Raw genomic sequence first — 57,340 nt, forward strand, 5'->3', positions numbered from 1 at the left:
CCCAGCTCGTCGAGGTCCTCGAGGGACGGGACGCGGAGGGTGAGGTGGGGCGTGGTGATCGAGAGCTCGAAGAGCGGCCAGTTGCGCATGGCACGGGATGGTGCCAGACGCCTCGGCGGCCGCGCGACTCATTTTTCCGACAAAAGGGTATTTTCCTGAATCTCGATATTAGCCGCGTCTTTTCCTCAACAAAACCATGAATTCTCTGCTGTCTGGGTAGGCGTCGATTTATGACGATAAAGCTTCAGACATTCACCGTTCTCGCTCTGTCCGCCGGCGTCCTTCCCTTCATCGCGACCCCGCCGTCCGCCGCCGCCGTCACCGTCCGTCCCGCCGCCCCGCCACCCGCGGAGAGCGCCGAGCGGCCGGCGAGCGAGGAGACGGAGAAGGTCGAGAAGGTCGAGGAGGTCAAGAGCAAGCCGGTGCTGCTGCGCCCGGGGCACCGGGGCGAGGCCGTCCGCACGCTCCAGCGCAAGCTGCACAGGGGGCGCTACTACTTCGGCCGGATCAACGGCGTGTACGACGAGCAGACCAAGTTCGCCGTCTGGGCATTCCAGAAACACAAGCGCATGATGCCGAGGAAGGAGGTCGGGCCGAAGATGCTGGCGGCGCTGGACAAGCCCGTCAGGCACAAGGTGCTGGTGCCCGGCGGCGCGCCCGACCGGGTGGAGATCGACCTGCGCAACCAGTTGCTGACCGTCTATCGCGACCGCAGGCCCGCGCTGATCTCGCACGTCTCCACCGGCGCCGAGGTGCGCTACTGCGAGAACGGGCGGTGCGGCAACGCCATCACGCCGACCGGGGACTTCCGCGTGCTGCGCCGCGCGCCCGGCTGGACGACGGGGCCGCTGGGGTCGATGTACAACTCCCTGTACTTCACGGGGGCCATCGCCATGCACGGCTCGACGAAGGTGCCGCTGCGGCCGGCCTCGCACGGGTGCGTGCGGGTGCCGCTGGAGACGTCCAAGCGGCTGTACCAGATGGTGAAGATCGGCGAGCCGGTGCACGTCCGGGGAAAGATTATGTGACCCGCCTTACGGTGAAATTTCTCGAAATATCGGGCTATTCTTCCCCAAGTCATCGCGCCATTTCCGGCGCGGACGCCCGGGCAACGCGAAGCCCGGCGGGGCGCCGCGCCTTTCTCGGGTGCGTTCCCGATGAGACGCGGTGAACCACCGCCGGGCTCGTCAGCTCACGCCGTGCCGCCCACCCGCGAGATGCGCGGGATGCCGCCCACGCGGCTCAGGCGCGGCACGCTGTCCCCTGCCTTCTTCATCACGCCGTCCTTGACCAGCCGCAGCGGCGAACCGGCCGGCTTGGGGCCGTCGCCGGTGGTCTGCGCCAGGCGCAACGCCAGCGCCGGGCACATGTCGACCGCCCGACGGGCGTCCTTGGCCATGAAGCCGGGGATCTTCCTGAACGACGGGAAACCGTAGTCGTCCAGGTCCACGAACTCGGGCAGCAGGTGCGCGCACAGGCCGTGCCCTTGGCAGCGTGACCAGTCGACCTCCAGCCGGTACTCGGGCTCCGGCTCGCGCTCCGGCATCGGCAGCACGCCGCGTACCGGACGTCCGCAGGAGCCGTGCTCCAGGTGGATGGCGATCTCGTCCTCGAACGCGTCCAGCGCCGACAGCACGAACTTGGCCGTCCCGTCGGGGTGGAAGCAGGCGCCGCGGCGCTCCACGACGCGTACGGCGCGGCGCACCGCGTCCACGGAGCCGGTGCCCTCGGCCAGCGCGCAGATGGCCCTGGCGACGTCGGGCAGCCCGAGCCGGCAGGGGCCGCACTGGCCGGCCGACTCGGCCGCCAGGTACGAGGCGACCCTGGCCGCCTCGCCCAGCGGGCACGTGGACTCGCCGAGCGGCACGATGATCCCTGCCCCCAGGGTCGCCCCTGCCGCTTTCATGCCCTCGCGGGAGATGACGGCCGTCTCGACCGCCTCGGCCGACAGCCACGCGCCGTGGTAGCCGCCGATCAGCACCCCGTCGCCGGCCTCCGCCTCGCACAGGGCGAGCACGTCGGCCAGCAGGGTGCCGGTGGGAGCCTCGATCACCGCGCCGTTGGCGGCGCCGCCGCTCACGGTGAGCAGGATCGTGCCGGGCTCCTTGGTGGTGCCCACTTCCGCGTACTTCTGGGGGCCGTACTCGGCCAGCAGCGCGAACTGCGCGTACGTCTCCGTGTTGGACAGCAGGGTCGGCAGCCCGTCCACGCCGCTCTGCGCGGCCCGCTTCTTCCTGCCCGGCGGGATGCCCTCCTCCCCGTTGACCGCACGGACGAGCGCGCCGCCCTCGCCGGAGATGAACCGTTCCTTGATCCCGACCACTCTGATCGGGACCCGGCTCTCGGCGCCTCCCGAGACGTTGGCGGCGCGGCGTTCGGCCACGGCGGCGGCGACGGACGCCTCGGCGACCTCGCCGCCGGCCGTGGCGACGACCACCTCGCGGGCGCCCAGCGCCTCGGCCGCCAGCACCGCGCCGTCCAGCACGAGGTGCGGGTTGCGGGTCAGCAGCATGGCGTCCTTGGAGCTGGCCGGCTCCCCTTCCGCGCCGTTGACCAGGACGACGCTCTCGCCGGTGCCGGCGGAGTCGGCCACCGCCCGCAGTTTCCTGGCGAAGGGGAAGGCCGCGCCGCCCCGGCCTCGCATGTCCACCTCGTTGGCGTACGAGATGAGCTCGCCCAGTTCGCGTGGCTCCACGAGTCCGTGGAGCGTGCGGTGGGCGGGCAGGTCGAGACGGCGGCAATGGTCCAGCCCGGCGGTCAGCCGGGCCGGACCCATGCGCAGCACCCGTGGGACGCGGGCGGGAATCACGAAGCCTCCTGGACGAGTGCGAACAGGGTCATCCCGCCTCCCGGTACCTGCGCCTGGCCTCGGCGAGGCTGACCGGCGCGTCGGCGCGGGCCGCCGCCGCGGCGGCGGGCTGCCTGCTCTTGCCGGGGGCCTTGGCGGCGGGCCGCTCCGCGGGCACGCCCATCGGCGCGGCGGAGGTCACGGCGGGCCCCTCGATTCTTTCCGGTACGACCGGCGGCCTGCGGACCGTTGCCAGCACGCGCACGACCAGCGCACCGCCGACCGCCGCCATGCTGGCCACGTACGACCAGGCCACCCAACCGGCCGGCGGGCGGCCGGCCGTCAACCCGTGCATGATGCCGATGGGCCAGGCCAGGTACGCGGCGGAATGGAGGATCCGCCACATCCACGGCCTGCTCCGTACGGCGAAGCGACCTCTCAGCATCCCCGTCGCCACGGCCACGACCATCAGGTCGAAGGCCAGGGTGCCGAATCCCACCCAGATCCCGGCGATGGGCACGACCGCCGCGCCCGGCGGCACGTGTCCCAGGCTGATCATCAGCGTGATGTGCGTGATCAGGTACGCCAGCCCGATGAGCGCGGTGGCGCGGTGCGCGAGCTGGGCCCTGACCCGGTTCGCCGGGGACAGGAAGACGCGTTCGGTGGTGAGCAGGCCGAGCGCGACGGTCGCGGTCAGCAGCACCAGGGCGAACACGCCCGCGTAGAACTCGAGGAAGCCCACCCCTTGGCCGAGCAGCGCGATGCCGCGCTCCGTCCTGGTCAGCGCGAACGCCGATAACAGGACGGCCGCGATCGAGGCGCTCGCCCCCAGCCGGACCTTCCTGGTGTCCAGCAGAGTGGGGGCGTGCCTGGGGTGTCGTCTGTGGAGCATCTATTTCCCTCCAAGGTCGGGTGAGGGTGCGACTCGGAAGGCTGGGAGCCCGATGATCCGGGCGGACGGTCAGCTCAGCACCGGCGGCCCCGGTTGATGCAGCTGACGACGTTCTGCATCAGCCTGTCGGGCATCACGTTGACGAAGTCGGCGTGGTCCGTGACCGGGTTGTGCTTCTGCTCCGGGAAGGCGTCCAGGGCGAACGAGGGTCCCTGCGGGACCGCGTACGTGAGGGTCATGCGGAGTGCGGGTACTGCCCTGGTGCCCTGCGGGCAGGCGCCGTTCTGGTCAGGGAAGACGATGTGCGTGCGGTGGTTGGCGCTGTCGGTGTTCTGACCGTCCCAGCAACTGGGGAAGTCCAGGATACGAACGACCTGGCTGCCGCGCGGGCAAAGCGGATATTTATCGGTAGTTATGCGATTTTGGAATCCCGTGCAGGTCCAGGCGGAGCGGGCGTTGGCGGTGCCGTTGGTGGCCGCCTTGGCGTCGCCGGTGATGATCCGCAGGAACCTCGGCATGGCCACGACCCTGGAGTTCGCGTTGCCGCGGAACTGCAGCTGCACCGAGCGGGCCCGCAGCACCTGGCCGACGTTGCCGTCCGGGTCATTGGCGTTCGCCTCCGATCTGCGGTCCCTGATGACCGGCCAGAAGTACGTGGACTGGTCGTTCAGCCGGCAGGTGGTGCCCGCCGCGGCCAGGCTCTCGTCGGTCGAGAACGCGTCGGTCGAGAGGTTGCCCACGTAGTCGTGCAGGTGGTGCGCCCCGTTGCTCACGCCTGGGGCGACGATGAAGTTGTCGGGGTTGTTGTGGCCGTCGCGGTTGGTGCCGCACTGCGCGGCGAACGTGCCGCTCGAGCCGCCCCTGCCGATGCGCGCGTCGAGGCGGCGCGGCTGGACCTGCCGGATGTCCACGAAGTCCTGCGCGAACGGGCCGAGGTCGGCGCAGGGGTCATCAGCGGTCGGGGAGGGAGAGGGGCTCTGTGACGGGTCGGCGCTGCCGTCGTCACCGTCGTCGTCACCGTCGTCGTCGCCGCCGTTGCCATTCCCGTTGTCGTTCCCGGTTCCGTTGTCGTTGCCGTTCTCGTTGCCCGGGTCGTTTCCGTTGTCGCTGCCGTTGTCCCCGTTGTTACCGCCATTCCCGTTGTCGCCGTTGTTTCCGCCGTTTCCGTTGTCGCCGTTGTTGTTCCCGTTGTCGGCTCCGTCGTTATCTCCGCTGCCGTTGTCGCCGTTGTCTCCGTTATTGCCGCCATTGTCCGGGTTGCCCTGGTTTCCTGTCGGGCTGGGGGTCGGGCTGGGCGATCTGGTCGGCTGGCGGCGGCGCGAGAAGGTGGTGGGGTTGTCCTGGTCGTCGGGGGACTGCGGGTCCACCGCGACGCTGCCGCCCTGCGGCGCCTGCTGGTCCTGCCCGAACCGGTTCTGTCCCTGCCCGTCCTGCTGGTCCTGATCCTGCCGCCGGCCGAACCGGTCGTCGTCGCGCTGGTTCTGACCCTGCTGGTTCCTGCCCGGTTGCTGGGACTGCCGCCCCTGAGGTGACTGGCCACTCTGTGCGGGGTCGCAGGGCGCGGCGACCGCCGGCCCTACGCCGATGACGGCCGCGGACACCAGTCCGGTCGCCGTCACGGCCAGCGCGGACACGGCCGCGGCCATGCGTCTGGATCTCCTCATGTGCGTTTCCTCTTTTCAACCGCCATTGACGACGGGTGGGGCGGGTGAGGGCGTGGGGGCCTCCGGAAGCCGCTGGTGGTCCACCAGGCCCGTGGACTCCAGGTACGCCATGTGGCGCATCACGTAGTTGATGCCTTCCTGGGCCAGCTTGCGTACCTCGGAGTTGCGGGTCCCGGACCGCACGCCCGCCACGACGGAGAACACCTTTCCGTGCGCGTCACGCAACAGGTTCGCGAAGTCCTTGTCGAAGGCAGGGCCGCTCTCCGCCGCCAGCTGGGCCATCCAGCGCTGCTGGTCGGGGTTGGGCTCGTCGGGAAGGGCCACACCGAGCTTCTTGGCGGCCTGGCGGACCATCAGGTCGAGCTCCTTGTGCTCGTCCTTGATGAGCTTCCCGACTTCCTTCACACGCTGGGACTCGGCGCGGGTCTGGGCGTACTCGCCGACGGGCATCTCCCAGAGCCCCGCCTGACGTACCTTGATGAGCAGATCGACGTCGGCGGCCGTGAGCGGGCCCGACGACCGTTGCGTCCACTGGGCGGACGCGGGGTCGATCGCCGGGGGCATGACCAGCGCGATCGTCGCGGCGGCGGCAACCACGAAGCCGCCGAGCATGAACAACTCGCCGCGCAAAAGCCTGTGCATGGTCGGAGATACGCGGGCGTACCCGCCAAGGTTCACGTATGGTCGGAGATAGTTAGAAATGACTGGAGTTATCGGAGTGGCTACCGCTTGGATAACGAAGGTGTAAAGATGTGCCCCGTGCTAGGTCACCTCGACGGCAGGTTCGAGAGTGCGGATGCCGAGGCGGAGCACCGCATCGCGGTGCTTTACCAGGAGTTCGGCGGCCCTCTGCTGCGCCACGTACGTAAATCAACAGGTAACGACCTTCAGTGGGCTGAAGACGTCGTGCAGGAGACGATCGTCAGGGCCTGGCGAAACTCGGCAAGACTGCAATGGGAACCGAGCCTCATATGGGCGTGGCTGCTGACCGTGGCCCGTCGCATAGTCATTGATGGTCGTCGGCGGAAGAGCGTCCGACCGCAGGAGGTCGAGCCGCCTGAAGTCGACATGATGTCGGTTCCGGATGGATCGGAGCGAGCGTTATCGGCGATGGTCGTCGCTGACGCGCTGCGGTCCCTGTCTCCGGAACACCGCGAAGTCATTGAGCAGACCTACCTCCGAGACCGTACGATAAGTGAGGCGGCGGAGATTCTGGGGATCCCGCCGGGCACGGTGAAGTCGCGGCTCTACTACGGGATCCGGGCTCTCCGTGAGCTGCTGCGGGACAAGGGGGTAGCCGGCTGATGCACGAAGAGGTGGCCGCCTACGTCCTCGGCGTCCTCGACGAGGAGGAGCACGAGGCGTTCGAACGCCACCTCGAGACGTGCGAGCGCTGTCAGGCGGAGCTGGTCGAGCTCGCCGAGGTGCCAGGGCAACTCGACGAGCTCAAGAACGACCCCTCTTCGACCTCCGGCGACGACCCGCCGATGTCCTCCATGTCACGTTGACGTTTATCCCCTTTTCGGGTGGTATCGGTAGGGCAAGGCGTCACGCCCGGCCGCACGTGGCCGGGCGGTCAGGGGAGGTGTTCGGTGGGCATCGACGGTGATGCGCCCGGCCCTCCACGCCGGCGGTTCGGCGAGGAGGGCGGTCTGCTCTCCTACGGCGACTACCTCCGCCTGCCCGAGCTCCTCGACCAGCAGCGGCCGCAGTCCGCGGCCCCTGACGAGCTGCTCTTCATCACCACCCACCAGGTCTACGAGCTGTGGTTCAAGCTGCTGCTCCACGAGCTGGAGTCGGTGCGCTCCGCCATGTTCGCGGGCGAGCTGTGGCTGGCCAGGCACCTGTTCAGGCGGGTGCACGCGGTCGAGCGGGTGATGGTCGAGCAGGTCGAGGTCCTGGAGACGATGACCCCGCAGGACTTCCTGGCCTTCAGAGCCGGCCTGGCGCCCGCGAGCGGGTTCCAGTCGGTCCAGTTCAGGGAGCTGGAGTTCCTGTCGGGACTGAAGGACGAGCGCTATCTCGGCTCCTTCAGGCACGCGGGCGAGGACGAGCTCGCCCGGCTGCGCCGCAGGCTCACGGAGCCCACGCTGTGGGATGCTTATCTGACCGCCCTCTCCCAGCGTGGCCTGCCGGTCTCCGACAGCGAGATCATGGACTCGCTGCTGGCCGTGGCGAGGGACCGCGGGTCTTACGACGACCTGTGGCAACTGGCCGAAGACCTGCTGACACACGACGAGACCGCCGCGCTGTGGCGGATGCGTCACGTCCAGATGGTCGAACGCCAGATCGGCACCAAATCGGGCACAGGCGGCTCGACCGGTGCTCCCTACCTGCGCGGCAGAACCCGCCTGCACTACTTCCCGCTGTTGTGGGAACTCAGGGCCTGGCTATGAACAGCCATGGCGAACCCTCACAAAGGAGTGAGAGCGAAATGCCGCTCGACGAGGCCAAGGATGAGCTGCTCCAGCGAGCCGCGGAAAGATGTGCGGCGAGCAGTGAGCACATGAGCGCCGAGGAGGCGCTGTCCTTCCTGCGGCTCTACTATCGACACGTCGCGCCGGAGGACCTGCTCGACCGCAACCCCGTTGACGTCTACGGCCCCGCGATGTCCCAGAGGCAGCTCGCGGAGGTCCGCCCCCAGGGCAGGGCGGTGGTCCGTGCCTACACCCCCACGATCGAGCAGAACGGCTGGGACCCCGGCCACTCCGTGGTCGAAGTGGTGACCGACGACATGCCGTTCCTCGTCGACTCCGTCGCGATGGAGCTCGACCGCCACGACCTCGGCACCCACCTGGTCGTCCATCCCCAGATGCGGGTGCGCCGCGACATGACAGGCCGCATGCTCGGCCGCGGCCAGGAGGACGTCACCGGCCAGATGCTGGTCGAGTCGTGGATCCACATGGAGATCGACCGGCAGTCCGACCCCGAGGTGCTCAAGCAGATCGAGGCCGGCCTGCTGAAGGTGCTCGCCGACGTGCGCCACACGGTCGAGGACTTCGCGAAGATGCGGGCCCTTGCCGTACAGACCGCGGAAGACCTGAGCATGAACCCGCCGCCGCTGGAGCCCGCCGAGGTCGAGGACAGCCTCGACCTGCTGCGCTGGCTCGCCGACGGGCACTTCACCTTCCTCGGCTACCGCGAATACCGGCTGGAGCACACCGACGAGGGCGAGATGCTGCGCGCGCTGCCCGGCGCGGCGCTGGGCATCCTGCGCGACGACAAGGCGGGGTCGGAGAGCTTCGCCGCGCTGCCCCCCGAGGTGCGGGCCAAGGCGCGCGAGAAGCAGCTCATGATCATCACCAAGGCCAACTCCAAGGCCACCGTGCACCGCGCCAACTACCTCGACTACATCGGGGTGAAGCTGTTCTCGCCCGACGGCGAGGTGATCGGTGAGCGGCGCTTCCTCGGCCTGTTCACCCACATGGCCTACAACGAGTCGATCTCCCGCATCCCGGTGCTGCGCCGCAAGCTGGCCGACGTGCTCGACCAGGCCGGGCTGGCGCCTGACAGCCACGACGGCAAGGACCTCATCGAGATCCTGGAGACCTTCCCGCGCGACGAGCTGTTCCAGACCTCCGTCGACCAGCTGCTGCCGATCGCGCTCGGCGTGCTGCGGCTGCGCGAGCGCAAGCAGGTCAAGCTGTTCCTGCGCCGCGACGACTACGGCCGCTACATCTCCTGCCTGGTCTACCTGCCGCGCGACCGCTACACCACCAAGGTCCGGCTGAAGATGCAGGAGGTGCTGCTCAAGGCGCTCGGTGGCACGTCGCTCGACTACAGCGCGATGATCGGCGAGTCCGTGCTGGCCCGGCTGCACGTCGTGGTGCGCGGCGAGCGCGGCAGGCAGCTGCCCGCGCCCAGCGTGGACGTCGAGGAGCTGGAGGCCCGCCTCGCGGCCATCACCCGCTCCTGGGAGGACGACCTCGCCTCCGCGCTGACCGAGCTGACCTCGGAGGAGGAGGCGCCCACGCTCATCAAGCGCTACGCCTCGGCCTTCCCCGAGGGCTACAAGGCGGACTTCCCGCCCAAGGTGGCCGTGGTCGACCTGCGGCGGCTCGAAGAGCTCGTCGAGGCGGGCGACGGCGACAAGGTCGGCATCAACCTCTACGAGCCGTACGACGCGGCCGAGGGCGAGCGGCGGCTGAAGATCTACAAGATCGGCTCGCCCATCTCGCTGTCCCGCGCCCTGCCGCTGATCCAGCGGCTCGGGGTCGAGGTCGTGGACGAGCGGCCGTACGAGGTCGACCGCGACAACGACCCGCGCACCAAGAACGCCTGGATCTACGACTTCGGGCTGCGCTACACGCCGGCCGACGGCGTCGGCAGGGACGAGTTCAAGCGGCTCTTCCAGGACGGGCTCATCGCCCTGTGGACCGGCCGGGTGCAGGCCGACGACTTCAACGCGCTCATCCTCAGCGCCGGGCTGACCTGGGAGCAGGTCGAGATCCTGCGGGCCTACGCCAAATACCTGCGGCAGGCCGGCAGCACGTTCTCGCAGCCGTACATGGAGGACGTGCTCAAGGGCAACGTCAGGGTGGCCAGGCTGCTGGTGCGGCTGTTCGAGGCCAAGCACGACCCGCGGCGCGGCGAGGACGTGCGGGTCGATCTCGTGGAGGCGCTCAACGAGGAGATACTCGGGGCGCTGGACGAGGTGGCCTCGCTGGACGAGGACCGCATCCTGCGGGCGTACCTGGAGATGATCCAGGCCACGCTGCGCACCAACTACTTCCAGACCGTCGACGGCGTGCGCAAGCCGTACATCTCGCTGAAGTTCGACCCGCAGGCCATCAGCGTGCTGCCGCTGCCCAGGCCGAAGTACGAGATCTTCGTCTACTCGCCCCGCGTCGAGGGCGTGCACCTGCGCTTCGGCAAGGTCGCGCGCGGCGGCCTGCGCTGGTCGGACCGGATGGAGGACTTCCGTACGGAGATCCTCGGCCTGGTGAAGGCGCAGATGGTGAAGAACACCGTCATCGTGCCCACCGGCTCCAAGGGCGGGTTCGTCGTCAAGCGGCCGCCCAAGTCAGGCAAGCGGGAGGACCTGCTCGCCGAGGGCGTGGCCTGCTACCGGATGTTCATCTCCGGCCTGCTCGACGTCACCGACAACCTCGTGGACGGCAAGGTCGTGCCGCCGCCCGACGTCGTCAGGCACGACGGCGACGACACCTACCTCGTCGTCGCCGCCGACAAGGGCACCGCGACCTTCTCCGACATCGCCAACGGCGTGGCCAAGGAGTACGGCTTCTGGCTGGGCGACGCCTTCGCCTCCGGCGGCTCCATCGGCTACGACCACAAGGCCATGGGCATCACCGCCCGCGGCGCGTGGGAGTCGGTCAAATACCACTTCCGCACGATGGGCGTGGACGTCCAGACGACCGACTTCACCGTGGCCGGCATCGGCGACATGTCGGGCGACGTGTTCGGCAACGGCATGCTGCTGTCGCAGCACATCCGGCTCGTGGCCGCCTTCGACCACCGGCACATCTTCGTCGACCCCTCGCCCGACGCCGCCCGCTCCTACGCCGAGCGCCGCCGCCTGTTCGAGCTGCCGCGCAGCTCGTGGGAGGACTACGACGCCAAGCTGATTTCGCCGGGCGGCGGCGTCTTCCCGCGCACCGCCAAGTCCATCCAGATCACCCCGCAGATGCGCGAAGCGCTCGGCATCCCCGCCGGCATCGCGTCCATGGCGCCCAACGACCTCATCAGCGCCATCCTGCGGGCCCCCGTCGACCTGCTGTGGAACGGCGGCATCGGCACCTACGTCAAGGCCAGCTCCGAGTCCCACACCGACGTCGGCGACAAGGGCAACGACGGGCTCAGGGTCAACGCGTCCGAGCTGCGCTGCAAGGTCGTCGGCGAGGGCGGCAACCTCGGCTTCACCCAGCTCGCCCGCATCGAGTTCGCGCTCAACGGCGGGCTGGTCAACACCGACTTCATCGACAACTCGGCCGGCGTCGACACCTCCGACCACGAGGTCAACATCAAGATCCTGCTCGACCAGGTCGTCCGCGACGGCGAGCTGACCGACAAGCAGCGCAACCAGGTCTTCACCTCGATGACCGACGAGGTCGCCGAGCTGGTCCTGCGCGACAACAAGGCCCAGAACGTGGTGCTCGACGCGGCCCGTACGCAGGCCGTCGAGATGCTCCACATCCACGCCCGCTACCTGCGCAAGCTCGAACGCGACGGGCTGGTCAACCGGGAGCTGGAGTTCCTGCCGTCGGACAAGACGCTCGCCGAGCGGCGCCAGGCCAGACTGGGGCTGACCTCGCCCGAGTTCTCCGTGCTGCTCGCCTACACCAAGCTGGTGGCCGACGCCCAGCTGCTCGGCTCCGACCTGCCCGACGACCCCTACCTGGCGTCGTGGCTGGTCGACTACTTCCCCTCGGCGCTGCGCGAGCGGTTCAGGCCGTACATGGACGAGCACCCGCTGCGCCGCGAGATCATCACCACCCGCGTGGTGAACGAGCTGGTCAACTCGGCGGGCACCACGTTCATGTACCGCTTCGGCGAGGAGACCGGCGCGTCCACGCCCGACATCGTGCGGGCCTACCTGGTCGCACGCGAGGTGTTCGACCTGCCCGGCTTCCATCGGGCGGTGGAGTCGCTGGACAACGAGGTCGACACCGCCACCCAGATCGCCATGCTGCTCGAGGCGCGCAAGCTGGCCGAGCGGGGCGCCCGGTGGCTGCTGGTCAACCGGCGGCCGCCGCTCGACCTCGCCGGGTCGGTCGGCTTCTTCGACAAGGGCGTCAACGGGATCATCGGGCACATACCCAAGCTGCTCACCGGGCCCGACCTGGCCGCCTTCGAGGAGCGCCGCGACGCGTTCGTGGCCCGCGGGGTGCCGGACGACCTGGCCGAGCGGGTGGCCGCGATGGTGCCGGCGTACTCGACACTCGACCTGGTGGAGATCTCGTCGCTGACGGGACGCCCGGTCAACGAGGTGGGCGAGGTCTACTTCGACCTGGCCGACCGGCTCCAGCTCTCCCGGCTGCGCGAGCGCATCATCGCGCTGCCCCGCGACAACCGGTGGAACTCGATGGCCCGCTCGGCGCTGCGCGACGACCTGTACGCCGCGCACGCCTCGCTGACCCGCGACGTGCTGGCCCACAGCCGCCCCGGACTGTCTCCCGAGGAGCGGCTGGCCCGCTGGACCGAGGGCAACTCGGCGGCGGTCGCCAGGGCCAGGCAGACGCTGTCGGAGATCTGGGAGAGCGACAACTTCGACCTCGCCACGCTGTCGGTCGCGCTGCGCGCCATCCGTACGCTGGTGGCCGCCAGCAACCTGCCCCACACGGAGGCCTGAGAAGCGCGGGGGCGGGCTCGCCGGCCCGCCCCCGCCTACTGTCCTGACGCGCGGGTGAGCGCCCCGTCGTGGGCGATCACGGGCGCGGGCGCCGGCTTCGTCAGCGGCGGCACGGCCGTGGCGTATTGGTGGGTCTCGGTCAGCTTGAGCGAGCGGCGCAGCACCGGCGAGCTGATCGCCCAGCGCGCCGTGGCGGGCACCGGGATGTAGTCGTCCTCGGCCGTCTTCGTCTGGGTGGACGTGGTGCGCGACAGCGAGTATTGGATCAGCGCGCCGCCGTCCTCGGTGCGCAGGGCGTAGACGGGGAAGTTGTCGGCGCTGAAGATCGAGTCGTAGCTGAACCCGTCGCTCTTGGCGCTCTCGCGGCGCTCGGCGATCTGCTCGGCCACCTCGGTGGTGTAGGGGCCGGCCGCGAGCAGGCCGTCGGTGACGCCCGCCTTGCCCGTCTCGGCCACGCTGGCGTGGACGGGGCCGATGAACTGCGGGCTGATGGTGACGCTCTTGTCGTCGGCGGCCACCGCCGTGGCGTAGCCCTCGTCGTCGAGCTCGATCGGCGGCAGCTCCTGGCCGGGCAGCAGCTCGGCCGCCGAGCTGAGCCGCCAGCGGTCGAACTTGACGAACGTCAGCAGCGTCGGCGCGTCGTCGCGCGTCACCAGCACGCTGAACCAGGGCGAGCCCGCGCCCTCGTCGAAGCGGGGGACGTAGAACGTGGGCGCGCCCCACTGGTGGCGTGGCGGGGTGTAGCCGGAGGAGAGGTAGGCGGCCTGGATCAGCTGCCACTGACCGCCCGTCGTGATGTCCTGCACCTGCAGCAGCCGCCCCTGGAAGTCGCCGGGCACGTTGCGCAGCAGGTCGTCGGTGCGGGTGTAGGCGGCGAACTCCTCGGCCGCCTCGGCCTGGGTGACGGCCGGCGGCTCGGGCGACTTCGACGGCGTGGAGGTGGCCGCGGCCGGGGTGGAAGGGGCCGGAAGGGCATCGCCGGAGCAGGCGGTCACCGCGGCGAGGAGGCCGGCGGCGAGCGCCAGCACCTTCCGCCGACCGTATGCACGCACCTCGCCATGTTATTCGGGCCCGCGTGGGTCGCGTACCCTTGGGAGACGTGGCAGGCATCGATCCGGCAGAAGAGATCAACGAGCTTCGGGGCACGCTCCGCAGCATCCAGGACGTGCTCGACCTCGACGCGATGCGCAAGCAGATCGAGGAGCTGGAGCAGCAGGTTGCCGCCCCCGACCTGTGGGACGACCCTGACCAGGCCCAGAAGGTGACGAGCCGGCTCTCCCACCTCCAGGGCGAGCTCAACAGGGTCGACGGCGTCGCCAGGCGCCTCGACGACCTGGCGGTCCTCTATGAGCTGGCGGCCGAGGAGGCCGACGACGACACGCGCGCCGAGGCCGACAAGGAGCTCGAGTCGCTGCGTTCCGACATCGGCGCCCTTGAGGTCCGTACGCTGCTGTCGGGCGAATACGACGCCCGCGAGGCGCTCATCACGATCAACTCCCAGGCCGGCGGCGTGGACGCGGCGGACTGGGCGGAGATGCTGCTGCGCATGTACCTCCGCTGGGCCGAGCGCAAGGGCTACGCGACCGAGGTCTACGACACCTCCTACGCGGAGGAGGCCGGCATCAAGTCGGCCACGTTCACGATCAAGGCCCCTTACGCCTACGGCACGCTGCGCGGCGAGCACGGCACCCACCGGCTGGTCCGCATCAGCCCCTTCGACAACCAGGGGCGGCGGCAGACCTCGTTCGCCGGGGTCGACATCGTGCCCGTCGTCGAGCAGACCGACCACATCGACATCAACGAGGACGAGATCCGCGTCGACGTCTACCGGTCGAGCGGCCCGGGCGGACAGGGCGTCAACACCACCGACTCCGCGGTGCGCATCACCCACCTGCCGACCGGCATCGTGGTCTCCTGCCAGAACGAGCGCTCCCAGCTGCAGAACCGCGCCACGGCGATGAACGTGCTGCAGGCCAAGCTGCTGGAGCGCAAGCGGCAGGAGGAGGCCGAGAAGATGTCGGAGCTGCGCGGCGCCTCCACCACCTCGTGGGGCACGCAGATCCGCAACTACGTGCTGCACCCTTACCAGATCGTGAAGGACCTGCGCACCAGCACCGAGGCCGGCAACCCGTCAGCGGTGCTCGACGGCGACCTCGACGAGTTCATCGAGTCGGAGATCCGGTGGATGCGGCGCCAGGAGTCAGGCGCCGAGCAATAGGTGCTCGGCCGCCAGCGTCAGCAGGAGCAGGGCGACGAGCAGCAGGCCGATGAGGGCGGGTGACAGCCCGGCGAAGCCGTGGTTGTGCATCCGCTCCCGGTTGGCGCGGCACAAGGGGCAGCGTCCCTCGATCACGGGGTGGGCGCACTGCGCGCATACGAGGTGTTCGCAACTCATGACAGCCCCAAGTCTAGCCGCACAATCGTTTTGTTTCCGTTATGGACGTTCCATGCCAGTCTTCCCCCTAGACTGTCGTCTGGCCAATCGGAACGTCGATCATCAGTAAAGAAGACGTAACCGATGGTCGCCCGGCGGGAAGTGGGCATATGCCACCCTCGCTTCCGTCCTGACCCCTAGACTGGCATGCCGTGATGCTCTCGTGATCCATTTCGATAATGTCACCAAGGTCTACGCGAACCAGAACCGGCCCGCCCTCGACCACGTATCCGTTGACGTGGACAAGGGTGAGTTCGTGTTCCTCGTCGGTCCCTCGGGATCAGGCAAGTCCACGTTCCTGCGTCTGATCCTGAAGGAGGAGCGGCCCAACTCCGGCGCGATCCACGTCGCCGGCAAAGACCTGGCCCGCCTCTCCAACTTCAAGGTGCCGCACCTGCGCCGCCGCATCGGCTGCGTCTTCCAGGACTTCAGGCTGCTCCCGAACAAGAACGTCTACGAGAACGTGGCGTTCGCCCTCGAGGTCATCGGTAAGCCCCGGCGGTTCATCCGCAAGGTGGTGCCCGAGGTCATCGAGCTGGTCGGCCTCGAAGGCAAGGCGCACCGCATGCCCGACGAGCTGTCCGGCGGCGAGCAGCAGCGCGTCGCCATGGCCCGCGCCTTCGTCAACCGGCCGATGATCCTGCTGGCCGACGAGCCCACGGGCAACATCGACCCCGCGACGAGCATCGGCATCATGAAGGTGCTCGACCGCATCAACAGGACTGGCACCACGGTCGTCATGGCCACGCACGACGCGGCCATCGTCGACTCCATGCGTAAGCGTGTCGTGGAGCTGGAGGACGGCAAGATCGTCCGTGACCAGTCGCGTGGCGTGTACGGCCAGGCGTACTGACAGGGAGCTGCAGACAAGCCATGCGGGCGAATTTCATCTTCTCCGAGGTCTGGATCGGCCTCCGTCGCAACCTGACCATGACGATCGCCGTAGTCATCACGGTGGCGGTCGGCATGGCGATGCTGGGCGTCGGTCTGATGATCAACACCCAGGTCGGCCTGATGAAGGGCTACTGGGACGACAAGGTCGAGATCTCCGTCTTCCTGTGCAAGAAGGGGACGGCCATACCGGACTGCAAGGGCAAGGCGGTCACGCCCGCGCAGATCAAGGCGCTCGAGTCGCACATCAAGGGCACGAAGGGCGTCAAGGAGGTGTTCTTCGAGGACGAGGCCGACGCCTACCAGAACTTCAAGCAGTCGTTCTCGTCCACGAACAAGGCGCTGGTCGACGCGACCAAGGTCGAAGACCTGCCGCAGTCCTTCCGGATCAAGCTCCAGGACCCCGACAACTACCAGCCGGTGATCCAGGCCGTGACCGGCCAGCCGGGCGTGGCCCAGGTGATGGACCAGAAACAGCTCATCGCCCCGTTCTTCGCCATGCTCGACAAGCTCGCCTTCGCGGCGCTGACGGTCGCCATCATCCTGGTGCTCGCGGCGGCGCTGCTGATCGGCAACACGGTGCGGCTGTCGGCGTTCAACCGGCGCCGTGAGACGGGCATCATGCGGCTGGTCGGCGCCTCCAACCTCTACATCCAGCTGCCCTTCGTCATGGAGGGCGTCATCGCCGGCCTCGTCGGCGGGGTGTTCGCGGCGGTCATCCTGATCTGCGCGAAGGTGTTCCTGTTCGAGGAGATCGTCGGTTTCTTCGGTGGCGCGACGGCTCAGCTCGGCTGGAACGACCTGGCCCAGACGATCACCATCACCATGATCATCGGTGTCGTGATCTGTATCCTGGCCTCGTTCGTGACGCTACGTCGCTATCTGAGGGTGTAGCGGTGCGCATGGGCGCCGGGCGCCCCGGTCGCCGGTAAAGTCGAAGCATGCCACGTGAGACCGGGCGGAAGGTCATCGCCCAGAACAAACGTGCTCGGCACGACTACCACGTCGAGGACACTTTCGAGGCGGGTCTCGTGCTGCAGGGCACCGAGGTGAAGTCGCTACGCGAGGGCCGCGCCTCGCTCGTCGACGGCTACGCCATGATCGACGGCAACGAAGCGTGGCTGCTCAACGTGCACATTCCCGAATACTCGCAGGGCACGTGGACCAACCACACGGCCCGGCGCAAGCGCAAGCTGCTGCTGCACAGGAAAGAGATCGACAAGCTCGCCGCCAAGACCAAGGAGGGCGGGCTGACGATCGTGCCGCTGACCCTCTACTTCAAGGACGGCAGGGCGAAGGTCGAGATCGGCCTCGCGCGCGGCAAGAAAGACTGGGACAAGCGGCAGTCGCTGGCGGAGCAGCAGGCCAAGCGGGAGATGGCCCGCGCGCTGCGCTACCGCAACCGATGAGACGGCGGCACTGCGACCGATGCGATCGATGAGAGGCCGACCGATGCGGCGCGCCCGCCGCATCCTGGCCGCGACCGCCACGCTGGCGGTCGCGAGCACCACCCTGACCGGCTGCTTCGAGGAGTCGTCGCCGCACGACGCGGTGCGCGACTTCCTCGTCGGGTGGCAGTCGGAGGACTACGAACTGGCCGCCGGCCGCACCGACGGCGATCCCGCCAAGGTGCGCAAGGCGCTCGAGGACGCCAAGCTCGAGCTCGACGCCGCCTCCTTCCGCTTCAAGATCACGAGCATCAGCGTCGCCGGCGACGAGTCCACGGCCGACTTCCACGCCGAGGTCGACCTGGGGGAGAACAACCCCCTCTGGGAGTACGAGAGCAGGCTCCCGCTCCACCTGGTCGACGGCGCGTGGAAGGTCCGCTGGTCGCCCTCGGTGCTGCACCCTCAGCTCAAGGAGGGACAGCGCTTCGCGGTCGACACCGAGCCCAAGCCGCGCCAGCCCGTCCTCGACCGGGCCAACGACCCGCTGCAGAGCGACACCGTCCTCTACGTCGCCGGGGTCGTCCCCGACAAGCTGGGTGAGCGGGCAGAAGAGGTCGTCGCCAAGCTGTCCGACGTCACCGGCTACGCCCAAGACCGGCTGCTGAGCCGGGTCAGGTCGTCGCCGCCCGACAAGTTCGTGCCGCTGGTGACGTTCGGACGTTCCCGCTACCAGTCGATGCAGGCCAAACTGGGCGCGATCGACGGCATCGAGATCGACGCGCAGGAGCAGCCGGTCAACCCCGACGCGCCTCGCCAGATCGTCGGCACGGTCAGCGCGCTCACGCCTGAGACCGAGCAGAAGCTGGGCGGGCCGCAGCGGGCCGGTGACTCGGTGGGCAAGAGCGGGCTGCAGCAGGCGTACCAGGACTATCTGACGGGGTCCACCGAGACGAAGGTGATCACCCTCGACCTCAAGACCGGCCGGCAGGTCGCGCAGCTCGAGGAGTGGCGAGGGCGTCAGAACGTCTCGGTCAAGACCACGATCGACCGCGCCGCGCAGGCGTCGGCCGAGCAGGCTGTGGCCGAGACCCAGACGAGCGCGCTGGTGGCGGTGCAGCGCGACACCGGCGAGATCCTCGCGGTCGGCACCAAGGGGCTGCACCAGGAGCGCCACGCGCTGGCGGGCAAGTTTCCGGCCGGCACGGCGTTCTCCATCGTGGCCGCCGACGCGCTGCTGAAGGAGCAGGTGAGCCCCAAGCAGCGGCTGGCCTGCCCGCAGGAGCGCACGGTGGGCGGCGCCAAGTTCGCCAACGCCGCCCACAGCACGCCGCTGCCGGCATCGGCCACGTTCCAGGAGAACTTCGCGAAGGGCTGCGTGACCGCGCTGGCCTCGCTGGCCCGCCGCGTCTCGGCCGAGGGGCTGCTCAAGAGCGCCCAGACGCTGGGCCTGGAGCAGCCGTGGCGGTTGCCGCTGAAGTCGTTCAGCGGCAGCCTGCCGAAGCTGTCCAGCGACGCCGACAAGGCCAAGGCCATCGCTGGCCAGAACGTCCAGGTGAGCCCGCTCAGCATGGCTCTGGTGGCCGCGGCGGTGGCCTCGGGCACCTGGCGGCCTCCCGTGCTGGTGACCGAGCCCAAGACGCCCGACGCGACCGCCACGGCGCCGCCGGTCACCCAGCCCGCGCCGCAGCAGCTCGACCCGAAGGTGCGCGCGACCCTGCAGACGATGATGCGGGCCGGTGCGGCCGGCACGCCCGCGCAGGCGGGCAAGGGCAAGGTCTACGGCATCGCGGCCACCGCTCCCGAGGGCATGACCTGGTGGGTCGGCTGGCAGGGCAACGTGGCGATCGCGGTGCTGGCGAAGAACCACGACGCCAGGGCCGTGGCGGGCGACTTCTTCGCGGGCCTCGCGAACTGACGCCGCCGCACGACGCCGTGAACGGCGCGCTCACGACGCTGTGAACGACGCCGTGAACGACGCTGTGAACGACGCCGTGAACGACGCTGTGAACGGCGCTGTGAACGGCGCTGTTGGCGGGGTTGCGGACTGAGGGTGAAAATGTCCGCACGGGGAGCAACCATTCGGGCGGCCGGTCGCGTCTTACTGAGTGACTGGGCCCGCTCGGGGGGTTGCGGTCCCAGTCGCCGTGATGAGACAGGACTTCATCTCGGGGGAAGTCCTGCCGTCCGGACCGGCTCGACCCTGCCGGTCGGCCCCCGGGAGCACGTGCCTCAGTGCCGGGCTCCCGGGGGTTTCGGCATGTATGGGGCGGTGGCGCCGTGGGAATTAAGTTGGCGCCGAGGGTGTTGTCCGATGTACATTCCTGTTGCGCCTCCCCTCGGGGTCGGCGGTGACGGTTGACAACTGCACAGGGGGTGACTGGCTTCGACTTTGGCCTTGCAAGCCAGGTGAAGCGGGCCGAGGACTGCGGACATAACCTCGTTAATCCTGTGACCGCAAACAACAAGTGCCAATTCCAAGAGCACTGTGGCTGCCAGGGACTCCCTGGCGCTCGCTGCCTAAGCAGCGAAACCACTGTCAGCCCGGGAGCGCCTTCGGCCCGGGATCTGGCATCGCTAGAAGGCTCCACCGCTCGACCCGGCCACGGGGGAGAGCGGGAAACCAAACAGTGGCTGAGCCCGTCGGCGACTCGCCTGCGTGATCGCCGGGGCTGAGAAAAGCACAGCAGGCTGCGCCCGGAGAAGCCCTGACTTGGGGTTGAAGGACGCGGGTTCGATTCCCGCCACCTCCACCAGTCTCGCGACAGGCCCGGTTCCCGTAGGGAGCCGGGCTTTCGTGCGTTTAAGGACCGGTCTGGTCACAGATCTGCCACTCCGTCACTACTCATTGCACTACGTATGCCAAGGTGTTGCTCTGACATTTCCTGTGCTGGAGTGGGGTTGAAGCGTGTCAAGGTTCGACTGGCGCCATTCGGGGTTCGCGCCGCTGGTGGGGCTGCTGGTGTCAGCGGTTTTGCTGATGACGGGGATGGTCCGGCAGTTGCTGCAGTTCGTGGGGGCGACCACGGCGCCGGGGGCGGCAGAGCTGGTGGTGACGCTGATCTTCGCGGTGTTCCTCACCACCGTGCTGCGGATCGTGCGGGCCGTGCCGGACATCCGCCGCGAGGCGGCCGCGACGGCGCGTGCCGCGACCAGCGTGCAGTCGGTGCGGCCGAGCGATGACACGCTGGTCGGCAAGCGTCTGCGGTTGTTCAGGGAGGCCGCGGAGGCCGGTGGCGACGCCGAGGCGGTGCTGACCGCCCGCTCCGCGCTCGACGACGGGGAGATGGCCAACAAGCACCACATCGACCACGCGCTCATCTGGGCACTGCCGGTCTTCGGCTTCATCGGCACGGCCCTCACCATGGCCGCGATGGTCGGCTCGTTCTCCAGCGCCCTCGACAGCCGTGGCGACCCCGGCGTGCTGATCACCGCGCTCAAGCAGCACGTGCTGCCCGAGCTGGCCTCCGCGTTCGGCGTCACCATGATCGCGTTGTTCCTGAGCGTGCTCGCGTTCGGCGCGATGACGCTGATCGAGCGGTCGGAGCGGGCCAGTGTGGCGGCGGCCGACGAGGTGTTCCTCATCTACCTGGCCCGGCTGCCCGGCGGCAAGGGCGCGGCGCCGGCCGCGCCCGCCGGGTCCGAGCTGCGCGGCCTGACGCAGGAGCTGGCGCAGTCGCGTGACAGGACCGAGGAGCTGATCAAGGGGCTGGACGCGCTGCGCACGGCGGTCGAGCGGCAGAGCGCCGCCGAGAGCAAGCCGCAGAAGTACACGCTGGTGAGGGAGCAGTGAGGAAGCAGGCCAGCCGGTCGTTCGCACCGCCGCTCGACCTGCGGTTCATCGACCTGTTCATGGCGATCGTGCTGGCATTGTCCTTCGTGGCGATCATGCTGACGGTCGTCGCGCGGATGCTGCCCACTGAGGAGTCCGCGCAGCCGCCGCGCCGCCAGCAGACCATCGCGCAGCTCGAACGCAAGCTTGAGGAGTCGGAGCAGGCGCGGCGGACCGCCGAGGCGGAGCTGCGCGCCACCAAGGAGCAGATCTCCGAGCAGACCGCGTTCGCGCTGCCGTGGTGGCTGATCGGGTTCTGCGCGCTGCTGGGCGTGCTCACGGTGTTCATGAACTGGCGGGTGCGGCTGTGGAACAAGGGCAGCCTGCCGCGCTGGTGGACGTGGGCGCTGGTCACCGTCGTGGTGGCGGTGGTCACGGTGGTGATCAGGGAGCTCAGTGACGGGCAGGGCTACCTGCTGCTCGCCGAGATCCCGTGGTGGGCGGCCGACGTGCTCTGCCTGGGGCTGCTGCTGGTCGCGTACGTGCTGATCACCGACATCCGCGACAGGCAGCTCAAGCTAGGAGAAATCAAGGCGAGGTACGCGCCGGATCGGTAGTAGGGTTCCGGACGGGCTGGCCGCGGGACTCCGGTGCGACTTCCGGAAACCGCCTATACCGCGACTCTTCGCAGCTCGCGCCCCCATTCCCCGGCCAGCTCCGCGACCGCCCCGGGGAGCCATGGAGACCTACGCCGACCTGATCGAGTGCGAGGACGTGCTGCTCTTCGCCAACGCCGCGATGACCGCGACCGGCCAGCGCGAGTTTCACAGCGAGGCGGGCCGGCAGCGGCTCTCCCTGGGTTTCCTGCACGACTACATCCACACCAACTATCCCGATCTGTACGCCGCCACCCTCGCCCTCGACATCAACGACCACAACGCCGCCCTCATCATCGCGGGGCTGCTGCGGCGCAAGGGCGGAGTGGGCCACGAGGCGCGGCTGATCGCCTGGCGGCTCGGCCGGATGAGCCCGCCCCGCGTCTACCGGCTCTTCAGGGAGCTGGGGCGGGCGGGCGTCAACAACCGGCGCACCCGCGCGCTCGTCCGCGACTGGCTGGCCACCCGGCCTGACCTGGCCTTCGACGCGGTGAAGTACCGGGCGGGGGTCAGGGCCGCGGTCCGGCACGCGCACCTTGATCTTCCGGGTGAGCTGGGCGACTTCCTGTTCACGCCGTTTCGCCGGGCTCACTACGACACGCCCGTGCTGGAGGCGTGGCGGCGGGCCCACTACGACAAGAACGCCCTGTACGAGCTGCCGTACACGGTGGCCGAGGGCTTCGCCGCCCGCCACGGCATCGACAGGGCCGCGTTCCTGGAGACGATCGCGCCCCGGCTGACCCGCCTGGAGCGGCTGCGGCTGAGCGGGGCCGCCGAGCGCGCGGGCACCGCCACCGCCACCGCCACCGCCACCGACGCTGACCTGGCCGCGCTGCCGCTGGTCAGGGTGGCCTCCTACGTGCTGTCGCTGGCGGCGGACGTCCGCGAGCGGCGGCGCGACGAGCTGGTCGCGGCGCTGCGGGCGTCGGCGGCCAGGGCGGCGGGGACGCGCGCCGGCACCTGGGGGAAGGTGGCCGCGGTGCTGGACGACAGCTTCTCCTCCTTCGGCTCGCCCGAGAAGCGCCGCCGGCCGCTAGCGGTCGCGCTGGCCTGCCACCACCTGCTGGAGGCGCTGGCCGGCGACCACCGCGCCCTGTGGCTGTCCGGCCGCGCCGACCCGCTCAAGGTCCGCCCTTCCGGGCCGACCCCGCTCGGGCGGCGCCTCATCGACGCCCTGGAGCAGCGGCCCGACCTGCTCGTCATCGTCTCCGACGGCTGGGACAACGCGCCGCCCGGCCTCGCCTCCGAGGTGCTGCGGGTGTGGCGGCGCAAGCTCGACCCGGCCGGCGAGGTCGGCATCGTGCACCTCAACCCCGTCTACGACGCCGAGCACTTCGAGGTACGGCGGCTGTCCCCGGTCGTGCCGACCGCCGGCATCAGGGACGCCGAGGACCTGCCCGCGCTGGTGGAGCTGGCCAGGTTCGCGGAGGGGCGGAGCGGGGCGGCCGAGCTGCGGGCGTACCTGGCGGAGCGGGCGGCCCCCGCGCTGGAGTCACGATGATCGACCTCACCGGCCTGGAGACGCGGCCCGCCCAGACCTGGGGCGCCCTGCGGCTGGTGCCGCTCGTCCGCCGCGCGCCGATCGAGGACCTGCGGTTGCACGCCAAGGTGTACGGCGACGAGCCCACCGTGGTCGCGCTGCCCGACAGGTCGCTCTACACCGCGTACGTGCCGCACGCGTTCGTCGCGTCGTGGACCGGCGACGGCACCCCCGCGGCGGCGTACGGCACCCAGCTCGGGCAGCCGCTACGGCACGTGCCGATCAGGATCAGGCACAGGATGGCCCGCAGGGCCGACAAGAACCGCCTGCGCTTCCTGCCGCTGCACCTGGCCATGGAGGGTTTCCTCGCGCTCTGCTTCGGCGGCCCCGAGCTGGCGTGGGAGGAGTGGTCGCGCGAGTCGCTGCGGCACGGCCTGTCGCCGCGGATCGAGGAGGCCTACAGCGGGGCCGAGGTGCGCGGCCTGGAGGACGCGCTCAAGGTCTTCGAGATCCATCCCGGTCAGTGCGGGCTGCTGCTCTACGCCGGTGACACGCTGGCCTCGGCGTTCGTGGTGCCGCATCCCGAGGACTACCGGGCGCTGCACCCGATGCTCGTCCGCGACATGTACGGCGACCTCATCCACGAGTACGCCCTGTGGTACCCGGCCCGCGACTTCACCGGCACGCTCGACGCCGCCGCGATCTCCTCACTGGCCGACCTGCGGGCCGCGGCCGTCCGCGTCGAGCGGGAGTGGGCCGGTTTCCACGACTCCGTGATGGCGGCCGGGCTGCTCCGCGCTCCCGAGCGGGTGCAGGAAATCTACCGGATGGGCCGGTTCACGCTGAACCGGTTCCTGCCCGCGTTCGAGCGCAAGGCGGAGAACCACATCGGGGAGATGATCAGCGACGGCGCGGGGCGTACGGCGTACCTGAAGACGTTCCGGCTGTCGGAGGCGCAGGTCAGGCGCGGCCACCTGCTGAGCGAGCTGGCCGCGCACGGCTGGCACATGGGCGAGACCGCCGCCGCTCTGCGCATCAGCGAGCCCTTGCTGGGGATGCGGCTGCGGCGGGCCGGCTTCGGGCACCTGCTGCGGCAGGACGTGCTGGACGGCTACCGCAAGGCGCTCAATGACGGCACCCGGCGTACTCGTCGAGGCGGAGCAGCATCGCCGCCAGCATGAGCGGGAACATGCCGACGTGCGAGACGAGCATGAGCACGTCGCCGTCGATGACGCCGGTCCACAGCAGCGGGAAGAGCGGCACGGCCGGCGCGAACATGATCGCGCACATCTCCAGCGTGGGCGCCCAGCGGTGCCCGCGCACCCGCATCCAGGCGCCCATGCCGATGGACATGTCGAACGCCATCGCCAGGTACCACAGCTCGGGCTGCTCGGCGAGGGAGACGCCGAGGCCGACGGCGGAGCGGAGCATGCCGATGAGGAACATGCCGGCGAACATGGCGATGATCATCTCGACGTAGTGGAGGGCGAACCTGCCCCAGCGGCGCCCCGTGGGCGTGGAGGTGGTGGTCGTCGTCGTCATGCCCCGACTGTCGCCCTGAGCGGTGGCGCGGCCCAAGGGAAGCCGTCCGGCAGGTCCGGATACTTGGGTTCCTTGTCCTTCGGACCTACAGTCGTGCCATGGATCGACGACGGTTCGTCGTGGTGGCGTACGAGGCGGCCGAGCTGCTCGACATCGCCTGCGTCACCTCGACGCTGGAGAGCGCCAACTGGCACGGCGCGTTACCGTACTACGAATACCGCGTCGCCACCCCCGGCGGCCACCCCATCACCACCGGCACCGCCCTCCGGCTCGACGCGCAGCTCGCGCTCGAACGCGTCACGGGGCCGCTCGACACGCTGCTGGTCTCCGGCGGCATCGGCCACGAGGACGCCGCCGCCAACCCCCTCGTCGTCGCCCACGTCAGGCGGCTGGCCAGGGAGAGCAGGCGGGTGGCCTCGGTCTGCACCGGGGCGTACGTGCTTGCCGCCGCCGGGCTGCTCGACGGCCGGCGCGCCACCACCCATTGGAAGGAGGCGCACGTGCTGGCCGGCCGCTTCCCCGGGGTGACCGTCGACCCCGACCCGATCTTCATCCGCGACGGCAACGTCTCGACCTCCGCCGGCATCACCGCCGCGCTCGACCTCACGCTCGCCTTCGTCGAGGAGGACAACGGCCCCGAGCTGGCCAGGACCGTCGCCAGGAACATGGTCACCTACCTGCAGCGGCCCGGCAACCAGGCCCAGATGAGCATGTTCGTCGAGCCGCCCTCGCCCGCCAACAGCCTGGTCAGGCGGATCGTCCAGCACATCTCCACCCACCTGCGCGACGACCTCGCCACCGCCGCCCTCGCGGCCGAGGCCGGGGTCAGCGAGCGGCACCTCACCAGGCTCTTCCTCAAGCACCTCGGCCAGACCCCCGGCCGGTACGTCCGCCAGACCCGCACCGAGGCCGCCGCCCACCTGCTCGCCACCACGTCGCTGCCGATGGCCGCCGTCGCCACGCGCTGCGGGTTCAACTCGGCGGAGACGCTGCGGCAGGCCTTCATCGACCGGTACGGCATCTCGCCGTCCCGCTACCGTCTGTCTCAGGCCGCCGGGTGAGTGCCCGGATCTGGCTAATGTGTCTGCGATGAACGACGACCGGGTCATAGGCGGGTACGCGCTGCGGCGCCTGCTCGGCCGGGGCGGCATGGGCGAGGTCCACCTCGCCACCACGCCGACCGGCGGCCTGGCCGCGGTCAAGCTCATCGACCCCGCGCTGGCCAGGGACCCGGCCTTCCGGCGGCGCTTCGAGCGCGAGGTGGCGGCGGCGCGGCGGGTGGCGCGGTTCTGCACCGCGCCCGTGCTGGACGCCGGCCTCGACGGCGACGTGGCCTACCTCGTCACCGAATACGTCAAAGGGCCCGACCTGGCGCGGGCCGTGCGCGAGCAGGGGCCGCTGTCCGGCGGGAACCTGGAGGCCCTGGCCGTCGGCATCGCGACCGCGCTGAGCGCCATCCACGGGGCCGGGGTCGTCCACCGTGACCTCAAGCCGGCCAACGTGCTGCTGTCGCCGCTCGGGCCCAAGGTGATCGACTTCGGCATCGCGCAGCTCGCCGGGCACGACAGCCTGGCCAGCCAGGCGATGCTCGGGACGCCCGCGTTCATGTCGCCCGAGCAGGTGCGCGGCGAGCCCCTGACGCCCGCCGCGGACGTGTTCGCGTGGGGCGGGGTGATCGTGTTCGCCGGTACGGGGCGGCTGCCGTTCGGCGGTGGGGCACCGGCCGAGGTGCTGTACCGGATCACGCAGGACGAGGTCCGGCTGGACGGGCTGGACGAGGGGATCCAGGGGGTGGTGCGGCGGGCCCTCGCCAAGGATCCCCGCGTGCGGCCATCCGCTCAGGAGCTGCTGGGTGATCTGGTCGGGGGGACGCGGCTGGCGGCCGCCACCGAGGTCGTGGAACGCACATGGACCGGCTCCGTCCCCATGCACCCGGCCACGGAGGCCGCTGGCGATGCCGCCGGCCGATGGGGTGGCGCAGAGCCGCTGAGCGCCGGGGATGGTGGCGCCGGAGGCTCTCCGGTCCTCAAGGCCGCTGCGCACTCTGGGCGGGCGCGGAGGCGGCGGTGGCCCTGGGTGGTGGCCGGTGGGGCGGTGGTTGCGGGCGTCGTTGCGGGTGTGACGTTGCCTGGGGTGCTTGCTGCGCCTCGGTGGCCGTACGAGGCGGGGTTCGAGGCTTGGGATACCGGGGTGTCCCAGGGTGGGAATGCTCGGCCGGCCGGGTCTGGTTATGAGTTGAGCGTCAAGCCTGGGTGGCGGTTGTGGAAGTCGGCGCCCGTGGCGGAGCCGCAGGAGGGTGTGGTCGTCAGCGCCACCGCCAGGCTTCGAAGTGGGGCCGGTGCGTATGGCGTGTGGTGTCATGGGTCGGCTCGGTCGGGTGATCGGTACGAGTTCGGGGTCGACGGCACGGGCAAGGTGTCGATCGTCAAGCGGCGTACGGGCACCGACGGCGTCACCCTTTATGGGCCCACTGCCGTGCCGAAGACGGCCGCTTACCGGGTCGTCGCCGAGTGCGGGGGTGGTGGTGACGCGGTCGGGCTGCGGCTCTGGGTGAACGAGCGGTTGGTCGCGCAGGTGTCCGACGGCGACTCCCCGTACGGGCCTGGCGAGGCGGGTGTGCATGCGGCGTCCGCGCCCGGCGAGACCGTACACGTGAGCTTCGAGTCGTTCGCCGCCAGGCCGGTGGCCGGCACGTGAGCGTGCGCTTCGGCCTGCTGGGGCCGCTGCGGATCGACGGCGGGCAGCCGCCCGGCCCGGCCAAGCACCGTACGCTGCTGGCCGCCCTGCTGCTGTCGGCGGGCGAGCAGGTGCCGGTCGAGCGGCTGCTGTCGGCGGTGTGGGACGACCGGCCGCCGGCTTCGGCGGAGTCGGTGCTCAGGGTGTACGTCAGCGCGTTGCGCAAGCTGGTGGCCGGGATCCGTACCGTGGCCGGTGGTTACCTGCTCGACGTCGAGCCGGACGACGTGGACTGTCACCGGTTCGAACGGCTGGTCGCCGAGGCGCGGCGGGCGCGGGCGGCGGGGCAGGTGGCGGGGGCGGCCGAGGTGTTCCGTACGGCGCTCGGGCTCTGGCGTGGGGAGGCGCTGGCCGGGGTGGAGTCGTCGGTGCTGCGCCGGGCGTACGGGGTGCCGCTGGAGGAGCTGCGGTTGACCGCCGTGGAGGAGCGCGTCGAGCTGGACCTGCTGCTCGGCAGGGGCGCCGAGGTGGTGGGTGAGTTGCGGGCGCTGACGGGTGCCCATCCGTTGCGGGAGCGGGCCTGGGTGCGGCTCATCGACGCGCTGCACCAGGCGGGGCGCCGGTCGGAGGCGCTGGGGGCGTACCAGGAGGCGCGGCGGACGCTCGTGGACGAGCTGGGGCTGGAGCCGGGCGACGAACTGGTGGCCGCCCACCAGCGCGTCCTCAACGGCGATCATCCGCCTGGCTACGGCGGTTTCCCCGCTGGCTACGGCGGTTTCCCCGGTGGTCAGGGTGGGTTTCCCGGTGGTCAGGGTGGGTTTCCCGGGGGATATATGGGCTTTCCTGTGGGTTTGGGTGGTGGGCGGGTGGATGAGGTGCCGCCGGATATTTCAGACTTTGCTGGGCGGCGGCAGGTGCTCGACTGGATTGCGCGGACAGCTGCCGAGAGCGCCGGCGCGCCCGTCCACCTTGTGCTGCACGGCCCGCCGGGGTGTGGGAAGTCGGCCGTGGCCGTGCATGCGGCCTCCGCGCTCGACCGGCCCGACGGCCGCCTGTACGCCGCGCTCGGTTCCCGCCCGCCCGGTGCGGTGCTGGAGGATCTGCTGCGTTCGCTCGGTTGCCCCGACGGCGCGGTGCCGCCGGGGCTGGACGACCGGGTACGCCTCTACCGCAGCACGACCGCCCGCCGCCGGCTGCTCGTCGTGCTGGACGACGCGGCCGACGAGGCCCAGGTGCGCCCCCTGCTGCCCACAGGGCCGGGCAGCATCACCCTGGTCACCAGCCGGTCGCCGCTGGCCGGGCTGGAGGCGGCGCGGGCGTACGAGCTGGGCCTGCTCGACGAGGACGAGGCCGTCGCGATGCTCGCCGGCGTGGCAGGGGCAGAGCGCGTACAGGCCGAGCCTGAGGCCGCGCTGAGCATCGTCAGGCTCTGCGGCCACCTGCCGCTCGCGCTGCGCATCGCCGGCTCCCGGCTGGCGAGGAGGCCGGGCTGGACACTCGACCACCTGGCGGGCCGGCTCGGCGACGAGCGGCGCAGGCTCGACGAGCTGAGCGCGGGCGACCTCGCCGTACGCGGCAGCCTCGCCCTGGGCTACCGCGGCCTGCCCGACCCCGAACGGCTGCTGCTGCGCCGCCTGGGCGCCCTGTCGGCGCGGGACTTCGCGCCCTGGGTGGCGGGCGCCGACCTGGAACCGCTGGTGGAGGCCGGGCTGCTGCAGTCGCGCGGGCTCGACGAGGCAGGCCAGGAGCGGTACGGCTGGCACGACCTCACCCGCCTGTACGCCGCCGAGCGCCTGGCCGAGGAGGACGGCGGTCCAGGCCCGGTGCTGGCCTCGCTGGCGGGCGAGATCCTGGAGCGCACCAGGCAGGCCAGGGCCGCGCTGCTCCCGGCGGAGCCGGGCACCGGCCGTACCGAGGTGCGGCCACCCGCCACCGGCCTGGAGACGGGCCGGCTGCGGCAGGAGGCGCGATGGCTGAGCGCCGAGCGGCGCTTCCTGGTGGCGACCGTGCACGACTTCTTCCAGTCCGGTCTGTACGAGGCCGCCTGGCGCCTGGCCTTCTACCTGACGCCGCTGTTCGCGCTGAACGCCCACCACGACGACTGGCACGCCACCACCGCCACCGGCCTCGACGCCGCCAGGGCCGCCGGGCATCGGGAGGGCGAGGCGCTGCTGCTGCGCGGCCTGGCCGACCTGCACAGGGCCGAGGGGCGTACGGAGGCGGCCGCGGCGGCGTTGCGGGCGGCCCAGCCGCTGGTCGAAGGGCTGGAGCTGGCCCGGGTCACGCTAAGGCTCGGCCTGGTGCACGCGGCGCGTCCCGGCGGGGGCGGCGAGGCGGAGCGGGCGTTCACCCGGGCGCTGCAGGTCTTCGAGGAGCACGGCGACCGGCGGGGACGGGCGGACACGTTGCGCGCGCTCGGCGCCCTGCGCGGGGACGAGGGGGCGCTGGGGGCGGGGCTGGCGGCGTACGAGGAGCTGGGTGATCCGCGCGGTGCGGCGGAGGCGCTGCTCGACCTGGGCAGGCTGCACCTGCGGGAGGGGCGGCTCGCGCGGGCGCGCGAGTGCGTGGAGCGGCGGCTGCGCGTCAACCGGCGGCTGGGCGACCGGTTGCCCGAGGCGGTGGCTCTGCTGGTGCTGGCCGAGGTGCTGACGGCGGCGGGCGACTTCGACGCGGCGGTTGAGACTGTTATGAGAGCTATGGCAGAGTTTGACGCTCTTGGCGATGGCCAGGGCAGGGCCGAGGCAGAACGGCTCGCACACGAGCTTCAGAAGCGGCGTGACCTGCGCATGTGACGCGACTATGCGAATACTGAACGCCGCCTCCCTAAGGTGAGGCCCACAACCCCCGACGACGAAGGTGACCACACGATGCGTAAGTTGTTCGCGCCGGCTGTCGCGGCTCTCGCGCTGGCGGGCTGCGGCATGATCCCCGGCCCGCCCGGCGCCGGTGGCGGCGAGGAGCGGCAGACGCAGACCGCCGCCCAGGAATCCGCCCAGCAGGCCCAGCCGACCCAGACGTCCACCCAGGCGCCGACCCAGACGTCGACCCAGACGTCGACCGGGTCAGCCCAGCAGGCGCCCGCCCAGGACACCACCGTGATCGCCACCCGCGAGGCCAAGACGGGCGCGGGCGACATGCACGGCGCCGCCCGGGTCGACATCACCTCCCTGCGCCGCCAGGGCAAGACCGTCAGCCTCACCTGGACGGTCACCGCGACCGACGGCAAGGTCAACCTGCACAACGGCATGGGCAGGGCGGCGCTCGACTTCACCGTCTCCAACGTCTCCCTCATCGATCCCGTCAACGCCAAGCGCTACCGGGTGGCGCGCAACGGGACGAGTGAGGACGCCGGGTGCGTGTGCTCGGGCACGCAGGGGCAGTTCCTGGAGTCGGGCGACGCCTCCACGCTGTACGCCGTCTTCGCCGCCCCGCCGCCCGACGTCACCAAAATCAACGTCGAGATGCCGATGATCGGCGTGCTCAGCGATGTTCCGATCTCTTAGCGTCGCGCTCGCCGTCACCCTGCTGCCCGCGCTGTCGCCGACGCCCCCGCCCAGCGTGCCCGCCGACGCCATCGGGGCCGTCGAGGACCTCGTGCTGCCCGTCGAGGACATCATCGGCGAGGTCGAGTCCATGGACGGCACCGAGAGCGAGACCACCCAAGGGCGCCAGGTGACCGTGGCGGTGACCAGCGACGTGCTGTTCGCGCTCGACAAGTGGCAGGTCACCGCCAAGGCGCGCGACCGGCTCGCCAAGGTGGCGCGCAAGGTCAGGACGGAGGGGGCCGGCGGGGTCGTCAAGATCGAGGGGCACACGGACGACCAGGGCGCCGACGCCTACAACCGTACGCTGTCGCTGCGCCGCGCCCAGTCGGTCGAGCGGGCCATGCGCGGGCTGCTCACCGACGCCGGCGTGACCCTCCAGGCGCAGGGGTACGGCGAGAGCCGCCCCAGACTGCCGAACCTGGTGGACGGCAAGCCGGTGGAGGCCAACCGCGCCAAGAACCGCCGCGTCGAGATCATCTTCACCGCCAAACAGTGACTCCCCGCGGACGTGAAGCGCTCGCGCATGGCGGAATCGAGGGCGGTGACCCCGCGAGGGCGCGCCCAGGGTTGGCAGCCCTGAGCCCCGGAAGGCGGTGGGCCGGGCCCCCAGGGCTGCCGTCTCGAGCGCCGTGGGCCGGGCCCCCAGGGCTGCTGTCTCGAGCGTCGTGGAGTGGTGGGCCGAGCCCTCTGGGCGCCTAGTCGGCTTGGAGTTGGCCGAGGGTGACGGTGACGGTTTCGTCGGTGCCGTCGGCGCGGATCAGGGTCACCTTGACGCGGGCGCCGGGCCGGAGGGTGGTGATGATCTCCGCCAGGGCGGCCATGGTGTTCGTGGGCTTGCCGTTGATCGAGGTGATCACGTCGCCGGGCCGGATGCCGGCCTTCTCGGCGCCGCCGCCGCGTTCGACGCTCGCCACCCCGACCCCGGCGGGCTGGCCGTCCGAGCCGATGACCGTGCTGCCGCGGATGCCCAGGGCGGCGCGGTGGCTGTTGGTGACCTTGCCGTTCTTGATGATCTGGCGGGCGATGTCGGTGGCCGTGTTGCTCGGGATGGCGAAGCCGATGCCGGGCGCGGCGCCGCCGCCCAGTTGCGGGTCGGTGGCGGCGAGGGTCGGGATGCCGATCACGCTGCCCGACAGGTCGACGAGCGCGCCGCCGCTGTTGCCGGGGTTGATGGCGGCGGAGGTCTGGATGGCGCCGGCGATGGTGGCGCCGGGGGAGCCCGGGTCCTGGGGTTCGGTGACCGTACGGCCGAGTGCGGAGACGATGCCGTTCGTCACGCTGCCGGACAGCCCGAGCGGGTTGCCCATGGCCAGCACGATCTGTCCGACCCGCACTTTGGACGAGTCGCCGAACTTCGCCGGCCGCAGCCCGTCCGCCTTGTCCACTTTGATCACCGCGAGGTCGCCCGCTGGGAACGACTTGACCAGCCGGGCCGACCGCGGCGCCCCGCCCGTGGCGATGGTGACGGTCATCTGCGTGGCCTGGCCGACGACGTGGGCGTTCGTGACGATGTGTCCGCTGTGGTCGAAAACGATGCCCGAGCCGAGCCCGACCTTCGTGTTGATCTGCACGATGGACGGCAGGACGTCGGCGATCACCTTCTCGTACGCCGCCTCCAGGCCCTGCGGCGAGACGGGACGGGACGTCGTCGGGGACGGCGACGTGGGCCTGGTCGCGGTGGGTGTGGCGGCGCCCGTCGTGGTCGGGGGAGGGCCGCAGCCTGTCAGCAGCACTGCGGCGGCGGCCAGTCCTGCGGCGATCTCCCTCATGGAAAGGTGAACTGCCCAGCTCACCCCGAAAGATACGCCTCCCTGACGTTTCTCCTGCTGAGCTTGCCGGTCGGGGTGCGGGGCAGCGACTCGCGGTACTCGATCACCCGGGGGTGTTTGAGCCTGGCCAGACGGGGCGCGCAGTGGCGCAGCAGCTCGGCCGTGAGCTCGTCCCCCGCGCTCACCCCGGCGGCCGGCTGCACCAGGGCCACCACCTTGTGCCCCCACTCCGGGTCGGGCACCCCGATCACCGCGACGTCGGCCACGGAGGGGTGTTCGAGCAGCGCCGCCTCGACCTCCGCCGGGTAGATGTTGACCCCGCCGGAGATGATCAGGTCGGTACGCCGGTCCAGCAGGAACAGGTAGCCGTCCTCGTCGAGGTAGCCGATGTCGCCCGGCGTGTACGCGCGTCCGCGCATCGTCGAGGCCGTCTTGCCGGGGTCGCCGTGGTACTCGAACCGGTTGATGCCGCCGATGTAGACCAGGCCGGGGGAGCCCGGCGGCTGCTCCTCGCCGTCCTCGCCGATGATCGTGAACGTCATCCCGTCCAGCGCCCTGCCCACCGTGCCCGGCCTGGCCAGCCACTCCTCCGACGACACCATGGTCGCCACCGCGGCCTCCGTGGAGCCGTAGTACTCCCACAGCACCGGGCCCAGCCAGTCGATCATCGCCTTCTTCGTGGCCGGCGGGCAGGGGGCGGCGCCGTGGTAGAGGTGGGTGAGGGATGACAGGTCGTACTTGTCCCTGTTCGGTACGTCCAGCATGCGGTGGAACATGGTGGGCACCATGAACGCGTTCGTCACCCGGTGCCGCTCGATCAGCTCCAGCGTGGCAGCGGCCTCGAACCGCTCCGGCGCCACGATCGCGTGCCCGAACTGCAGCGCCATCATCGCCTGGCCGTACGGGGCCGAGTGGTAGAGCTGCGAGCACACCAGGTGCACGCCGTCCATCGGGAGATCGAAGTGGCGCCAGCTCTTGCGCATGAGGATCGGGTACAGCTCCTCCGGCGTCAGGTCCAGCAGGCGGCGGCGGACGCCTTTGGGGCGGCCTGTCGTACCGGAGGTGTAGAGCATCATCGAGCCCGCCTTGCGGAGCGGCGGTGGCGTGGCGGGCTCGCCTTCGGTCAGCTCGGGCACCGTGAGCGCGTCCGGGGAGATCACCGCCTTGGCCTGGCAGTCGGCCACGATGTAGTCGATCTCCTCGGTGGTGAAGTGCCAGTTGACGGGGACGAGGTAGACGCCGATCTGGTACGTCGCCAGCATCATCGTCAGGGCGTCGAGCCCGTTCTTCAGCACGGTCACCACGCAGTCGCCCGGTCCGGCGCCGCGCGAGGTCAGGCCGTTGGAGGCGCGGTTGACCCGGTCCAGCAGCGCGCCGTAGGTCGTGCCCTGGTCGCCGAGGAGGGCGGGGCGTTCTGGGTCGTGGGCGGCGATCTCGTAGAAACCCCTCATGTTCGCTGACATTACAGAATTAGATTCTGCTGGGGGAATAGAGGAAATATCGTGCTCGTCGGTGACGTAACCTCATGGCCATGGCGGACGACGGCGAGCAGACACCTACGTATGACCCACCCACCACCCCGTTCCGCAAGATCGTCCTGCCCGCCGAGGAAACGGTAAAAATCCCCCTCCCAACCCCCGACACCAAGCCCTCCACCCCGGCCAAGGACCCCAAATCCCCCGCCAAGGACTCCGAGCCCCCGAAGGGTGCAACTCCGGGCAAGGACTCCGGGCAGACGAAGGGCGCGACTCCGGGCAAGGCTGCCGCCCCTGCGAAGGGTGCGGCACCGGGTAAGGGCACGGTGCCGGGCGAGACTGCCGCCCCGGCCAAGGGGGCCACGCCAGGTAAGGCGGGCGGGCCGGGTAAGGGTGGCGGGCCCGCTCAGGACACGGCCTCGGACAAGGCGCCCGCCTCGGGTGAGGGTGCGGTGCCGCGCAAGAGCGGTGGTACGGGCCCGGCCCAGAGCGCTCCGGCCGGTAAGGCTGCGGGCCCGAGCGGTGGACAACCAGCGGCCCCCCAACCAGGCGCCCCCTCAGGCAAGCCCGCCGCCCCCGCCAAGGGTGCGACGCCGGGCAAGAGCGCGGTCTCGGGCGGTGGCGCGGGGTCGGCTCAGGGTGCTGCGGCGGGTAAGGGTGCGGGCTCGGGTGGAGGACGGCCGAGCGGTCCCAAGCCGGGCACGACACCCGCCAAGGGCGCCGGCTCCGGGCAGAGCGCTGGGGCGGGCAAGGGGGCTGGTGGTTCTGCGTCGCAGGGTGTTGCGGCGGGGGCTGAGGCTGGGCAAGGAACTGCGGCTGAGGAGGAGTCGGGGCGGCGTGTGGCGCCGCGTTCGGCGCCATCGCAGGATCTTGGGCGGAAGGTTGCGCCCATCACCAAGCCCGATGCCAAGCCGGTGCAGGGTGTGCCGCCTTATGGGCCGCCTAGGCCGGGCTCGGGACCGAACCCCGTGCCGCCCGGTGTCGGACCGAACCCCGTGCCGCCCGGTGCCGGACCGAACGCGGTGCCGCCGGGTGTCGGGTCCAACCCCGTGCCGCCCGGTGGTGGACCGCACCCGGTGCCGCCAGGTGCCGGGTCCAACCCCGTGCCGCCGGGTGCTGGGTCGAATGTCGGGTCTGGGCCGCACGCGGGGCCACATGCGGGGCCGCCGCCGGGGCGTGGGCCCCAGCCAGGGGCTGATCCGGTTCCGCTGCCTGGGGTAGGGCCGCTGTCAGGGTCTCATCCGGGTCCGCCGCCGGGGGTGGGCCCCTATGCCGGGCCGGGGCCTCAGTCGGGGCCTCAGTCGGGGCCGAATCCTGGGCCGCCGCCTGGGGCTGGGCCGTATCCCGGGCCTCAGCCGCACTCGGGAGGCAATCCCGTCCCGCCGCACGGGGCGGCTCTGCACATCGGGCCAGGGCCGCATTCGGGGGCGAATCCTGTGCCGCCGCCGGGTCCTTACGCGGCGCCGATGCCGGGCTCAGGGCCCCGTCCTGTGCCGCCTGCCGGGCCGGGGGGCGCGGTCGCTGGTGGGCAGGAGCAGCAGTTCGGGCAGCCCGGGGTGCGGGCGTTGGTGGCGCCGCCGCCCAAGCGGCGCGGGCTCGGGGATATTCCGATCAAGGTGGTTTACCTGTTCGGGGCCATCCTGGCGACGGTTCTGGCTGTTCTGCTGGTGTTCGTGGTGTTCTCCGGGGATGTGCCCAACCGGGAGCAGGAGCAGGTCGTGCAGGTGGCGCCGGTGCCTACGACGCCGACGCCGTCCGCGTCGGCGAGCCCGACGGCGACCGAGACGCCGATCGTGTTGCCGCCCGTCCCGGCGAGCAAGAAGTACGCCGCGTTCTCCGGAACGGCGTCCGCGGTCACGGGGACGATCACCGACAAGAAGTCGGGCATCAGTTACCCGAGGCTGGCCGCGCCGTGGACGGCGAAGTCGTTCTCGCCGTTCTCGATCGCCCAGCGCATCGGCAAGGTCGCGGTGCCGCACACGGTGGTCGCCTCGGCGATGCTCCCGGGCGACGCGCCGGAGAAGAAGCCGTCGTCGAACGCCGACTACCGGGCGATCGCGACGCAGGCGGCCCGCTGGACGATCCGCACCCAGTATCCGAAGGGCGCGACGCTGGACGAGTGGACGGCGTCGAAGAAGGTCCCGGTGGGCAAGGGCTGGACCTTGGGCTACAAGGTGACGTTCACCTCGGGCGGTAAGAAGCAGGTGGCGCAGGCGATGGTGACGGTGATCGAGGTGGGCAAGACGAAGCCGGCGATGCTGATGGCGTCGATCCCGGAGGCGAACAAGGCCCGATGGCGCGATCTGAACACGCTCGCGGAGCAGGTTCGTCCACTCTGACCGAGAGGCAGAAGCATCCTCTAGAATATGGTTCTGGGCATGACTCGGACCTGGCTGGAGGATGAGTAATGGCGATCGGTTTGAGCGAGGAGCACGAGGCGCTCCGCGAGTCGGTGAGCGGCTGGGCCGAGCGGAACATCCCCTCGGAGCTGCTGCGCGCGGGCACCGAGGGGCGTCCGCCGTTCTGGGCGGGCCTCGCCGAGCAGGGGCTGCTCGGCCTGCACGTGCCCGAGGAGCACGGCGGCTCCGGCTACGGCCTGCTGGAGGCGGCCGTCGCGATCGAGGCGCTGGCCGAGCGGATGGCGCCGGGCCCGTACGTCCCGACCGTGCTGGCCAGCGCGGTCATCGGCGCGTCGAAGCGCCCCGAGCACCTGGAGCAGTACGCCGACGGCACCCTGACCGCCGCCGTCGCGCTGACCGGCAGCCTGACCGGCACGCGCACGGAGGACGGCTCGCTGGTCGTCTCCGGCACCGCCGAGCCCGTGCTGGGCGGCTCGCTGGCCGACTCGCTCGTGCTGCCCGTCACCACCGACGACGGCGAGGAGTGGGTGCTGGTCGAGGCCGCGTCGGCCACCGTCACCGAGCTGAAGTCGCTCGACCTCACCAGGCCGGTCGCCAAGGTCGAGCTGGACGGCGTCAGGGTGCCCGCGTCGGGCATCCTGGGCGGCGTGCAGCGCGCCGACGTGCGCGGCATCGCGGCGATCCTGCTGGGGGCCGAGGCGGCGGGCCTCGCGTCGTGGTGCGTGACGGCCGCCTCCGAGTACGCCAAGGTGCGCGTCCAGTTCGGCCGCCCGATCGGCCAGTTCCAGGGCATCAAGCACAAGCTGTCGCGCATGCTGGTCGCGCTGGAGCAGGCCCGCGCCACGGTCTGGGACGCCACCCGCGCCGAGGGCAAGGAGCTGGAGTTCGCCGCCGCCGTCGCCGGGGTGATGGCCCCCGACGCGGCCGTGCAGTGCGCGAAGGACGCCGTCCAGACGTTCGGCGGCATCGGCTACACCTTCGAGCACGACGTGCACCTCTACTACCGCCGCGCGCTCACCCTGCGCGCGCTGCTCGGCTCGTCGGCCGAGTGGGCGGGCACGGTGGCGGAGCTGGCGCTGGCGGGCGTGGCGCGGGAGATGGAGATCGACCTGCCGGAGGGCGCGGAGGAGCTGCGCGAGTCGATCCGGGCCGAGATCGCGGAGATCGCCGGACTGGAGGGCAAGGAGCAGAAGCGGGCGCTGGCCGAGCGCGGCTTCGTGATGTCGCACCTGCCGAAGCCGTGGGGCCGCGGCGCCAAGCCGCTGGAGCAGGTGCTGCTCGCGCAGGAGCTCAAGGCCGCCAAGGTACGCCTGCCCAACATGATCATCGGTGCCTGGGTGGTGCCGTCCGTCGTCGCGTACGGGACGCCTGAGCAGCAGCAGCGCTTCCTGCCCAAGACGCTCAGCGGTGAGATGATCTGGTGCCAGCTCTTCTCCGAGCCGGGCGCGGGCTCCGACCTGGCCTCGCTGCAGATGAAGGCGGAGAAGGTCGAGGGCGGCTGGAAGCTCAACGGCCAGAAGATCTGGACCTCGGTCGCGCATGTGGCCGAGTGGGGCATCTGCATCGCCCGCAACTCCAGCGAGGGCTCCAAGCACGAGGGCATCACGTACTTCCTGGTGGACATGAAGGCGCCGGGCGTGACGGTCAGGCCGCTGACGGAGATGACCGGCGAGAACCTGTTCAACGAGGTGTTCCTCGACGACGTGTTCGTGCCGGACGACCTGGTCGTCGGCGAGGTGGGCCAGGGCTGGAAGGTGGCGCGCAACACGCTGTCCAACGAGCGCGTGTCGCTGTCGTCCGGCTCGGGCGGCACGGGCGCGTCGGTGCCCGACCTGCTGGGCCTGGCCGGGCGGCTGGGCAGGGAGCTGACGCCGGCCGAGAAGCAGCGGGTGGCCGAGGTGGTCTGCGAGGGCCACTCGATCAACGCGCTGTCGCTGCGGGTGACGCTCAAGCAGCTGGCCGGCGGCGAGCCGGGCGCGGACGCCTCCGTACGGAAGCTGCTGTCCACCTCGCACGCGCAGCACGTGTCGGAGACGGCGGTGGAGCTGCTCGGGACGTCCGCCGTGGTCGCCGCGGACATGAAGCTGGGCGACGCCGGCTATTGGAACAGGGCGGTGCTCGCGACCCGCGCCATGACGATCTACGGCGGCACCACGGAGGTGCAGCTCAACATCATCGGCGAGCGCATGCTTGGCCTGCCGAGGGACCCCGAGCCGGGCAAGTAGAACCAGCGCCCGGTCATCCCAGGGGGATGGCCGGGCCGTCCTCGTCGGGGGCAGGGCGGCCGATCCTGAGTTCGCCGACGCAGGCGTCAGGGCCGAGCGCGCGCAGGAACAGGTCGGCTCCCTGGCCGTGGACCTGGGCGTACGTCGTTCCGAGGTCCTTGCCGGCGGCGGCCTGCGCGTGGCCCGGGCCGCCGAGCCGGACCGCGAGGGTGGTCGGTGCGGCGTTCAGGTAGGAGATCTGGGCGGTGTGGACGCCGCCGGGCAGTGGCGCGGGCAGCCGGAAGCGCACCTCATCGGCCCCGACCGGTACGCACGTGCGCTGCGGCACCCGCAGCCCGCGCACGGTGACCGGCCGCAGCCGACCGCGCGCGTCGAAGGTCAGCGGCTCGCGCAGCGGCCCGTTCAGCTCGTCGACCCAGGCCACCGGCCACGGGCGCGGCACGCCGAGGAGCTTGGAGTGCCGGGCGTACTCGTGGAAGAAGACGGGCGCGGCGACCTGGGGCGGCACGTACGTGTCCAGCACCACCGTCCCCGAGGGCACCTGGGACAGCGCCCGCTCGGCCGTCCGCACGTAGTCGCGCACGGTCCGGCCGAGCGGCCGGTCGGCGTACGCGGCGACGGACCAGACCGAGCCGGCGGCGACGACGGCGGCCAGCGGCACCCAGCCGAGCCGCCATCGAGGCAGGGGCCGTGACCAGGGACGTTCCTCGCCGTCGAGCGGAATGAAGGCCAGCCCGGCGGCGAGCGCCACGACGGTGGCGGTGGCGGCGAGGTAGCGCAGCTCGTGGCCGAGCACGCCGGGCCCGAGCACCTCGATCCTGCCGAGCAACACCGGCACCACGTCGGCCAGCAGGAAGTAGAGGAGCAGCGTCAGCCAGGCGGCCCAGGCCCCCCGCCGATGCCGCAGCGACACCAGCACGACGACGACTGCGACCGCCAGCCCGGCCCAGACGAGCGGCTCCGGCGTGGCCGCCATCGCGTAGTCGTCGCCGATCGGCCGCCACTGCCAGGGCCCGCCCAGCGCCGACGGCACCAGCGCGCGGACACCGAGCAGCCACGCGAACTCGGCCGCCGTCCCCACATCGGGCAACTCGGGGGTCTGGGTGGCGTCGTTGAGCTGCACGGAGCCGTAGAGCCCGGTGAAGAAGACGGCCGCGTACGCGGAGAGGATCACCGCGTACGGCACCCAGGCCCGCCACAGCCGCCACCACCCGCGCGGCGCCAGCCAGAAGACGGTCACCACCAGCATCAGCACGGGGATGAACGCGGCCTTGACGAAGAACAGCAGCCCGAACACCGTCCACGCGCACGCCGCCACCAGATGCCGGGCACGCCCATGACGCACGTAGAGCACGTGGGAGGCCAGCGCCATCGGCAGCGCGAGCTGCAGCGGCAGCGTCTCCAGCACGGCCGCCCACCACGACAGCGACGGCACGGTCATCGGTGTGATCAGGTAGAGCCCGAGCGGCACGAGGATCGCCGGCCGCGGACCGAACAGCACCCACAGCAGCCGCAGCATCGCCAGGCTCGCCCCGGCCTGCAGCGTCATCGTGGTGGCGTGGGCGATCAGCTCGTTGTAGCCGCCGAGCCTGGCCATCGCCCACGAGATGCCGAAGCCGCCGGGCAGCAGGTGGCCGACGTCCACCCACATCAGGTAGTCCCAGGTGAGGCCGCTCTCCTGGCCGCGCATGATGTAGTGGAAGTCGTCCTGGCGGAAGAACGTCCGCCTGACCAGCTCGTACTTCCACACGAGCTGCACGGCGACCATCACCAGGCCGGCGGTCAGCACGGCGTCGCGCTCGCGCAACCGCTGCCACATGGTCGTCATCCCCGTCCTCCCCCGGGCGCAGCGTAATCACGGGACCGGCCGCGAAGGAATGATCGTGTCCCGGTTGTGATGTCATAGCGGGATGTCTCACCCCGCCCGTGCCGGGCTCGCCGCCGCCCTGCTCGGGCTGGTGCTCGGCTGCGTGGCGCTCGGCCCGGCGCTGGGCTGGGGGTTCGTGCTGGTCCAGGACATGGTGTTCGTGCCTGAGCCGGAGTTCTCGCGCTTCACGTTCGGGCTGGCGGGCGGGGCGGCGCGGGTGGTGCCCAGCGACGCCGTGGTGACCGCGCTGGCGCAGGTGCTGCCGGCCGAGCTGGTGCAGAAGGCGATCCTGCTGGGGATCTTCGTGCTCGGCTGCTCGGGGACGGCGCTGCTGGTGCCGTCGGACTCGCTCGGGCCGCGCCTGGTGGCGGGGGCCTTCTACGTGTGGAACCCGTACGTCGCCGAGCGGCTGCTCATCGGGCAGTGGGCGCTGCTACTCGGGTACGCCGGGCTGCCCTGGGTGGTGCGGGCCGTGTGGTCGGGGCGGCGGCTCGCCCTGGCGATGCTGCCCGCGGCCGTGGGCGGGTTCGCGGCGATGACGGTGACCGCGATCACCGCGCTGCCCGCCGCCGTGCCGCGCCCGCGAGTGGTCGCCAAGGTGGCCGTGGTGCTGGCGCTGTTCAGCCTGCCGTGGCTGGTGGTGACGGCGCTGCGGCCGTACGGGATCGAGGGTGACCCGGTGGGGGTCGCGGCGTTCGCGGCCAGGGCGGACACGCCGTTCGGCGCGGTGGGCAGCCTGCTGTCGCTGGGCGGGATCTGGAACGCGTACGCGGTGCCGCCCGGCTACGAGAGCGTCGTCGGCGCGGTGGCCAGGCTGGTGCTGACGCTGGCGGGGGTGGCCGCGTTCCTGCGCAGCCGGTTGCCGCACAAGTGGGGGCCGGCCGGGGCCGCCGCCGTCGGGCTGGCGGTGGCGTCCGTGGGGGTGAGCGGGCCAGGGCGGGCGGCGTTCGAGTGGCTGATCGGCGTGTGGGGCGGGTTCGGGGTGTTCAGGGACGCCCAGCAGTACGTGGCGCCGCTGGCCCTCGTCGCGGCGCTCGGGCTGGGGCTGCTGGCCGAGCACGTGGCGGGCCGCAAGGCGTGGGTGGGCGCGCTGGTGCTGGTGCCGGTCGCGGTGCTGCCGACCCTCGCGTGGGGCGCGCTCGGGCGGCTGGACGCCGTGCGCTACCCCGACGGCTGGACGGCCGCGCGCGAGGTGATCAGGCGGGACCCGGAGCCGGGCGAGGTGCTGGTGCTGCCGTTCGAGTCGTACCGGCGCTTCCCGTGGAACGGGCACCGGGCGGTGCTCGACCCGGCCCAGCGCTTCTTCGCGGTGGCGGGGCGGCGGGTGGTGACCAACGACGCCGTACGGGTCGGCGACCTGGTCGTCGGCAGCGAGGACCCCCGCGCCCAGGAGGTAGAACGCGTACTAGTAGGACCTTCGCCGGACCTCCGCGCGGCAGGATTTCGCTACGTGATAGTCGACGCGGGGACAGTTGCGGAACGCCATCGTTTCAACCAGTGGCTACGGAGCGCGAAGGTCCTGGTCGATACCGGTGACCTGCGCTTGTATCGGTTCGACGGCCAGGTGGCGGCCCGCTGACCTCGATCGGTACCCTCGTCAACGGCTTTGTTAGAGTTTCGCCTAGCTACTTCCCAGTAGCAAGAATTGGTTCTAAGTTTGGGGACGCCCGCACCACCCGCCCGCTTCAGGAGGAACCCCCGTGATCAAGATCCTCTTAGCAGCGATCATCGGCGTCGCCGTGGCGGCACTCGTGGCCACGGTCACCACGGTCTCCTTCACCGGCGCCACGGCCACGCCGGTCAACCAGCCGCTCTACAACTACGGCGACCGGTAACCCCAAGCGCCATGGCACCCTCTCCGCTTGGGGGCGAGGGGGCGAGCCGGCGACCACTGCTCGAGATCGTCATTCCCGCGTACAACGAGGAAGGACGACTACCCGGGGGGCTCCTGCAGCTGTGCGCGAAGCTTGCCCGCATGCCGTTCCCCACCTCCGTCATCGTCGTGGACAACGCCAGCACCGACCGTACGGCCGAGATCGTCTCGGGCTGGCCGCGCGGGCCCGTTCCCGTCCGGCTCGTCCGGTGCGCGACCCCCGGTAAGGGCGCCGCCGTCCGCGCCGGGCTGCTCGGCACCACCGCGCCCTTCGTCGGCTTCTGCGACGCCGACATGGCCACCGACCTCGACGCCATCGACCACGCGTTCGGGCTGCTGCTGTCCGGCGAGCGCGTGGTGATCGGCTCGCGGGCGCACCGCGACTCGCGCGTGGAGAACCGGCACAGCCGGATCCGCGAGCTGGGCGCGTACGGCTTCCGCGCGCTGGCCGGCGCGCTCGTCCGCGGCGTCAGCGACACCCAGTGCGGCTTCAAGTTCTTCGACGGCGTGCTCGCCCGCGAGACCGCCGAGCTGCTGCGCACGCCCGGCTTCGCCTTCGACGTCGAGCTGCTCGCGCGCTGCGTCGAGGCGGGCGGCCGGGTCTGCGAGATCCCCGTGCGCTGGCGGGACATGCCGGGGTCCCGGTTCTCGCCGGCCAAGCACACCTTCGGCATCGTGCTGGAGCTGGGCCGGATCTGGCTGCGGCTGCGCACGAAACCCGGCTCCGCTGCCAGGCCGGCGTGGGAGCCGCCGCTCGACCCCGTCGGATATCCGTGAAGATCGCCGTCGTCAACTGGCGTGACCCCTGGCATCCCCAGGCGGGTGGCGCCGAGACCTTCGCCTGGGAGTCGGCCCGCCGTTTCGCGCGGGCCGGCCATCAGGTGTGGTACGTCACCGCGCGCGCTCCCGGGCAGCGCCGCCGCGAGCGGGTGGAAGGCGTCGCTTTTGTGCGGATGGGCGGGGTCTTCACCGTCTATCCGCTGGTGCTGGCCTGGCTGCTGCTGCGCGGGGGGCGCTTCGACGCGGTGCTCGACTGCCAGAACGGCATCCCGTTCTTCACCCCCTGGGTGGTGCGGCGGCGGACGCGGGTGGTGTGCGTGGTGCACCACGTGCACGACCGGCAGTTCGGGGTGCACATGCCCGGGTGGCTGGCGGCGTTCGGGCGGTTCCTGGAGGGGCCGGTGTCGCGGTGGAGCTACCGGCGGCACGCGAGCGTCGCCGTCTCGCCGTCCACCGCGCTCGCCATGCGCGAGCGGCTCGGGTGGCGCGGGCCGGTGCACGTCATCCCGAACGGGGTCGGTGTCGCTCGACCTGGGCCTGTCGCGAAGAGCCCTGAGCCGCGGGTGGTCTGCCTCGGGCGGCTGGTCGCGCACAAGCGGGTGCACCTGCTGCTGGACGCCGTCGCCGAGTTGCGCTCGTATCGGCCCGGTCTGGTCGTGGACGTCATCGGCAGAGGCCCTGAGGAGGACGCCCTGCGGGCCCGGCTGCCCGAAGGCGTCACGCTGCACGGCTACCTGCCCGAGGACGACAAGGCGCGGCTGGTCGCGCGGGCGTGGCTGCACGTCAGCGCCTCCCAGGGGGAGGGCTGGGGGCTGAGCGTGCTGGAGGCCGCCGCGCTGGGCGTGCCGACCGTGGCGTTCGACGTGGACGGGCTGCGCGATGCCATACGGCCTGGTGAGACCGGGTGGCTGTTGCCTGAGGGGACCGGGCTGGCCAAGGGGATCGCCGCCGCACTCGACGAGCTGGACCACACTTATACCGTGAAATGTCGGGAATGGGCCGATCGCTTCTCCTGGGACCGCACCGCCGACCGCCTCACCGCCCTCCTGCGCGGCGACGACCCCGGCGCAGACCCCGCCTTCGGCGGCCTGAGCGGCAGCTCCAGCGGCGGCCCGCGCGAGGGGCGTGGTGGCGTTCGTGGCGGCGGCCGGGAGTGGCCATGACCCCAGCCGCCAGGCCGCCCGCGACCGGGCGGATCAGGACGCTGCTGCCCACCCGGCTGCCCACCGACAAGCTGGTGGCCGGGCGGCGGACCGGGGCGGGGCGGCCGGTCGGAGAGGCCGCGCGCCGCCGCCTGTGGCTGCTGCTGTGCTGCTTCGGCTTCGGCCTGCTCGCCTTCACCACCCGGCCGGGCCACCTCATCTCCGACACCAAGATGGACCTCGCGCTCAACCCGGTCGGCTGGCTGGAGCGCGCCGCCCACCTGTGGGACCTGCAGCACTTCGGCCAGCTCCAGAACCAGGTGGCCGGCTACATCTTCCCGATGGGGCCGTTCTTCGCGCTGGGCGAGCTGGGCGGCGTCGAGCCGTGGGTGACGCAGCGGCTCTGGCTGACGCTGCTCATGTGCGTGGCCTTCCTCGGCGTGGAGCGGCTGGCGGGGCGGCTCGGCATCGGCTCGCCGGGCACCAGGATCGCGGGGGCGCTGGCGTACGCGCTGGCTCCGCGCACGCTGTCGATCATCGGCGAGATCTCCGTCGAGTGGCTGCCCGCCGCGATGCTGCCGTGGATCCTGCTGCCGCTGCTCACCGCGTCGGAGACCGGCCAGCGGGCGCGCGGCGCCATCAGGTCGGCGCTGGCGGTGGCGCTGTGCGGCGGCGTCAACGCGGTCGCGGTGCTGGCCGTGCTGGTCGCGCCCGTGCTCTACATCCTCACCAGGCCGCGTCCCGTGCCGCGCTGGCGGCTGCTCGGCTGGTGGTCGGGCGCGGTGGCGGTGGCCACCCTGTTCTGGTCGCTGCCGCTGCTGCTGGTCGGCCGGTACGCGTTCTCGTTCCTGCCGTACACCGAGACCGCGGGGACCACGACGGCCGTCACCTCGCTCACGAACGTGCTGCGCGGCGCCTCCGACTGGGTGCGCTACCTGCCGCTCAACGGCGTGCTGGAGCAGCCGCCGGGGTTCAGGATCGCGACCGCGGCCTCGATGGTCGTCGTCACGGGCGTGATCGCGGCGCTCGGGCTCGCCGGGCTGACCCGCCGCGACCTGCCGGCCAGGGGGTTCCTGGTGGCGGTGTTCGTGGTGGGCGTGGTGGCACTGGTCGCCGGGCACGCGGGCGCGCTGGAGCCGGTCACCGCCGAGCCGGTGCGCTGGCTGCTCGACGGGCCCCTCGCGCCGCTGCGCAACCTGCGCAAGTTCGACCCGCTGGTCCGGCTGGCGCTCGCCCTCGGCCTGGCGCACCTGCTGGTCACGGCCAGGATGCCGGTCCGTACGGTGGCCGTAGCCGCCTGCGCCGCGCTCGTCGTGCCCGTCTTCAACCAGGGCCTGGCCGCTCCCGGCGACTTCGAGGACGTGCCCGCCCACTGGCGCGAGGCCGCCGCCTGGCTGGACGCCAACGCGGGCGACGACGGCGTGCTGCTCGTGCCGGGCGCCAAGTTCGGCGAGTACGTCTGGGGCCGCCCGATGGACGAGCCGCTCCAGGCCCTGACCACGGCCCGCTGGACCACCAGGAAGATCGAGCCGCCCGGCTCGGTGGGCCTGACCCGGCTGCTCGACGCCATCGACCAGCGTCTGACCTCCGGGCACGGCTCGGCCGGCGTGACCGCCGTGCTGCGCCGGCTCGGCGTGCGCCACCTGCTCGTCAGGAACGACCTCATCCGCCAGAACCTCCAGGGCGCCTGGCCGTCGCGCGTCTACGAGGCGCTGCGCGAGTCGCCGGGCATCACGAAGGTGCGCTCGTTCGGCGAGCCGGTCGGCGACAGGGAGACCGACGACGCGGTCAACGCGCTCGACCCCGCCTTCCCCGCGCTCGACCTGTACGAGGTGTCGGACGCCGCCGAGCTGGTCACCGTCCGCCCGGCGGCCGACGCGCTGGCCGTGCGCGGCGGGCCCGACTCACTGCTCGCGATGGGCGACCTCGGCCTGCTGGGCGACGAGCCGGTGCTGGTCAACGGCGACGCGGGCACCCGCGAGGCGCCCTCCGTGGTCAGCGACGCGCTGCGGCTGCGCGAGCGCTCGTTCGGCGAGTTGCGGACGAACTGGTCACCGACCCTCACGGCCGACAAGAAACGCGACTTCGACGGGGTCAGGGCGCTGGACCTGCTGGAGAAGGGCTGGCTCGACGAGGCCGCGGTCGCCGAGTACGACGGCATCGCCGGCATCAGCGCCTCCTCCTCGGTCGCGGACCCGTACGCGCCGGCCGGGATCAGCAGCGCGGGACGCGGGCCGTACGCGGCCATGGACGGCAACACGAAGACCGGCTGGGAGACCGACGGCACCAAGGCGCCGCAGGGCGAGTGGCTGCGGGTGGACCTGCGGGGACGGATGCGCATCCCGTACGTGAACGTCATGTTCGCGCCCGACCTGCTGCTCGGCCAGGCCGTCTCACGTGTGGCGGTGGAGACCGAGTCGGGCGGCCTGGTGCAGGACGTCGCCCGTACGACGGACCCGCAGCGGCTGCGCGTGCCGGACGGGCCGACGAGCTGGGTGCGGCTCAAGGTGGCCGGCACGGCGTCGGAGACGTGGACGTACGGCCAGCGCATCGGCGTGGTCGAGCTGTCGATCCCCGGCGTCACGGCGGGCCGCACGATCCGGCTGCCCGGCCAGGGCGGCGACGCGTACGTCATGGACCGCGGCCTCGACGCGCGGCCCGCCTGCATGCGCAACCCGCAGCGCTGGGTCTGCAACGAGGTCGCGCTGGCCGAGCAGAGCGAGGAGACCGGTTTCGACCGGACCTTCCGCGCCGATGCCGCTTCGAGCGTGACCGTGCGCGGAACGGCGGTCCTGCGGGACTCCGAGCTGATCGACCGCTACACCCGCATCCGTGCGGACCTGACCACCGTGACCGGCTCGTCCCAGCTCAGCGACGACGCCGTGGTCGCGCCCAGGTCGGCGTTCGACGCCGACGACAGCACGACGTGGATCCCCGACGCCGACGACAAGGAGCCGACGCTCACCGTGGCGTGGAAGGGCAGGAAGACGATCTCCCGCGTCCAGATCGGCCGCCCCGGTGGCGACCAGGCGCCGCTCGACGTGATCGTGACCGGCGACGGCGGGGCCGTGCGCGGCGGGCGGGTGGACGAGCACGGCATCCTGACGTTCAAGGCGATGAAGACGAGCCGGCTCAAGCTCCGCTTCACCCCTTTCTCCCAGCGGCTGCAGGTGACCGAGCTGGTCATTCCCGGCGTGGACCCGGTGGGGCGGCCCGCCGACGTGCCGCTGCGGCTGGCGTGCGGCTTCGGCCCGACCATCGAGGTGAACGGCCGCAGCGTCCCCACCCGGGTCACCGGCACCCACGCCGACCTGCTCGAACAGCGGCCGGTGCGGATCACGGGCTGCGCGAGGGCGCCGCTCGCCGCCGGGGACAACCGGGTGCGGGTGGCGGGCTGGGACCCGTACGCGATCGACGCGCTGGTGGTCGGGGCGCTGCCCGAGCGGCCCGCCGGCGTGGAGGGCTCGGCGGTGCCGAGCACGTGGACGCCGTCGCAGCGCGAGGTCGCCGTCAGCGCGCCCAAGGACTCCTTCCTCGTCGTCAACGAGAACTTCAACGCCGGCTGGCGAGCCAGTATCGGCGGAGAGACGCTCAAACCGGTCAGGATCGACGGCTGGAAGCAGGCGTGGGAGCTGCCCGCCGGCACCTCGGGCACCGTACGGCTCGACTACCTGCCCGACCGGCTCTACCGGCTCGCGCTGCTGCTGGGGCTGGCCGGGATCGCGCTGCTCGCCCTCGCCGCCCTCGTGCTGCTAGGGCCGCGGCCCGAGCACGTACGCGAGACCGCCCCCGCATCGGCCGCCCGGCTGTCGCGGCCGCGGGCGCCGCTCGTGGTGGTGGCGGCGCTGGCGTTCGGCGGCTGGACGGCGAGCTGGCCCGGCATGCTGGCGGTGCTCGGCGCGGTGCTGGTGACCCTGCTGCTGCGGGCCAGGCGGTGGCCCGCGCACTGGGCGGCGGCCGGCGCGTTCTGCGTGGCGGCGCTGTCCCTGGCCGCCGGCATGACGCTGCGGGACTACGGGATCGACGTGGAGGTGCTGCTGGACCACGTGCCGCAGCTCGCGTCATGCGCGGCGGTCGGCGTGCTGTTCGGCCAGCTCGTCACGGAGCCGGCGCGGCCGGCAGCGCCGCGCGAGCTGCGGGCGGCGAGGCAGGTGCTGACCGGTGTCGGCTGAGCTTGAGCGCGGCCACCTCGATCAGGTGGTAGCTGCCGACGCTGAGCAGCATCGTCACGATGAACGAGATCACCGCGACGCTGGTGAAGTCGGCCTGGAACGGCTGCGCGCCGGTCAGCTCGAGCTGCAGCGTGATCACCGGCGCGTGCCAGAGGAAGAAGCTGTAGGAGATGCGGCCGAGGTAGCTCGCGACGGGGTTGCCGAGCACCCGGTTGCGCAGCGAGCCGGGTCTGGAGGCCAGCGCGAACGGCGCCACCAGCAGCACCGCGACCGCCGTCTCCAGGCTGAGCCGCCACAGCGACTGCCCCAGGGTGGGCAGCACGAGCGTGCGCGGGCCGGCCAGGTCGGTGCTGAGCAGCGCGTACAGCAGGCCGGCCAGCACCAGCAGCTGCGGGGCCAGCGAGTCGATCACGCGGCTGTGCCCGATCCACACCGACAGCACCGCCATCGCCATGCCGCAGCCGAAGAACACCAGGTGGTACGGCAGCAGCAGGGCCAGGTCGGGCTGCCCGGACAGCCGGGCGACGACCACGGTGACCACCGAGACCAGCGGCAGCACCGCGATGCCGGCGAGCAGCCGCACCGGACGGTTGCCGCCGCGCGCCCACCGGTGCAGCGCCCAGCCCAGCACAGGGAGCAGCACGTAGAAGGACATCTCGATGGGCAGCGTCCACATCTGGTAGAGGCCGTCGGGCGTCGGGTCGGCGGGGAAGAAGTTCTGCGCGAGCAGCATCCACTTCAGCCAGCCGGTCCAGTCGTACGACGCCCACGCCCACAGGGCGAGCGCGCTCACCAGCCAGTAGACGGGCATGACGCGCAGCACCCGGCGCCACAGGTAGCCGAGCGGCCGGGGCCGTGGCGTATCCTCGATCACCGCGCGCGCCCACGGGCGGTAGAGGAGCAGGCCCGACAGGAGGAAGAAGATGGGGACCGCGATGCCCAGGCGGCTCATCAGCCAGTGGAGCATGCCGTCGCGGTACATCACGCCGGTGTTGCTTCCGACGTGCAGCAGCCAGACGCCGAGCGCGGCCACCGCGCGGATGCCGTCGAGTGCCGCGTCCCTGCCCTTCATCGCCGCTCCCCTGTCATGTCACCGATTGCGGCAACCACGATAGAACCTGTTTCTATCGATTTGGTTGCGGTGGATTGCCCGCCGCTGACGGGCCGCACCCCCTGTCATACTTTGATGCTCGACGATCGCACCGAACGACAACATGTTCTACAATGCGGAGGCCTCGATGGGTCGTATCTCAACGCTCGTCCTCATCGGGTTCGGGGCTTTCTTCATCGCGCTGGCGCCGTTGCTGAAATTCTGGGCGGCGGGCCAGATCATCTCCGCGCCGGCCGACCAGTTCGGCATCTCGCGGCTGGAGGCGAAGAACGCCCAGTACTTCTCGCTGCAGGATCTCAAGGTGCTCACCGGTGACCTCGACATCATCGTCACCACCCGCGGTGACGTGAAGGAGGCCACCAGCGACCGGGTGGTCTGGGACGAGGCCATGGTCGTCAACGACGTGACCAACAAGCGGCCCCAGATCGACATCTCCGAGCGGCGCAGCGCCTTCGACCGCTACACCGGGGTGGCGCTCAACTGCTGCGGGTCCAGCGTCGAGAAGGCGCCGGTCACGCTGGAGGGGCAGGTCTACAAGTTCCCCTTCGACGTGGAGAAGAAGACGTACAAGGTGTTCAACGCCACCGCGCAGAAGGCGTTCGACGCGACGTTCGTCCGCGAGGACAAGGTCAACGGCCTGCCGGTCTACGTCTTCGAGCAGACCGTGCCCCCGACCAAGACCGAGACCCGCAGTGCGCCCGCCAACGTGCTCGGCATCACGGGCACCACCGGTGACGTGCAGGTCGACCGCTGGTACGACGGCAAGACGACGTTCTGGATCGAGCCGGTCACCGGGTCGCCGGTGCGGCAGGAGATGCAGCGGCACGAGGTGCTGAAGACCCAGGACGGCGTCGAGCGCTCGGCGGCCTTCATCGCGACCGCGAAGATGACCGAGAAGACGGTCGACGACCTGGTCAAGGACGCCCAGGCCGGCAAGAACACGATCAACCTGCTGCGGAACATCATCCCGCTGGTGTTGCTCGTGGTCGGTGTCGTGCTCGTCGTGGCCGGCGTCATCGTGGGGCGCCGCGGCCCGGCCGACGCCGGGTGACATTCGCGGTGTTTCCGGGGGCCCGTGCGAACGGGCCCCTTTTTCGTTGACTCGACGTCCTGACTGGAACGCGTTCCATATAGAGGTTACTCGCCGGTACCAGACGAAAGGTTCTGGTCTAGAACGCGTTGCAGTTCGCCGCTTTCCAGACGTATTGTCAGGCCATGCGGACACGCGTCACGGACATGTTCGGAATCGAGCTCCCGATCTTCGCGTTCAGCCACTGCCGGGATGTGGTCGCCGCCGTCAGCAAGGCCGGCGGCATGGGCGTGCTCGGCGCGCTCTACTACACCCCGGAAGAGCTCGAGATGGAGCTCAAGTGGATCGACGACCACGTGGACGGCCGGCCGTACGGGGTGGACGTCGTCATGCCGGCCTCGTACGAGGGGGCCGACTTCGCGCCGGAGGAGCTGGTCGGCCGGCTCCAGACCATGATCCCCGACGGGCATCGGGCGTTCGTCGAGGGCCTCCTGGCCAAGCACGGCGTGCCGCCCCTGTCCTCGGACGCCGACCCCGGCCGGGTGCTGCTCGGCTGGACCGACGCCACCGCCCGCCCCCAGGTCGAGGTCGCCCTGCGTCACCCCATCGCGCTCCTGGCCAACGCGCTCGGGCCGCCGCCCGCCGACGTGGTCGAGCTCGCCCACGCCCACGGCGTCAAGGTCGCCGCCCTCGCCTCCACCCCGCGCCACGCGCTCAAGCAGGTCGAGGTCGGGGTGGACGTGGTGGTCGCCCAGGGCACCGAGGCCGGCGGGCACACCGGCGAGATCTCCACCATGGTGCTCATCCCGCAGGTCGTGGACGCGGTGGACGTACCGGTGCTGGCGGCGGGCGGCATCGGCAACGGCCGCCAGATGGCCGCCGGGATGGCGCTCGGGGCCGAGGGCGTCTGGACGGGCTCGATCTGGCTCACGGTCGAGGAGGCCGACACCCCGGAGATGGCCAGGCGCCGCATCCTCGCCGCCACCTCCCGCGACACCGTCCGCTCCCGCAGCTGGACCGGCAAGCCCGCCCGCCTGCTCAAGAACGAGTGGACCGAGGCATGGGAGTCGGAGGAGTCACCCGGCACCCTCCCGATGCCGTTGCAGTTCATGCTCGTCTCAGACGCTCTGCGCCGCATCGGCCGCTCGGACGCCGCCGAACTGGCCACCTTCCCCGCCGGCCAGATCATCGGCGTCATGAACCAGGTCAAACCCGCTAAGGACGTCGTCTACGACCTGATCTCGGAGTACACCGAAGCGTTGGACCGCCTCCAACACCTCACCTCCGACTGACCTCACACCGGCACGACGGTGACCATGCTCTCTAGGCCGACGAAGTCGTCCGTGTTGCGAGTGTAGAGAGGGAGCCCCCGGCTCGAGGCGATTGCGGCGATCATGAGGTCCATGCGCCGCGGCCTGGGATACCGCTTGGCTGCGAGTGTGAGCGCGACCAGGCTGCCATAACGCGCCGCGGCCTTGGAGTCGAAGGGCAGCGGCTCGAAATCGACGGCGGCGATGCCGAGCTTCTCCATGCGGGCAGCCCGGGACGCTTCGTCCTTGGCCATGGCCACGCCCTGGTGCAACTCGGCGAGCGTGACGGTCGTGAGTTCCGGCTGCTTCGGAAGGGCCTCGGGTGAGATTTCCGCGAGGTCGATGAACACGCATGTATCGATGACGCCCGTGGCACGGCGATCAGCCATGGTGCCGCTCCCATGGGTCGATAAGAGCATCAATGGCCTTGGTAGAAAGCGGGGCGCTTTTCGCGGAAGGCGCGGGTGCCTTCCTTGGCGTCTTCTGAGCCGATCACCGGCCAGCCCAGCTCGTCCGAGACCTTCAGGGCCTCCTGTTCCGGGAGGCCCAAGGTGTCGCGGTAGGTGCGGAGGATGGCTTGGACGGCCAGGGGGCCCGAGCTTGCCACGTCGTCCGCCAGTTCGCGGGCCGCCGCCAGTGCCTGGCCGTCCGGGACCACGCGGTTCACCAGGCCCATCGACAAGGCCTCCGCGGCCGTGATGGCGCGGCCGGTCAGCAGGAGGTCCATGGCGTGGCAGTACGGGATCTGGCGGGGGAGGCGGACGGCGCTGCCGCCCATCGGGAACAGGGCGCGCTTGGCCTCGAAAAGCCCCAGGGTGGCCGACTCGGCGACCACCCGCAGGTCGGTGCCCACCAGGAGTTCGGTGCCTCCGGCGACGGCGTAGCCCTCGACCGCGCAGATGACGGGCTTCGTCGGCAGGTCCTCGCGGAGCAGGCCCTTCCAGTGGAAGTTGGGGATCTGGGCGGCCCTGGCCTGGACGTCGGGGTCGCTCGACGGCTGTCCCATGGCCTTGAGGTCGGCTCCGGCGCAGAACGTGCCCTCGGCGCCGGTCAGGATCGCCACCCGGACGCCGGGCTCCTCGGAGGCGTACGCCCACGCCGACGCCAGCCCGATCAGCATGTCGGAGGAGAGCGCGTTGCGGGCCTCCGGCCGGTTCATGGTGACGGTCAGGACGTGCCCGTCGCGTTCGATCCGGCAGTGCGGCGTGCTGATCGGCAGGAGCTCCACGGGTGCCTCCGAAGTCGCTAGATCAAGCGCTTGCTACGAACTTTGGCCCAGGATACGCTCCCACCAGCAAACGAGAACAGGTTCCTGTTTTGCCCGCCCACAGCTGAGGAGATCAGATGGGCACGCTCGGTTTCTGGAGGCTCGCGCAGGCGGATCCCGAGTGGATCGCGGCCGTGGACCCCGACGGCACCCAGCACCGCGCGGGCGACCTCCTCGCCCGCTCCAACCGCCTCGTGCACGGGCTGCGCGCGCTCGGTCTCCAGCCGGGCGACGGCATCTGCGGCCTGGTGCCCAACGGCGCCGACGGCCTCGTCCTCTATCTGGCGGCGCTGCAGGCGGGCTGGTACTACACGCCGGTCAACTGGCACCTGACCGGCCCGGAGATCGCGTACATCGTCTCCGACAGCGAGGCCAAGGCGTTCTTCGTGCACCCGCGCTTCCTCGCCGAGGGCACCCGCGGCGCCGAGGCCATCGAGCCCGAGCGGCGGTTCCTGACGGAAGGCGAGGCCGGCGGGTTCCGTCCGATGGGCGAGCTGACCGGCGGGCAGCCGGACACCGTGCCGGAAGGCCGCAGTGCCGGCGCCACCATGCACTACACCTCCGGCACCACCGGCAAGCCGAAAGGCGTCAGAAGGCCGCTCAGCGGGATGGATCCGGACGACGCGGCCGAGCTGATGACGTTCCTGCTCACGTTGTTCGGCATGACGCCGGGCCGCCCGAACGCCCACCTGGTCACCTCGCCGAGCTACCACACGGCGGTGACCCAGTTCGGCGGCACCGCCCTGCACATGGGGCACACGCTCGTCTACATGGACAAGTGGGACGCCGAGGAGATGCTGCGGCTGTGCGAGCGGCACCGCATCACCAACTCGCACCTGGTGCCCACCCACTTCAAGCGGCTGCTGGCGCTGCCGGAGAAGACGCGCGCCGCGTACGACCTGTCCTCGCTGCGCTGGATGATCCACGCCGCCGCGCCCTGTCCCGTGCCGGTGAAGTGGGCGATGCTCGACTGGTGGGGCGACTGCGTGTACGAGTACTACGCGGCCACCGAGGGCGGCGGCACCATCGCCGCGCCCGAGGACTGGAAGGCGCACCCCGGCACGGTCGGCAAGGCGTGGCCGATCAGCGAGCTGCTCATCGTGGACGACCAGGGCGAACCGGTGCCCACCGGCACCCCGGGCACGATCTACATGAAGATGATGGGCGCCACGTTCGAGTACAAAGGCGACCCCGACAAGACCGCCGCGAACCGCCTCAAAGACCACTTCACCGTCGGCGACATCGGTTACCTGGACGAAAACGGCTTCCTCTACCTGTGTGACCGCAAAGCCGACATGATCATTTCTGGCGGGGCCAACATCTATCCGGCCGAGATCGAGAACGAGCTCATGGTCCATCCCAAGGTGGCCGACGTGGCCGTGTTCGGCATCCCCGACGAGGAGTGGGGCGAGCAGATCAAGGCCGTCGTCGAGCCCGCGCAGGACGCCGAGCCGGGCCCCGAGCTGGAGGCCGAGCTGCTGGCCTCGCTGGAGGGCCGCCTGGCCAGGATGAAGTGGCCCAAGAGCATCGACTTCATCGCCGAGATGCCCCGCGAGCCCAACGGCAAGCTGCTCAAACGCAAGCTCCGCGCCCCGTACTGGGAGGGACACGACCGTGCCATCTGATCCGCTGGTCGCGCAGCACGTCCTGGAGTTCCCCGGCGGCTACACGCGTACGACGGGGCCGGTGATCGGCCGGTTCCTCAGCGAATTACGCGCCCGCCGCCTGGTCGGCGTGCGTACGGCGGAGGGCCGCGTGCTGGTGCCGCCCCTCGAGTACGACCCCGCCACCGGCGAAGCCGTCACCGGCGAGTACGTCGAGGTCGGCCCGGCCGGCACGGTCACCACGTGGGCCTGGGTGGACGAGCCGCTGCCAGGACATCCGCTCGACCGTCCCTTCGCCTGGGCGCTGATCCGCCTCGATGGCGCCGACACCGACCTCGTGCACGCCCTCGACCCCGGCAACCCCAAGGCACTGCGGCAGGGCATGCGGGTCTGGCCGGTGTGGCGCGAGCAGCCCAAAGGCCACATCACCGACCTGTCGCACTTCGTCCCCGAGGTCACCCAGATCGTCTCCGACGTGCGCGCCGAATACCGCCTCCAGGCCGGCGGCGCGCTGCGGGTCTTCCTCGAAGGGGTCGAGCGCGGCGTCCTCCTCGGCGGGCGCTGCGAGCGCTGCGCCAAGGTGTACGTGCCGTACCGGGCGGCGTGCCCCGAATGCGGCAGCGCCCTCCCGGACACCTTCGAAGTGCCCGACACCGGGACGATCACCACGTTCGCCATCAACAACCTGCCCGACCCGCGGGCCCCGCAGGTGCCGTTCGTGTCGGCGTACATCCTGCTCGACGGCACCGACATCCCCATGATCGCGCTGGTCGGCGACGTGCCCGCCCACGAGGTACGCCAGGGCATGCGGGTCAGGGCGGTCTGGGTGCCCGAGAGCGAGCGCACGGCGTCCATGGCGAACATCCGCTGGTTCGCCCCCACCGGCGAGCCCGATGTGGAGCTGTCATGAGAGATGTGGCCATCGTCGCGTTCGCCCAGACGCGGCACACCGATCACGACACCGGCCTGAGCGAGCCCGAGCTGATCATCCCGGTCATCAACGAGGTCAAGGAGCGCACCGGGCTCACCAGGTTCGGCTTCACCTGCTCGGGCAGCTGCGACTATCTCGCGGGAGCGCCGTTCTCGTTCGTCTCGGCGCTCGACGCGCTCGCCGCCTGGCCGCCGATCTCCGAGAGCCACGTCGAGATGGACGGCGCCTGGGCCCTGTACGAGGCGTGGGTCCGCCTCCAGCACGGCGACGTCGACTCGGCGCTGGTCTACGGCTTCGGCAAGTCGTCGCTCGGCGACCTGCGCACGATCATGACCCTGCAGCTCGACCCCTACTACCTGGCTCCGCTCGGCCTCGACCAGCTCTCCTACGCCGCGCTCCAGGCCGCCGCCGTCGGCGCCGACCCCGGGGAGCTGGACGAGATCGTCCGGCGGAGCAGGGCGGACGGGCGCGGCAACCCGTACGCGCTGGATCTGCCCGAGCCCGAGCCGGGCGGCGAGGACTACGCCGTGCGGCCGCTCAGGAAGATCGACGTGCCGCCCGTCACCGACGGCGCGGCGGCCGTCGTGCTCGCCGCCGGCGACCTGGCCAGGCAGCTGTGCCCCAGCCCTGCCTACATCACCGGCATCGCCCACCGCATCGAGCCGCACTACCTCGGCCTGCGCGACCTCGCGCGATCCGGCTCGGCCGCCGACGCCGCCCGCGCCGCCGGGGTCGCGAAGGGCCCGGTCGAGGTGGCCGAGCTGCACGCCCAGTTCCCGCACGAGGAGGTCATCCTGCGCGCGGCACTGGAGCTCGGCGGCGACACCCTCATCAACCCCTCGGGCGGGCCGCTCGCCGCCAACCCCGTCATGGCCACCGGCCTCATCCGCGTCGGCGAGGCCGCGCGGCGCATCCACGACGGCGCCGCGCGGCGTACCGTCGCGCACGCCGCCGCCGGCCCCTGCCTGCAACAGAACCTCGTTACCGTCCTGGAGGCCCGATGAACAGGTGCGCGGTCATCGGCGTCGGCCAGACCCGCTACACCACCAAGCGGCGCGACGTCTCGCTCGCCGGTCTCGTCCGCGAGGCGGCGCAGCGGGCGCTCGACGACGCCGGGCTGACGTTCAAGGACATCGACGCCGTGGTCGTCGGCAAGGCGCCCGACCTGTTCGAGGGCGTGATGATGCCGGAGGTGTACCTCGCCGACGCGCTCGGCGCGGCCGGCAAGCCGCTGATGCGGGTGCACACCGCGGGCAGCGTCGGCGGCTCCACCGCCATCGTCGGCGCCTCGCTCGTCCAGGGCGGCGTGCACGACCGGGTGCTCGTCGTCGCCTTCGAGAAGCAGTCGGAGTCGAACGCCACCTGGGCCCTGTCCACCCACCTGCCCTTC

Annotated in this window: 46 protein-coding genes and 1 other RNA gene (2 of these 47 only partly in view); 33 read left to right on the forward strand and 14 right to left on the reverse strand. The window is 71.1% G+C overall.

The window, feature by feature from the left end; translation table 11 throughout:
* On the reverse strand, window positions 1-89 hold the 5' portion of the coding sequence (locus AB0K18_RS33245; protein WP_364922323.1) for a GNAT family protein. It extends 550 nt beyond the left edge of the window; 89 of the gene's 639 nt are visible here — the first part of the coding sequence; its start codon is at window positions 87-89; its stop codon lies off the left edge, out of view.
* A gap of 141 nt (window positions 90-230) precedes the next feature.
* Between AB0K18_RS33245 and AB0K18_RS33250 the strand changes: the two genes are divergently transcribed.
* The gene (locus tag AB0K18_RS33250) at window positions 231-1,028 is read left to right on the forward strand and encodes a L,D-transpeptidase family protein (RefSeq protein WP_364922325.1); all 798 of its coding nucleotides are present in this window, start codon (window positions 231-233) and stop codon (window positions 1,026-1,028) included.
* A 164-nt stretch (window positions 1,029-1,192) separates the two neighbouring features.
* On the opposite strand, the gene AB0K18_RS33255 is transcribed toward AB0K18_RS33250, so the two are convergent.
* The 4 genes from AB0K18_RS33255 to AB0K18_RS33270 all read right to left on the reverse strand — a co-directional run bounded on the left by AB0K18_RS33255 (window position 1,193) and on the right by AB0K18_RS33270 (window position 5,986).
* Window positions 1,193-2,776 carry an NADH-ubiquinone oxidoreductase-F iron-sulfur binding region domain-containing protein gene (locus AB0K18_RS33255; RefSeq protein ID WP_364922464.1) on the reverse strand — a complete coding sequence of 528 codons (1,584 nt, stop codon included), beginning with the start codon at window positions 2,774-2,776 and terminating at the stop codon, window positions 1,193-1,195.
* A 61-nt stretch (window positions 2,777-2,837) separates the two neighbouring features.
* A complete protein-coding gene (locus AB0K18_RS33260) occupies window positions 2,838-3,680 on the reverse strand; it encodes a ferric reductase-like transmembrane domain-containing protein (protein ID WP_364922327.1) in 843 nt (280 codons plus the stop codon).
* Window positions 3,681-3,754: 74 nt separating this feature from the next.
* Window positions 3,755-5,344, reverse strand: a complete 1,590-nt coding sequence (locus AB0K18_RS33265; protein ID WP_364922329.1) for a DUF1996 domain-containing protein — start codon at window positions 5,342-5,344, stop codon at window positions 3,755-3,757.
* A gap of 15 nt (window positions 5,345-5,359) precedes the next feature.
* Window positions 5,360-5,986: a DUF4142 domain-containing protein gene (locus tag AB0K18_RS33270; protein ID WP_364922331.1), complete on the reverse strand. Its 627-nt coding sequence runs from the start codon at window positions 5,984-5,986 to the stop codon at window positions 5,360-5,362.
* Window positions 5,987-6,094: 108 nt separating this feature from the next.
* Between AB0K18_RS33270 and AB0K18_RS33275 the strand changes: the two genes are divergently transcribed.
* From AB0K18_RS33275 to AB0K18_RS33290, 4 genes are all read left to right on the forward strand, one after another.
* Window positions 6,095-6,649, forward strand: a complete 555-nt coding sequence (locus tag AB0K18_RS33275) for a sigma-70 family RNA polymerase sigma factor (protein ID WP_345396666.1) — start codon at window positions 6,095-6,097, stop codon at window positions 6,647-6,649.
* The gene (locus tag AB0K18_RS33280) at window positions 6,649-6,852 is read left to right on the forward strand and encodes a zf-HC2 domain-containing protein (protein ID WP_364555168.1); all 204 of its coding nucleotides are present in this window, start codon (window positions 6,649-6,651) and stop codon (window positions 6,850-6,852) included. The genes AB0K18_RS33275 and AB0K18_RS33280 overlap by 1 nt, the downstream gene beginning before the upstream one ends.
* A gap of 84 nt (window positions 6,853-6,936) precedes the next feature.
* Entirely contained in the window at window positions 6,937-7,740 is an 804-nt protein-coding gene (locus tag AB0K18_RS33285; protein WP_364922333.1) for a tryptophan 2,3-dioxygenase family protein, read from the forward strand.
* A gap of 38 nt (window positions 7,741-7,778) precedes the next feature.
* On the forward strand, window positions 7,779-12,653 hold the full coding sequence (locus AB0K18_RS33290) for an NAD-glutamate dehydrogenase (RefSeq protein WP_364922335.1): 4,875 nt from the start codon (window positions 7,779-7,781) through the stop codon (window positions 12,651-12,653).
* A gap of 35 nt (window positions 12,654-12,688) precedes the next feature.
* On the opposite strand, the gene AB0K18_RS33295 is transcribed toward AB0K18_RS33290, so the two are convergent.
* Window positions 12,689-13,705 carry a hypothetical protein gene (locus tag AB0K18_RS33295; protein WP_364922338.1) on the reverse strand — a complete coding sequence of 339 codons (1,017 nt, stop codon included), beginning with the start codon at window positions 13,703-13,705 and terminating at the stop codon, window positions 12,689-12,691.
* 47 nt (window positions 13,706-13,752) lie between these two features.
* Between AB0K18_RS33295 and prfB the strand changes: the two genes are divergently transcribed.
* The gene (gene prfB / locus AB0K18_RS33300; RefSeq protein ID WP_355411463.1) at window positions 13,753-14,871 is read left to right on the forward strand and encodes a peptide chain release factor 2; all 1,119 of its coding nucleotides are present in this window, start codon (window positions 13,753-13,755) and stop codon (window positions 14,869-14,871) included.
* Here prfB and AB0K18_RS33305 read toward each other — a convergent pair.
* A complete protein-coding gene (locus AB0K18_RS33305) occupies window positions 14,854-15,048 on the reverse strand; it encodes a hypothetical protein (RefSeq protein ID WP_364365386.1) in 195 nt (64 codons plus the stop codon). The genes prfB and AB0K18_RS33305 overlap by 18 nt on opposite strands.
* 202 nt (window positions 15,049-15,250) lie before the next feature.
* Between AB0K18_RS33305 and ftsE the strand changes: the two genes are divergently transcribed.
* The 9 genes from ftsE (at window position 15,251) to AB0K18_RS33350 (ending at window position 24,452) form a co-directional block, all read left to right on the forward strand.
* The gene (ftsE, locus tag AB0K18_RS33310; protein ID WP_091079803.1) at window positions 15,251-15,940 is read left to right on the forward strand and encodes a cell division ATP-binding protein FtsE; all 690 of its coding nucleotides are present in this window, start codon (window positions 15,251-15,253) and stop codon (window positions 15,938-15,940) included.
* A gap of 20 nt (window positions 15,941-15,960) precedes the next feature.
* Entirely contained in the window at window positions 15,961-16,872 is a 912-nt protein-coding gene (gene ftsX / locus AB0K18_RS33315) for a permease-like cell division protein FtsX (RefSeq protein WP_364922342.1), read from the forward strand.
* A 47-nt stretch (window positions 16,873-16,919) separates the two neighbouring features.
* Window positions 16,920-17,387, forward strand: coding sequence for an SsrA-binding protein SmpB (smpB, locus tag AB0K18_RS33320; RefSeq protein WP_345396689.1), 468 nt, complete (start codon window positions 16,920-16,922; stop codon window positions 17,385-17,387).
* A gap of 28 nt (window positions 17,388-17,415) precedes the next feature.
* A complete protein-coding gene (locus tag AB0K18_RS33325; RefSeq protein ID WP_364922345.1) occupies window positions 17,416-19,281 on the forward strand; it encodes a penicillin-binding transpeptidase domain-containing protein in 1,866 nt (621 codons plus the stop codon).
* Between the two features lie 454 nt (window positions 19,282-19,735).
* Window positions 19,736-20,119, forward strand: a transfer-messenger RNA (tmRNA) gene (ssrA, locus tag AB0K18_RS33330).
* 152 nt (window positions 20,120-20,271) lie between these two features.
* Window positions 20,272-21,156 (forward strand): hypothetical protein, encoded by an 885-nt coding sequence (locus AB0K18_RS33335; protein ID WP_364922347.1) that lies wholly within the window; start codon window positions 20,272-20,274, stop codon window positions 21,154-21,156.
* Entirely contained in the window at window positions 21,153-21,752 is a 600-nt protein-coding gene (locus tag AB0K18_RS33340) for a hypothetical protein (RefSeq protein ID WP_364922350.1), read from the forward strand. Before AB0K18_RS33335 ends, AB0K18_RS33340 begins: the two co-directional genes overlap by 4 nt.
* Before the next feature lie 121 nt (window positions 21,753-21,873).
* Entirely contained in the window at window positions 21,874-23,292 is a 1,419-nt protein-coding gene (locus tag AB0K18_RS33345; RefSeq protein ID WP_364922353.1) for a hypothetical protein, read from the forward strand.
* Window positions 23,289-24,452, forward strand: a complete 1,164-nt coding sequence (locus AB0K18_RS33350) for a hypothetical protein (RefSeq protein ID WP_364922355.1) — start codon at window positions 23,289-23,291, stop codon at window positions 24,450-24,452. The genes AB0K18_RS33345 and AB0K18_RS33350 overlap by 4 nt, the downstream gene beginning before the upstream one ends.
* On the opposite strand, the gene AB0K18_RS33355 is transcribed toward AB0K18_RS33350, so the two are convergent.
* Window positions 24,397-24,813 (reverse strand): hypothetical protein, encoded by a 417-nt coding sequence (locus tag AB0K18_RS33355; protein WP_364922358.1) that lies wholly within the window; start codon window positions 24,811-24,813, stop codon window positions 24,397-24,399. The genes AB0K18_RS33350 and AB0K18_RS33355 overlap by 56 nt on opposite strands.
* A 98-nt stretch (window positions 24,814-24,911) precedes the next feature.
* Here AB0K18_RS33355 and AB0K18_RS33360 point away from each other — a divergent pair, with 98 nt between their 5' ends.
* The 5 genes from AB0K18_RS33360 to AB0K18_RS33380 all read left to right on the forward strand — a co-directional run bounded on the left by AB0K18_RS33360 (window position 24,912) and on the right by AB0K18_RS33380 (window position 31,530).
* Window positions 24,912-25,874, forward strand: a complete 963-nt coding sequence (locus AB0K18_RS33360; protein ID WP_364922361.1) for a GlxA family transcriptional regulator — start codon at window positions 24,912-24,914, stop codon at window positions 25,872-25,874.
* A 28-nt stretch (window positions 25,875-25,902) separates the two neighbouring features.
* Entirely contained in the window at window positions 25,903-27,510 is a 1,608-nt protein-coding gene (locus tag AB0K18_RS33365; protein WP_364922364.1) for a serine/threonine-protein kinase, read from the forward strand.
* Window positions 27,507-30,281: a BTAD domain-containing putative transcriptional regulator gene (locus AB0K18_RS33370; protein ID WP_364922366.1), complete on the forward strand. Its 2,775-nt coding sequence runs from the start codon at window positions 27,507-27,509 to the stop codon at window positions 30,279-30,281. The genes AB0K18_RS33365 and AB0K18_RS33370 overlap by 4 nt, the downstream gene beginning before the upstream one ends.
* 75 nt (window positions 30,282-30,356) lie before the next feature.
* On the forward strand, window positions 30,357-30,992 hold the full coding sequence (locus AB0K18_RS33375) for a hypothetical protein (RefSeq protein WP_364922368.1): 636 nt from the start codon (window positions 30,357-30,359) through the stop codon (window positions 30,990-30,992).
* Complete coding sequence (locus tag AB0K18_RS33380; protein WP_364922370.1) at window positions 30,976-31,530, forward strand: OmpA family protein; 555 nt, start codon at window positions 30,976-30,978, stop codon at window positions 31,528-31,530. The genes AB0K18_RS33375 and AB0K18_RS33380 overlap by 17 nt, the downstream gene beginning before the upstream one ends.
* A 199-nt stretch (window positions 31,531-31,729) precedes the next feature.
* On the opposite strand, the gene AB0K18_RS33385 is transcribed toward AB0K18_RS33380, so the two are convergent.
* A complete protein-coding gene (locus tag AB0K18_RS33385) occupies window positions 31,730-32,803 on the reverse strand; it encodes a trypsin-like peptidase domain-containing protein (protein WP_364922373.1) in 1,074 nt (357 codons plus the stop codon).
* Window positions 32,804-32,823: 20 nt separating this feature from the next.
* The gene (locus AB0K18_RS33390) at window positions 32,824-34,254 is read right to left on the reverse strand and encodes an AMP-binding protein (RefSeq protein WP_364922376.1); all 1,431 of its coding nucleotides are present in this window, start codon (window positions 34,252-34,254) and stop codon (window positions 32,824-32,826) included.
* Window positions 34,255-35,834: 1,580 nt separating this feature from the next.
* Between AB0K18_RS33390 and AB0K18_RS33395 the strand changes: the two genes are divergently transcribed.
* Both AB0K18_RS33395 and AB0K18_RS33400 read left to right on the forward strand, forming a co-directional pair.
* Entirely contained in the window at window positions 35,835-36,617 is a 783-nt protein-coding gene (locus AB0K18_RS33395; protein WP_364922379.1) for a hypothetical protein, read from the forward strand.
* A 68-nt stretch (window positions 36,618-36,685) separates the two neighbouring features.
* The gene (locus AB0K18_RS33400; RefSeq protein ID WP_364922382.1) at window positions 36,686-38,863 is read left to right on the forward strand and encodes an acyl-CoA dehydrogenase; all 2,178 of its coding nucleotides are present in this window, start codon (window positions 36,686-36,688) and stop codon (window positions 38,861-38,863) included.
* 13 nt (window positions 38,864-38,876) lie between these two features.
* Here the strand turns inward: AB0K18_RS33400 and AB0K18_RS33405 are convergent, their stop codons facing one another.
* Window positions 38,877-40,691: a hypothetical protein gene (locus AB0K18_RS33405; protein ID WP_364922385.1), complete on the reverse strand. Its 1,815-nt coding sequence runs from the start codon at window positions 40,689-40,691 to the stop codon at window positions 38,877-38,879.
* A gap of 82 nt (window positions 40,692-40,773) precedes the next feature.
* On the opposite strand from AB0K18_RS33405, the gene AB0K18_RS33410 reads away from it, so the two are divergent.
* The 5 genes from AB0K18_RS33410 to AB0K18_RS33430 all read left to right on the forward strand — a co-directional run bounded on the left by AB0K18_RS33410 (window position 40,774) and on the right by AB0K18_RS33430 (window position 48,697).
* Entirely contained in the window at window positions 40,774-42,309 is a 1,536-nt protein-coding gene (locus tag AB0K18_RS33410; RefSeq protein WP_364922388.1) for a hypothetical protein, read from the forward strand.
* Between the two features lie 121 nt (window positions 42,310-42,430).
* Complete coding sequence (locus tag AB0K18_RS33415) at window positions 42,431-42,565, forward strand: hypothetical protein (RefSeq protein WP_281394582.1); 135 nt, start codon at window positions 42,431-42,433, stop codon at window positions 42,563-42,565.
* An 11-nt stretch (window positions 42,566-42,576) separates the two neighbouring features.
* Window positions 42,577-43,380 carry a glycosyltransferase gene (locus tag AB0K18_RS33420; RefSeq protein WP_364922391.1) on the forward strand — a complete coding sequence of 268 codons (804 nt, stop codon included), beginning with the start codon at window positions 42,577-42,579 and terminating at the stop codon, window positions 43,378-43,380.
* The gene (locus AB0K18_RS33425; protein ID WP_364922394.1) at window positions 43,377-44,546 is read left to right on the forward strand and encodes a glycosyltransferase family 4 protein; all 1,170 of its coding nucleotides are present in this window, start codon (window positions 43,377-43,379) and stop codon (window positions 44,544-44,546) included. Before AB0K18_RS33420 ends, AB0K18_RS33425 begins: the two co-directional genes overlap by 4 nt.
* On the forward strand, window positions 44,543-48,697 hold the full coding sequence (locus tag AB0K18_RS33430) for an alpha-(1->3)-arabinofuranosyltransferase family protein (protein ID WP_364922397.1): 4,155 nt from the start codon (window positions 44,543-44,545) through the stop codon (window positions 48,695-48,697). Before AB0K18_RS33425 ends, AB0K18_RS33430 begins: the two co-directional genes overlap by 4 nt.
* Here the strand turns inward: AB0K18_RS33430 and AB0K18_RS33435 are convergent.
* Window positions 48,624-49,769: an acyltransferase gene (locus tag AB0K18_RS33435; RefSeq protein WP_364922400.1), complete on the reverse strand. Its 1,146-nt coding sequence runs from the start codon at window positions 49,767-49,769 to the stop codon at window positions 48,624-48,626. The two genes, AB0K18_RS33430 and AB0K18_RS33435, sit on opposite strands and share 74 nt — an antisense overlap.
* A 166-nt stretch (window positions 49,770-49,935) precedes the next feature.
* Between AB0K18_RS33435 and AB0K18_RS33440 the strand changes: the two genes are divergently transcribed.
* Together AB0K18_RS33440 and AB0K18_RS33445 are read left to right on the forward strand one after the other, a co-directional pair.
* Entirely contained in the window at window positions 49,936-50,859 is a 924-nt protein-coding gene (locus tag AB0K18_RS33440) for a DUF3068 domain-containing protein (protein WP_364922403.1), read from the forward strand.
* Between the two features lie 164 nt (window positions 50,860-51,023).
* A complete protein-coding gene (locus AB0K18_RS33445; protein WP_364922406.1) occupies window positions 51,024-52,130 on the forward strand; it encodes a nitronate monooxygenase family protein in 1,107 nt (368 codons plus the stop codon).
* A 2-nt stretch (window positions 52,131-52,132) separates the two neighbouring features.
* On the opposite strand, the gene AB0K18_RS33450 is transcribed toward AB0K18_RS33445, so the two are convergent.
* Window positions 52,133-52,537 carry a type II toxin-antitoxin system VapC family toxin gene (locus AB0K18_RS33450; protein ID WP_364922409.1) on the reverse strand — a complete coding sequence of 135 codons (405 nt, stop codon included), beginning with the start codon at window positions 52,535-52,537 and terminating at the stop codon, window positions 52,133-52,135.
* A 29-nt stretch (window positions 52,538-52,566) separates the two neighbouring features.
* A complete protein-coding gene (locus AB0K18_RS33455; protein WP_364922412.1) occupies window positions 52,567-53,376 on the reverse strand; it encodes a crotonase/enoyl-CoA hydratase family protein in 810 nt (269 codons plus the stop codon).
* A 116-nt stretch (window positions 53,377-53,492) separates the two neighbouring features.
* Here AB0K18_RS33455 and AB0K18_RS33460 point away from each other — a divergent pair, with 116 nt between their 5' ends.
* The 4 genes in view from AB0K18_RS33460 to AB0K18_RS33475 are tightly spaced (each overlapping or abutting the next) and all read left to right on the forward strand, a layout consistent with a single transcriptional unit that may run on beyond the window.
* A complete protein-coding gene (locus AB0K18_RS33460) occupies window positions 53,493-55,040 on the forward strand; it encodes an acyl-CoA synthetase (protein WP_364922414.1) in 1,548 nt (515 codons plus the stop codon).
* Window positions 55,030-55,929, forward strand: a complete 900-nt coding sequence (locus tag AB0K18_RS33465; protein WP_364365452.1) for an OB-fold domain-containing protein — start codon at window positions 55,030-55,032, stop codon at window positions 55,927-55,929. The genes AB0K18_RS33460 and AB0K18_RS33465 overlap by 11 nt, the downstream gene beginning before the upstream one ends.
* Window positions 55,926-56,954, forward strand: coding sequence for a lipid-transfer protein (locus AB0K18_RS33470; protein WP_364922418.1), 1,029 nt, complete (start codon window positions 55,926-55,928; stop codon window positions 56,952-56,954). Before AB0K18_RS33465 ends, AB0K18_RS33470 begins: the two co-directional genes overlap by 4 nt.
* Window positions 56,951-57,340 carry the beginning of a thiolase domain-containing protein gene (locus AB0K18_RS33475; protein ID WP_364922421.1) on the forward strand. Its footprint extends 756 nt past the window's final position, so only the first 390 of its 1,146 coding nucleotides appear in the window; it begins with the start codon at window positions 56,951-56,953; the stop codon falls past the right edge of the window. The genes AB0K18_RS33470 and AB0K18_RS33475 overlap by 4 nt, the downstream gene beginning before the upstream one ends.

The organism is Nonomuraea sp. NPDC049421 (genome assembly GCF_040677005.1).
In the GTDB taxonomy this organism is placed as follows: Bacteria; Actinomycetota; Actinomycetes; order Streptosporangiales; family Streptosporangiaceae; genus Nonomuraea; species Nonomuraea salmonea.

What these genes read in the sequence shown, in the direction of transcription:
- AB0K18_RS33250 (WP_364922325.1), top strand. Translation starts at nt 231, where the DNA reads ATGACGATAAAGCTTCAGACATTCACCGTTCTCGCTCTGTCCGCCGGC.
- AB0K18_RS33255 (WP_364922464.1), bottom strand. Translation starts at nt 2,776, where the DNA reads ATGGGTCCGGCCCGGCTGACCGCCGGGCTGGACCATTGCCGCCGTCTC.
- AB0K18_RS33260 (WP_364922327.1), bottom strand. Translation starts at nt 3,680, where the DNA reads ATGCTCCACAGACGACACCCCAGGCACGCCCCCACTCTGCTGGACACC.
- AB0K18_RS33265 (WP_364922329.1), bottom strand. Translation starts at nt 5,344, where the DNA reads ATGAGGAGATCCAGACGCATGGCCGCGGCCGTGTCCGCGCTGGCCGTG.
- AB0K18_RS33270 (WP_364922331.1), bottom strand. Translation starts at nt 5,986, where the DNA reads ATGCACAGGCTTTTGCGCGGCGAGTTGTTCATGCTCGGCGGCTTCGTG.
- AB0K18_RS33275 (WP_345396666.1), top strand. Translation starts at nt 6,095, where the DNA reads ATGTGCCCCGTGCTAGGTCACCTCGACGGCAGGTTCGAGAGTGCGGAT.
- AB0K18_RS33280 (WP_364555168.1), top strand. Translation starts at nt 6,649, where the DNA reads ATGCACGAAGAGGTGGCCGCCTACGTCCTCGGCGTCCTCGACGAGGAG.
- AB0K18_RS33290 (WP_364922335.1), top strand. Translation starts at nt 7,779, where the DNA reads ATGCCGCTCGACGAGGCCAAGGATGAGCTGCTCCAGCGAGCCGCGGAA.
- AB0K18_RS33305 (WP_364365386.1), bottom strand. Translation starts at nt 15,048, where the DNA reads ATGAGTTGCGAACACCTCGTATGCGCGCAGTGCGCCCACCCCGTGATC.
- ftsX (WP_364922342.1), top strand. Translation starts at nt 15,961, where the DNA reads ATGCGGGCGAATTTCATCTTCTCCGAGGTCTGGATCGGCCTCCGTCGC.
- smpB (WP_345396689.1), top strand. Translation starts at nt 16,920, where the DNA reads ATGCCACGTGAGACCGGGCGGAAGGTCATCGCCCAGAACAAACGTGCT.
- AB0K18_RS33325 (WP_364922345.1), top strand. Translation starts at nt 17,416, where the DNA reads ATGAGAGGCCGACCGATGCGGCGCGCCCGCCGCATCCTGGCCGCGACC.
- AB0K18_RS33345 (WP_364922353.1), top strand. Translation starts at nt 21,874, where the DNA reads ATGGAGACCTACGCCGACCTGATCGAGTGCGAGGACGTGCTGCTCTTC.
- AB0K18_RS33350 (WP_364922355.1), top strand. Translation starts at nt 23,289, where the DNA reads ATGATCGACCTCACCGGCCTGGAGACGCGGCCCGCCCAGACCTGGGGC.
- AB0K18_RS33355 (WP_364922358.1), bottom strand. Translation starts at nt 24,813, where the DNA reads ATGACGACGACGACCACCACCTCCACGCCCACGGGGCGCCGCTGGGGC.
- AB0K18_RS33360 (WP_364922361.1), top strand. Translation starts at nt 24,912, where the DNA reads ATGGATCGACGACGGTTCGTCGTGGTGGCGTACGAGGCGGCCGAGCTG.
- AB0K18_RS33365 (WP_364922364.1), top strand. Translation starts at nt 25,903, where the DNA reads ATGAACGACGACCGGGTCATAGGCGGGTACGCGCTGCGGCGCCTGCTC.
- AB0K18_RS33375 (WP_364922368.1), top strand. Translation starts at nt 30,357, where the DNA reads ATGCGTAAGTTGTTCGCGCCGGCTGTCGCGGCTCTCGCGCTGGCGGGC.
- AB0K18_RS33380 (WP_364922370.1), top strand. Translation starts at nt 30,976, where the DNA reads ATGTTCCGATCTCTTAGCGTCGCGCTCGCCGTCACCCTGCTGCCCGCG.
- AB0K18_RS33385 (WP_364922373.1), bottom strand. Translation starts at nt 32,803, where the DNA reads ATGAGGGAGATCGCCGCAGGACTGGCCGCCGCCGCAGTGCTGCTGACA.
- AB0K18_RS33390 (WP_364922376.1), bottom strand. Translation starts at nt 34,254, where the DNA reads ATGAGGGGTTTCTACGAGATCGCCGCCCACGACCCAGAACGCCCCGCC.
- AB0K18_RS33400 (WP_364922382.1), top strand. Translation starts at nt 36,686, where the DNA reads ATGGCGATCGGTTTGAGCGAGGAGCACGAGGCGCTCCGCGAGTCGGTG.
- AB0K18_RS33405 (WP_364922385.1), bottom strand. Translation starts at nt 40,691, where the DNA reads ATGACGACCATGTGGCAGCGGTTGCGCGAGCGCGACGCCGTGCTGACC.
- AB0K18_RS33410 (WP_364922388.1), top strand. Translation starts at nt 40,774, where the DNA reads ATGTCTCACCCCGCCCGTGCCGGGCTCGCCGCCGCCCTGCTCGGGCTG.
- AB0K18_RS33420 (WP_364922391.1), top strand. Translation starts at nt 42,577, where the DNA reads ATGGCACCCTCTCCGCTTGGGGGCGAGGGGGCGAGCCGGCGACCACTG.
- AB0K18_RS33430 (WP_364922397.1), top strand. Translation starts at nt 44,543, where the DNA reads ATGACCCCAGCCGCCAGGCCGCCCGCGACCGGGCGGATCAGGACGCTG.
- AB0K18_RS33435 (WP_364922400.1), bottom strand. Translation starts at nt 49,769, where the DNA reads ATGAAGGGCAGGGACGCGGCACTCGACGGCATCCGCGCGGTGGCCGCG.
- AB0K18_RS33440 (WP_364922403.1), top strand. Translation starts at nt 49,936, where the DNA reads ATGGGTCGTATCTCAACGCTCGTCCTCATCGGGTTCGGGGCTTTCTTC.
- AB0K18_RS33445 (WP_364922406.1), top strand. Translation starts at nt 51,024, where the DNA reads ATGCGGACACGCGTCACGGACATGTTCGGAATCGAGCTCCCGATCTTC.
- AB0K18_RS33450 (WP_364922409.1), bottom strand. Translation starts at nt 52,537, where the DNA reads ATGGCTGATCGCCGTGCCACGGGCGTCATCGATACATGCGTGTTCATC.
- AB0K18_RS33460 (WP_364922414.1), top strand. Translation starts at nt 53,493, where the DNA reads ATGGGCACGCTCGGTTTCTGGAGGCTCGCGCAGGCGGATCCCGAGTGG.
- AB0K18_RS33470 (WP_364922418.1), top strand. Translation starts at nt 55,926, where the DNA reads ATGAGAGATGTGGCCATCGTCGCGTTCGCCCAGACGCGGCACACCGAT.